Below are 56,188 nucleotides of genomic sequence, written 5' to 3'. Positions count from 1 at the left end.
GTGTTCTAATGGGTGTGTCAATACACGTCTCGTGAATCGAAGGAGCCTGTCATGGCTGAGATCAAGGAAAAGTTCGAAGAGTTCAAGGACCACATGGAGGAGAAGCACGAGGTCCACAAGGCCGAGCGCGACGAGAAGAAGGCCGAGCGTGCCGAGGAGCATGCCGCCAAGGAGATCGCCAAGGAGGACAACAAGATCCGCGAGGCTGCCGACGATCCCGCCAAGAAGCGCGAGAAGGTCGAGGAGAAGGCCACCGACAAGAAGGACAAGGCCGAGGGCAAGGCCGCCGATCGTGAGGAGCAGGCCACCGAGGATCAGGTCAAGCTCAACGAGCGTTTCGGCACCCAGCTTGGCTGATTGCCTGACGTCGGTTGCCCGAGTGTGACCGGTAGGTGTTTTCGGGCCCGTACGCATTTCCGTGCGTATGGGCCCCTCCATGTTCGCAGGATGCGGCGAGCGTGTAGTGGACGCTGCTGAAAGTTTGCTGATTCTTCCGGACGTGGAATCGTCTTTGCGGCAAGCCCCGGCATGGTCTAATGGAGTCACACAACAAGTACGGATAGTACGAAAGGAGCCAATCATGACTGATATGGCGGAAAAGCTCGGCGAACTCAAGGGCAAGGCCGAAGTCAAGGCGGACGAGGTCAAGGAGAAGGCCGGCGAGCTCAAAGGCAAGGCCGAGGCCAAGCTTGACGAGCTCAAGAAGGACCATGAGGAGCGCAAGGCCGAGTGATCGACCTCGCTCCCGGCACGGGCCCGTACCAGCCATTGGCCGGTACGGGCCCGTGCCATTGGTGCGGCCTCCCCATAGATTGCGACGCCGGCATGCGCCCCCCCCCCCGGGCCGCGCACTGGATGCAACTTGTTTCCCTACAGGAAGGAGCCACCATGGCTGACGGTCGACTTGCCGCTGCGGTGCAGGCAATGCCGAAGACCGAGCTGCACGTGCATATCGAGGGGACGCTGGAACCCGGGCTGGCCTTGCAGTTCGCGGCACGCAACGACGTCGAGCTGCCGTGGACGTCGTTGGACGCACTCAGTGCACAGTACGAGTTCACGGACCTGCAGTCGTTCCTGGACCTCTACTACCGGCTGATGGGCACCTTGCGGCATGCGCAGGACTTCCACGACCTCATGCTCTCCTATCTCAGACGGGCCGCCCAGGACGGCGTACGCCATGCGGAGATCTTCTTCGACCCGCAGGTGCATCTGGCCAACGGCATCCCCTACGACACCGTGCTCGACGGGTTGCATGCCGGCTTGCGCGAAGGTGAGGAACGGTACGGGGTGTCAGGCGCACTGATCCTGTGCATCGTGCGCGACCTGCCGCTGCAGGATGCGGAACGCATGCTTGACCTTGCCGTCCCCAGGGCGGATGAGGTGCTGGGCATCGGCCTGGATTCCGCTGAAGTCGGCCACCCGCCGAAACTATTCGAACATGTGTTCGAACGTGCGGGCGACTTGGGTTGGCACCGCGTGGCGCATGCCGGCGAGGAGGCCGGCATCGACTACATGCAGCAGGCGCTGGACCTGCTGCATGTCGAACGCATCGACCACGGCGCACACGCGTTGGACGACGCTGCGATGATGCGCCGCCTTGCCGAGGAGCGCGTGCCGGTGACCCGCTGCCCCCTGTCGAACATCCGGCTGCACGTGGTGAAGGACGCCGAGGGGCTGCGCATCCGCGACTTCCTCGACGCCGGCGTCATCACCACGGTCAACTCCGACGACCCGGCCTACTTCGGCGGCTACCTGACGGACAATTACCTTGCGCTCGTACAGGCCGGATGCACGCTCTACGACCTGGCGCGTCTTGGGGAGATGTCGATCCAGGCGTCCTTCCTGGACCAGGGACGCAAGGCGGCGCTCCTGGAGGAATTCGAAGCCTGGAAGCTCGAGTATCTCGGCTGAGCGTGGCGTGTACGGCAGGGCCCGGCGACATCATATGTCGCCGGGCCCTGCCGTACACGCCACGCCATCGGCTAGCGGCCGTGACCTTCCAGGCGTTCCAACTGGGCGGCCAGCTGGATGGCCTCGACACTGGCGCCCGCCTTGTTGCGGGTTTCCTGCCACTCCGTAGCGGGTACCGAGTCGAGCACCAGTCCCGCACCCGCCTGGACGCTCGCCTGGTGGTCGCGGATGAAGGCGGTGCGGATGGCAATGGCCATGTCCATGTTGCCGGAGAAATCGAAATAGCCGATGGTGCCGCCGTAGATGCCACGGTCGGCGGGCTCCAACTCGTCGATGATCTCCACGGCACGCGGCTTGGGTGCCCCGGACAGGGTGCCTGCAGGGAAGGCGGACCGGAACACGTCGAAGACGCCCAGCGACGGGTCGACCTCGCCCACCACGGTCGAACAGATATGCATGATGTGCGAGAAACGCTTGATGTCCATGAGGGACACCACCTCGACAGTGTGCGGCAGGCAGACACGGCTCAGGTCGTTGCGGCTCAGGTCGACAAGCATGATGTGTTCGCTGGTCTCCTTGGGATCGGCAAGGAGCTCCCTGCCGAGCCGCTCGTCCTCCTCCGGCGTGGCGCCACGCGGACGGGAACCGGCAATCGGGAAGGTCATCGCATGCCCATGGTCGACCTTGATGAGCGTTTCCGGACTCGAACCGATCACGTTGAAATCCCGTCCCTGCGCATCCGTAAGCGCCATGAAATACATGTAGGGGCTGGGATTGAGCGTACGCAGCACCCGGTACACGTCGAAGGGGTCGGCCGGCGAATCGATGTCGACACGCTGCGAAATGACCACCTGGAAGACGTCGCCGTCGATGATGTGCTGCCGGGACCTTTCCACGGCACGCTCATACACCTCCTTGGCGGTACGGAAACGCAGCTCGGGCCGCGGCCTGGACGGGTCAAGCACATCCATGCGGAATTCGCCGTCCACGGGGGTGGCCACCATGCGCTGCATGCGGTCCAGGCGCGCCACCGCCTCGTCGTATGCCCCATCGGCACGTGTCGGCCTGTCATCCGTGTTCACCGCATTTGCGATGAGCCACACCGAACCGTCCACGTGATCCACGACGGCCATGTCGGTGGCCAGGGCGAGCACCAGTTCCGGCTGGCCGGTCTCGTCAGGGGCCTGCGCTCGCAGGGTGGGTTCCCAGTGCCGGATCGCATCCCAGCCGACCGTGCCCACCAGGCCACTGGTCAGGTTCGGCAGGCCATCGACCTGCGGCGCACGCAAGGCGGCCAGGGCGGCCCGCGCCACGTCCATGACATCGCCGTCCGTCGGGATCCCCGCGGGGACGGTGCCCAGCCAGTTCGCCCGTCCGTTGTCGGAACGCAGCTGGGCCATCGAATCGACGCCGATGAAGCTGTAACGGCTCCAGCTGCCGCCGTACTCGGCGGATTCCAGGATGAACGTGCCGGAACGTCCAGACGCGAGACGCTCGTAGAAACCGACCGGCGTCAGTGAATCGGCCAGCAGGCGGCGCACGACGGGAATGATGCGGTATCCCTCGTCCGCCAGGTCATGGAACCGGTCACGCCCCGGCCAGGTCTGCCCCCACGCGAGGTTCTTGACACTGTTTGCCGTCATTGACGTCACTCCTCCCCCGCTGCGCGTTCACCGATGACGACCGGCAACGGTCCGCCTTCGTCGAAACAGCTGCGCTTGCCCGTATGGCACGCCGCACCCACCTGGTCGACCTCGACCAGCAGGGCGTCCCCGTCACAGTCCAGGGATACGCCCTTGACGTATTGGACATGGCCGGACGTGTCCCCCTTGCGCCAGTATTCCCGGCGGGAACGCGACCAGAAGGTCACGCGTCCCTGGGTGAGGGTGCGGCGCAGCGCCTCGTCGTCCATGTACCCGACCATGAGCACCTCATGGGTGTCGTATTGCTGCACGACCGCGGCCACCAGGCCATGGTCGTCGTATTTGAGGCGCACCTTGAGGCGCGGGTCGAGGATCACGGAGTTGTCGTATGTCTCATTGTTCGTCATGGGAAGAGTCTGCCTGATTTCGTGCGTGTTGTAAAGGGGGCGTCGGGAAGGTCAGCGCACCGTGTAGCCGGCACGGCGCAGTTCGTCCTTGACTTCGCCGATCGTGACCTTGCCGTAGTGGAAGATCGACGCGGCAAGCACCGCGTCGGCGCCGGCGGCGATGGCCGGCGGGAAGTCCGCCGCCTTGCCGGCGCCGCCGGAGGCAATGATCGGGATGTGCACCTCGCGGCGCACCGCCTCGATCATCTCCAGGTCGAAGCCGGACTGGGTGCCGTCCGCATCCATGGAGTTGAGCAGGATCTCCCCTGCGCCGAGGTCCTGGGCCCGCTTGGCCCACCATACGGCGTCGATGCCGGTGGGCTTGCGGCCGCCCATGGTGGTCACCTCGAAGCCGGACCGGGTGTGCTGCTCGCCGCGTTCACGCCGGGCGTCCACGGACAGGACCAGCACCTGGTTGCCGAAGCGCTCGGCCACGCGGCTGATCAGGGACGGATCGTTGATGGCCGCCGTATTCACGCCGACCTTGTCGGCGCCGCAGCGCAGCAGGGAGTCGACGTCCTCCGGCGTGCGCACGCCGCCGCCGACGGTCAGCGGAATGAACACCTGCTCCGCGGTGGCGGACACCACGTCCACCATGGTCCTGCGATGGCCGCTGGAGGCGGTCACATCGAGGAAGGTCAGTTCATCGGCGCCCTGACGGTAGTATTCGGCGGCAAGTTCCACCGGGTCGCCGGCATCGCGCAGGTTCTCGAAATGGACGCCTTTCACCACCCTGCCGGCATCCACGTCCAGACACGGGATCACACGCACCGCCAACGACATCCTGCACACTCCTTCTCGGGGCCTCGTTTGCATGGGAAACGCAGTACAGCCTATCGGTCGGCTGTTACAAGCGACGCCAACGTCTCCGCATGCGAAACGGACGGTCGCCACGTCCCCGCACGGTGACTGCCGTGGGCATGGGCCATGGGCGACCCGCCGTTTCGCCGGGACCGGACGTCATCGGTCGCGTTTGCGCCACGCGAAGACTGCGACGGCGACGGCGTAGAGGGCTGCCGCCCAGGCGAGTACCGGCCACAGGTCGGGCCACAGTTCGCCCCAGCGTCCATGGACGCAGGCGTCGGCCAGTTGGGAGGCATGGTAGAAGGGCAGGACGTCACAGACCGCCTTGAAACCCTCCCCCATGACGTCGATGGGGAACCAGATTCCCGCGAACCAGCTGGCGAGGACGGTCAGGAGCGCACCGCACACGCCGCCGACGGCGCTGTCGCTCATCACGCTGCCGCACAGCAGGGCGATGGGGACGACGAGGACGACTGCCGCCAGCGTGCCCCAGGTGAAGCGGAATCCAAGGAGCATGGCCGCCAGGAAGGTGACCAGCGCCTGCGCCATGGCGATCAGGAGCATGGGCAGCGTGTATCCTGTCAGGAAGTCGGCAGCCGTCATGGGTGAGGCGAAGAGTCGTACCAGGAAGGCACCGGTACGGTCACGTGCCAGGAGCATGCCGCAGAAGAGGGCCATGAACACCGGTGCGAAGGTGGCGATGCCCGGTGCGAGCGCATCGATCGCGAAGCCCGGGTTGCCCGCGCTGCCCATCGAGGCGTTGATGGCGTGCAGCATCCACAGCAGGATGACAGGGAAGGCGATGGCGAAGAAGAGGTTGACGGGATCGCGCAGCACTTCCCTCATGATGCGGTCCGCGAAGGTACAGGTGCGACGGATCATTGCCGTGCTCCTTTCGTCAATGCGATGAAGGCATCCTCCAGCGAGTCGGCATGGGTGTCCTCCTTGAGCTGGGCGGGCGTGCCCACGGAGACGACCTTGCCGTCCACCATGATGCCGACACGGTCCGCCAGGGCCTCGACCTCCTCGAGATAGTGGGTGGTCAGCATGATGGTGACCTTGCCCTTGACGGATCCGATCACGTCCCACAGTTCATGCCTGGCGTACACGTCCAGTCCGACGGTGGGCTCGTCAAGGAACAGCACCTGCGGATCCGTGATCATGGCCATGGCGATGCTCAGGCGACGCTGCATGCCCCCATGACGGATGCGTCCCCGAGGGTGGGGCGGCTCACTCCGGTGAGCATGTCGATGGTGGTGGATTTCCCTGCGCCGTTGGTGCCGAGCAGGGCGAAGGTCTCCCCCTTCGTGACCGTGAGGTCGAGTCCGTCGACTGCCACGAGGCTCCCATAGCGCTTCGTCAGTCCCTTGGCGGCGATGGCCGGTTCAGCCACGGTGCCCCTCCTTGATGTGGTAGTCGCGCAGGGCGAGGTACAGGTCATCGACACTGCGGTTGACGAATGCTTGGTCGAGGTCGAGGTAGCCGGTGGCGATCATGCTTGCCAGGCCGTGGACGCCGACCCACACCTCGAGGTGGAACCGTTCGGCTTCCTCGTGGTCGATGCCCAGTTGGTCGGCCAGTACGTCGATGACCGGTTCGAGGTCATGCGCCTGGGTGCGGCGTTCCTCTTGGGTGATCGGCCGCATGAAGCGCATGCGGAACAGCTGCGGTTCGTCGTGTGCGAAGCCGATGTAGGCCATGCCGCTGGCCTGGTAGGGAGGGTATGCGCCGCTTTCCACGGCTTGCCGCACACGGCCGGCATAGAGTTCCTGCGCACGCTTCCAGACGGCATGGTGCACGCCCTCCATGGAACCGAAGGCATCGAAGATGGGCTTGACCGAGCATCCCAGCCGCTGGGCCAGGGAACGTGCCGTGAGTGCGTCGGGGCCGGATTCGCGCACGATGGACAGGGCTCCGTCGAGGATGTCCTGCGCGTTGTGTCGTTTACGTGGGGGCATGAGAGACCGCCTTTCTGTTAGATAACACGTGTTACCTTAACAGGTGCGGACAAACGAAAAGCGTCGCACGCATCGTAGGGAAGGAGACGGACGGGACTATGCGATGGAACCCCGTTGGTCGCGGACCTTGGCGGCCAGCTGCCCGCAGGCGCCGTCGATGTCCTGACCGCGCGTGTCGCGCAAGGTGGCCGTGATGCCGGCTTCATGCAGCACCTCGCAGAAACGCCGTTCGTCCTCCGGCTTGGACGCCGTCCACCGTGACCCCTCGATGGGGTTGAGCGGAATTGGGTTGACGTGGGCCCAGTCGTCGCCGTAGTGGTTGAGTCGCCTGGCCAGCAGCCGTGCATGCTCTTCCTGGTCGTTAATGCCGCGCATCAGTGCATACTCGATGCTCACGCGGCGCTTGCTGGCCAGGTAGTAGTCATGGGCTGCGTCCAGCACCTGCTCGACGTTGAACCGGCGGTTCATCGGAACCAATTCGTCCCGCAGCTCATTGCTCGGCGCATGCAGAGACACGGCAAGGCGCACCGGGATGCCTTCCTGGGCCAGCTTGCGGATGCCGGGCACGACGCCCACGGTGGACACGGTGATGTTGCGCGCGGATATGCCGAAGCCTTCCGGGGGCAGGGCGCTGATCTGGCGCACCGCGCCCATGATCGCCCGGTAATTGCCCATCGGCTCGCCCATGCCCATGAACACCACGTTGCTCAGGCGTCCCGGCCCGCCGGCCACTTCGCCCCGTTCCATCATGCGCGCCGCCACGCGTACCTGTTCGAGGATCTCACCCGCGGACATGTTGCGCATCAATCCCAGCTTGCCGGTCGCGCAGAACGGGCAGCCCATGCCGCAACCGACCTGGCTGGAGATGCACAGGGTCGTACGGTTCGGGTACCGCATGAGCACCGACTCGATCTTCGCATCGTCGAACAGGTTCCACAGGGTCTTGACCGTCATGCCGCCGTCGGCGACCTGCCGGGTCACCTCCGTGATGAGCGGCGGGAAGAACCGCTCCTGCGCGGCTTGCCGGGCGGAAGCCGGAAAATCGGTGAACTCGCTGGCCTCCACGTCGAAATGCCCGTAGTAATGGTTCGCCAACTGCTTGACACGGAACCTGGGGAGGCCGAGCTCCCTGGCCGCTTCGATGCGCTCGTCGGCGTCCATGTCCGCGAAATGCAGCGGCGGCTTGCCGCGGCGCGCATGCCCCTTCGCCAATACGTCCCGGAACGTGCCGGTCGTGCCTCCAGGGGTGATGCCCGTCTCGGGCATGTCCGTCGTATCCTGGTCGCTCATCCTCGTCCTTGTCGTTTCCATAGCCATCCGAATATGCAGGGAAAACTCACAGTCCCGCCAGCCACAGCGCCACGCACAGGAACGGGGCCGTCAGCAGGATGGAGTCCACGCGGTCCAGCACGCCGCCATGGCCCTTCAGCATGTGCCCCATGTCCTTGATGCCCAGGTTGCGCTTGATCAGGGAAGCACACAGGTCACCGAAGGTGCCCACCACGCCGATCATCACGCCGGCCACCAGCGGGAACCACCAACGCGTCGCCCACGTGGCTGCGTCATACGTGCACGCGAACACCGCATAGACGCCCGCGACTGCGAACAGGATGGAGCCGCACAGGCCCTCCACGGATTTCTTCGGGGAGATCGAGGGGCACAGCTTGTGCCTGCCGAGCCAGGCGCCGGCGAACAGGCCCCCGGTGTCGCCCAAGGCCGGCATGAACACGATCATGACGGCGTGGGCCACCGGGTGCCCATTGAAGGTCAACGGCATGACGATGCAGGAGGCCAGCAGCGGAATATACAGCACGGTGAATGCGGACACGGCCGCCTGGGTGAGCCGACTGTGCCGCTCCACGGCGGCACCATCGTCCACACGCTTGTCCGACGAGACCCGGTCCGTGCGGTCGGACGTCCTGATGCGACGCGAACCCATGACCACGGCCGCCAACAGGGTCACCATGACGCATAGTCCCATCGCCACCACGTGATGGGTGCTGAAATACACGGACACCAAGGTGACCGTGGAGCAGATCCAGAGCGTGACCAGCGGAATATGGATGTTGCGCACCGCAAAATCCACCCTCAGCTCCCACAGGCCCAGGATCATGAAGATCACCACGAGCAGCATGAACAGGACCGGACTGATCAACAGGCACGCCACGATCAGTACCACCAGCACCACGGCAGTGCCCACTGCCTGCGGCATGTTGCGACCGGTCTTCGAATTGATTGACCGAATCGTCTCGTCGGCATCCTTGTCGACCCGCGTCTTCGCCTTCATGCAGCTTCCTCTTCCAAACCAAGGACGCGCACTGGCGCGCATCCAAAACCATAACGCGGATGCGCGCCACGAACCGGTCAAGGCCCGCCGCGCGCATCCGCCAACCATGGAAGTCAGACCTCCATGATTTCCTTCTGCTTGCCCTCCAGCAAGGCATCCAGCTGGTCGGTGACCTGCTTGGTCACCTTGTCGAGTTCCTTGAGCAGGCGCTCGCCTTCGTCCTCGCCGAGCTCGCCGTCCTTGACGGCCTTGTCGAGACTTTCCTTGGTCTTGCGGCGGATGTTGCGCACCGCGACCTTGCCTTCCTCGGCCTTGGTCTTGGCGAGCTTGACGTATTCCTTGCGGCGTTCCTCGGTCAGCTCCGGCATGGTCAGCAGGATGACCGCGCCGTTGCGCCGCGGGCTGGCCCCCAGGTCGGAGTCGCGCAGGGCCTTCTCCACTGCATTCGCCTGCGAGGGGTCGAAGGGGGTGATGGACAGCGTGCGCGGCTCGGGCACGCCGATGGTCGCCATGGACTTCAACGGCGTCGGAGCGCCATAGTAGTCCACCGTGATGCCGTTGAGCAGGGCCGGATTGGCACGGCCGGTACGGATGCCGGAGAAGTTCTCCTTGGTGGAATCCACCGACTTCTCCATCTGGGCCTTCGCCTGCTCTACTGCGTTTGCCATGGGTTGTTCTCCTTCTGTTGCACGGGGTGCCTTCGTTGCACGCCCGTTCGTTTGATGGCGTCGACTTGCCTAGGCCAGCTCGGATTCGCCGTTGGACACCAAGGTGCCGACGGATTCGCCGAGGAGCGCGCGGGTGACGTTGCCCGGCTCTTCGAGGCCGAAGACGCGGATGTGCTGGTCGTTGTCACGCGCCATGGCCATGGCCGATGCGTCCATGACTGCCAGGTTGTCCACGAGGGCGCGCTTGTAGCTCAGGCGGGAGAAGCGCTTGGCGTGGTCATCCTTGCGGGGGTCGGCGGTGTATACGCCGTCCACGCCGTTCTTGCCCATGAGCACCTCGTCGCAGTGGATCTCCAACGAGCGTTGGATCGAGACCGTGTCCGTGGAGAAGTACGGCATGCCCGCACCGGCGCCGAAGATGACCACGCGCCCCTTCTCCAGGTGACGGATCGCCTTGAGGGGGATGTAGGGTTCGGCGACCTGGCCCATGGTGATGGCGGTCTGCACGCGGGTGGCCTGTCCCTCCTGTTCCAGGAAGTCCTGCAATGCCAGGCAGTTCATGACCGTACCCAGCATGCCCATGTAGTCGCCGCGCGAGCGGTCGATGCCCGCCTGCTGGAGTTCCGCGCCGCGGAAGAAATTGCCGCCACCGGTGACGATGGCCACCTGCACGCCCTGCTGCACTGCGGGAACGATCTCCTCGGCAATCCGACGCACCACGCCGGTGTCGATTCCGACCGAGCCGCCGCCGAAGGCCTCGCCCGATAGTTTCAGCAATACCCTGCGCGGGGAGTCCCCTGCCTGTTCCAATGCCATCCGCAAGCCTTTCAGCATAAGAGGTCCATTCCGGTTCGTCTCCCAAGGGTAACGGTGCGGTACGACACGGTCGGTGCCCCGGAACGACGTGAGCCGCCCACGCCCGGTGGGGCGTGGGCGGCTCGGTGACGTCATGGACGGACGCAGGGACGTCATGTCCTCGACGGGCGCCCGGAACGGTGCTTACTCGACGTCGGCCTCGGGAGCCTTGCCGACCTCCAGGCGGGCGAAGGCAAGGGCCTGGCCGCCGACTTCCTTGAACAGGTCGCCGATGGTCTTGGACGGATCCTTGACGTAGGCCTGCTCCAGCAGCACGTGCTCCTTGAAGAAGGCGTTGATGCGGCCTTCCACGATCTTCGGGACGATCTTCTCGGGCTTGCCCTCGGCCAGGGACTTCTCCGTGGCCACGCGACGCTCGGACTCGACGACGTCGGCGGGCACATCCTCGCGGGTGAGCCACTGCGCACCCATGGCGGAGATCTGCAGGGCGGCCTCGTGGGCCACGGCGGCGCCGGCCTCGTCGGTGGCGATCATCGCGACGATGCTCGGGGGCATCTCGGCGGACTTCTTGTGTGCGTAGACCTCGACATGCGGACCGCTGATCTTGCCGAACTGGCCGATCTTGACGTGCTCGCCGAAGAGGGCGGCCTCCTGCTCGATGTACTCCTTGACGGTGCCGTCCTCGGCCGGAGCCGCCAGGACGTCGTCGATGCCGTTGGCGTCGGCCTTGACGGCGTCGGCGAGCACGGTGTCGGCGAAGTCCACGAACTTCGGGGTCTTGGCCACGAAGTCGGTCTCCGAGTTGAGCTCGACGGCGTAGCCGACCTGGCCGTTGTCGCCGTCCACGACGGTGGAGGCGATGGTGCCTTCCTGGGCCTTGCGGCCTTCGCGCTTGCCGGCGGCCTGGATGCCCTTGGCGCGGATGATCTCCTTGGCGCGGGCGACGTCGCCGTCGGCCTCCGTCAATGCCTTCTTGACATCCATCATGCCTGCGCCGGTCTCCTCGCGGACCTGCTTGATCAAAGCTGCGGTGATTGCTGCCATTGATTTCTCCTCAGTATGACAATACGAAGCGTTTTCGTTGCCCCTTCCCGTCGGGGAAGGGAGGGCGGCGGCGCCGCCCGGTGCGTCCATGGGAGTCAACAGGACCGGCGCGGAATTATTCCGTCGGTTCCGCACCGGTCCCGTCGACCCCTCCGGGCTCAGTTCTGGGAAGCGTCGTGATCGGCGATGGACGCGGCCTCTTCCTCCTTGAGGACCGGGGTCTCGTCCGCATTGCCGGCCTTCACGTCGGCGGCAGCCTGCTCGGCTGCGTACTCGCCGGCGGCACGCGCCTGCTCGGAGTTGGCGTCGAGGTTCTCAGAAGCGTCCTTCGCGTCCTTGGGACCGCGGCGCTCGGCGTCCTCACGCACGTCCACGGAGACGGTGTGGGCGTTCTCCGTGAGCAGGTCCTTCTCCCACTCGGCCATCGGCTGGTCGCTCGCCTGGCCGGCGTTGTCGGAAGCCTTGGCGGCGTTGCCGGAGCGTGCCAGCAGACCATCGGCGACGGCGTCGGCGAACAGCGTGGTCAGCAGATCGATGCCGCGGATGGCGTCATCGTTTGCCGGGATCGGGTACTCGACGGCCTCGGGGTCGGCATTGGTGTCGACGATGGCAACGACCGGGATACCCAGCTTGTGGGCCTCGGAAACCGCCAGGGCCTCCTTGTTGATGTCCACGACGAACATGGCGGAAGGAGTGCGGTTCATGTTGCGGATACCGCCCAGCTGCTTCTCCAGCTTGTCCTTCTCGCGCTCGAGGAGCAGCAGCTCCTTCTTCGTCAGGCCGGAGCCGTGCACGTCGGTGAAGTCCATCTCCTCAAGTTCCTTGAGGCGGTTGACGCGCTTGGAGACGGTCTGGAAGTTGGTGAGCATGCCGCCCAGCCAGCGCTCGCACACGTACGGCATGTTCACGCGCGTGGCCTGTGCCTTGATGGCTTCCTGTGCCTGCTTCTTGGTGCCCACGAAAAGCACGGTGCCGTTGTGGGCGACCGTGGTCTTGATGAAGTCGTACGCGGCATCGATCAGGTCGAGGGTCTTGAACAGGTCGATGATGTAGATGCCGTTGCGCTCCGTGAGGATGTACTGCTTCATCTTCGGGTTCCAACGACGGGTCTGGTGTCCGAACTGCAGACCAGCCTTCAGCATGTCGCTCATGGTGATTTGAGCCATGGTATCGCTACCTTTCTGTCGGTTCTTGCCTGGCCATGCGCATCCGCGTGCAGCCTCCCATCCGGGAATGGCCGACCGACACGGACCGTCGCGTGCATGGCGCGAATTGGGTGCGTACCGGTTGACGATGATGGGGTGGACCACTTCCCCGCGACAGGGTCATGCTCCGATTGGCACGCAAAGAATCATGATAACACGTGCTCCCCACCACGGATGGCATGGCGGGGAGCACGTGTCCGTCACGGTGCCGCTAGGACCTGGCACCACGCATACGGCGCATGGCGGCACGCCGTTCGTCCTTCTCCAGCCGGTCGAGGTATACATGGCCGTCCAGGTGGTCGGTCTCGTGCTGGAGCATCCGCCCGAAGATGCCGTCCCCCTCGAGCACGACCTCCTTGCCGTCCAAGTCGATGCCACGCACCCGCGCATAGTCGGCGCGCTTGGTCTTGTACCACAACCCGGGCACGGACAGGCACCCCTCGTCGCCATACTGCTCACCGCGGGTTTCCTCGAGCACCGGGTTGAGTACGTAGCCTATCTTGCCGTCGATGTTGTAGGAGAACGCCCGCAGGCTCACGCCGATCTGGTTGGCGGACAGGCCCGCACGTCCCGGGTCGTCCACGGTGTCCAGCAGGTCCTGCACCAGGCGGCGCACCGCCGGGGTGATCTCCCCTATCGAATCGCATTTGGTGCGCAGGACCGGATCGGGAACTACACGAATCTCACGGATTGCCACGGCTACTTCGTCTCCTCGCTCGTCTCGGTGGCCGCCTCGTCGGCGGCGCCATCGTGTTGCATGGTAGCATCACCACGTTCCGGTCGCCATTCCTCCAGACGTTCCTGTACGTTGTCGAACGCCTGGCGTACGCGCGGCGTCATGGTGGCGGAGACGGCCATGACCGACTCCCCCGCCTTCTTGACCGTTTCGGTGGTGTTCTCCAGCAACTGGATGGCGGCCGGGACAGGACGGGCGGACGCGACCGGCGCATAGAGTTCGCCTTCGATGACTTCCTCGTAACGCTTGAACACCTTGGGACGGATCACCTTCATGCTCGCGGTCATCGTGCCGTCCTCGATGTTGAAGTCCTCGGGCAGCACGACGAACTTGCGCACCGACTCCGCCCGAGACACCGACGCGTTGCCCAGGTCGACGTATTGCTGGATGTAGGCGCGCACCGCGTCGCTATGGGCCAGATCCGACAGGGGGATGGCGGGGTCGAGTCCCTGGTCGGCAAGCCACGACCCCACCATCTCGGCATCGAGGGTGACCAGCGCGCCAATGAACGGCTTGTTGTCGCCGACCACCACGGCATGGGCCACGATCGGGCACTCGCAGATGGCGCTTTCCATGGGTGCCGGGGAGACGTTCTTGCCGCCGGCGGTGATGATGATGTCCTTCTTGCGGCCGGTGATGAACAGGAACCCGTCGTCGTCGATCGTGCCCAGGTCGCCAGTGCGCAGCCAGCCGCTGGGACGCAGCACTTCGTTCGTACGCTCCGGGTTCTTGTAGTATCCGAGGAACACATTCGGCCCCTTGACCTCGATCTCCCCGTCCTCGGCGGTGCGCACGGCCATGCCCGGACCGGGACGTCCCACCGAGCCGGGGCGGTTCGCCTTCTGCCAGTTGACCATCATGGGGGCGGCCGTTTCCGTCATGCCGTACCCCTGGATGAAGGTGATGTCGTCCATCCCGTTGAAGAAATGCACCAGGTCGGTGCTGATGGGGGCACCGCCACAGGCCAGGTACCTCAGGTTGGGCCCTAGGGCGGAGCGGAACGATGACGCCACGGTCGTCATGTAGAACGAATGGCTCATCCGCATCGCCCAGGTGGGCTGCCGGTGCTCGGTCTCGCGCTTGGACCACTCGACGAAATGGTCCACCGCCTTCGCGAAGACGCGACCCCTGACGCCGGACCCTGCCTTCTGCGAGGCGGCATTGTAGACCTTTTCGAACACACGCGGCACACCCAGCAGGTACGTCGGCTTGAAACTGCGCAGGTCCGCCAGCAGGTGCTTGGCGCCAGGCACGTATCCGACCACCCCGTGACCGCCGATTGCCGTGTACTGGATGTACCGTGCAAAGCAATGCGCCAGGGGCAGGAACAGCAGCAGCCGGTTGGGTTCGTACAACATCTGCGGCAGGATCTCATAGCCGTTGAGCACGATGTGCGTGAAATTGCGGTGGGACAGCATGGCACCCTTGGGCCTGCCCGTGGAACCGGAGGTATACACGACGGTGAGCAGGTCGTCGGCGCGTACCCTGCCGATGGCCTCATCCAGGGCATCCTCGTCGACGGATTCGCCGTAATCGATGAGGGCATCAAGGGCGCCGTTGTCCATGTTGAACACGTGCCGGAGTCCGTCCTGCCCATGGGCGATGCGTTCCAGCGCCTGGGTGTGTGCCTCGTCGCCGCCGAAGGCGACCACGGGACTGACCTCCTCCACGATGGACTGGGCCTGCATCTGCGAATCCGTCTCGTAGATGGGCACGCTCACCGCGCCGATGGCCGCGCAGGCGAAATCCAGCACGCCCCATTCGTAGCAGGTGGCCGAGTAGATCACCACCATGTTGCCTTGCCGGACCCCCAGTGCCATCAGGCCCTTCGCCACGCTGCGCACCTGGGCGAGCATCTCGCCGGCCATGACGTCATTCCACTGCCGTGTACGCTCGTCCTTCCACTGCGCGATCAGGTCGCCGGGGTCGGCGAGCGCCCGCCGCGAGAGCAATGAGTAGATCGTGTCGTCCTGTGTGGTCGCATAGATGTTGTCGACTCCGTATTCTCTGAGCATGGTTCAACTATAAGTCACGTGGGCGGCGCCGGTGGGCTTCCTTGCGCTCAGCCGATGTCGATGTACACGCAGATCCATTTGGCGCCCGTGCGTTCGAAGATGATGCTGCCGCAGAATTGCCTGCCGCCCACGTGCAATCCGATGCTCATTTCGATGCGTGTTTCGGAGAGGAGCATGCCGTTGATGAATTGCGGTTCGGCTGGCGGGTAGACGATGCGGGCGTATTGGTCGTGTCCGTGGTTGAGGCGGTCGCCGAGGTGGAAGCGCATGGTGGCGAGCTTGGGGATGCAGTCCGGGTGGAGGACGTCGCCGAGGAGGGCTGCTGGCAGGCGGTCGCGGATGACGTCGATGACCAGGCAGGTGAGTCTGCTGGCGCGGAATGCCAGTTTGTCGATGTCCTGGTGGCTGTATGGGCTGTCGATGCAGGTACCGATGCGGTAGCGGATGGGTTCGTCGCGCGAGCCCATGGCGATGCGTCCCTCGTAGGGCGGGCGTGGTGTGCGTTCCTTGCGCCAGAATTCGCAGAATGCCTTCTCTTGGTCAGTCATGTGCACCATTGGTGTGTTCCCCTTGTTCGTGGTGTCGGCGGTCACTTCGCGCCGCGGTTTCGCGGCGGTGGTCGGCGTGGTGGCCGGCCTTGGGTCATTGTGGCAGGTGTCCTGGCGTGGGGGAATGCCTTGTCGCGGATGTGTGCGACATGGTCACAGATGTGGAGCAGTGCATGTCCGGGAGGTGGCGGTATTACTGGATTCCTGCGGATGTGTGGCGTCGTTTCCTTCACGAAAACGTTTGTTCCCGGGTGTGGGTAGGGGGCAAACGTTTGTTCCGTGGCGGATATGGTTCGGGGCATGTCGCCGTGGTGCGGCGGCATGCCCCGTGGTGTGGTCGTCGGTCAGCGTTGTGCGGTGGGTGCGACGACGACGTCGCATTTCTGGAAGTTCTTGACGTCCACGTATCCGGTGGATGCCATGGCGCGGCGCAGTGCACCGATGAAGTTGGTCTTGCCGTCGGCGAGGTGGCTTGGTCCGTAGAGGATCTCCTGGAGGGTGCCGACGGTGCCGACGGTGGTGCGTCTGCCGCGTGGCAGGCTGTGGTGGCGTGCCTCCGCGCCCCAGTGGGTGCCGTGTCCGGGTGCTTCGGCGGCGCGGGCGAGTGGTGCGCCGAGCATGGCTGCGTCGGCGCCCATGGCGAGTGCGGTGACGAAGCTGCCGGAGTCGCCCATGCCGCCGTCGGCGATGACCTGGACGTAGCGGCCGCCTGATTCGTCCATGTAGTCGCGGCGTGCTTCGGCGACGTCGGAGATGGCAGTGGCGAGGGGGACGTTGATGCCGATGGTGGCGCGGTTGGAGGTGACGGCGGTGCCGCCGAAGCCGACGAGGACGCCTGCGGCGCCGGCGCGCATGAGGTGCAGTGCGGCGGTGTAGTTGGCGGCGCCGCCGACGATGACCGGCACGTCGAGGTCGTAGATGAATTTCTTGAGGTTGAGCGGTTCGTGGTCGGTGGAGACGTGTTCGGCGGAGACGGAGGAGCCGCGGATCACGAAGAGGTCGACGCCTGCGTCTACGACGGTGGAATAGTACTGTTGGGTGCGTTGGGGCGAGAGTGCGCCGGCGACGGTGACCCCGGCGGCGCGGATCTCGTGGAGCCGCCGGGTGATCAGTTCCGGTTTGATCGGTTCGGCGTATGCCTGCTGCATGGAGACGGTGGCGTCGGCTTCGGGCAGCGTGGCGATGCGTTCGAGGATGGGCGCGGGGTCGTCGTAGCGGGTCCACAACCCTTCGAGGTCAAGGACACCGACGGTGCCGAGCTTGCCCATGGCGACGGCGGTGGCGGGACTGGTGACGGAGTCCATGGGGGCGCCGATGACCGGGATGGCGAACTCGTAGGCGTCGACTTGCCAGGTGGTGGAGACGTCCTGCGGATCGCGGGTCCTGCGGGACGGCACGATGGCGATGTCATCGAGTCCGTAGGCGACACGGCCTTTCTTGCCGAGACCGATTTCAATTTCCTGAGACATGCCTCCAAGGCTAATGTCCAGCACTGACAGTGGCCTGGCATGCGGGGTATGCCCGTCACCGACGTTTTTGGACAAATCCGGGCACGGGAAACATGCATGCATTATGCATGGAGGTTGGCAATGATTCCCACGAACCGCTTGGAGGACGTGCAACCATGAGCAAGATCAAGGTAGAGGGCAAGGTCGTCGAACTCGACGGCGACGAGATGACCCGCGTCATCTGGAAGGAGATCAAGGACCGGCTGATACTGCCCTATCTTGACGTCGACCTGGAATACTACGACCTGGGCATCGAGAACCGTGACGCCACGGACGACCAGGTGACCATCGATGCGGCCGAAGCCATCAAACGCGAGCATGTCGGCGTCAAATGCGCCACGATCACGCCCGACGAGGCACGTGTCGAGGAGTTCGGCCTCAAGAAGATGTGGAAGTCCCCCAACGGTACGATCCGCAACATCCTGGGCGGCACGATCTTCCGCGAGCCGATCGTCATCTCGAACATCCCACGCCTGGTGCCCGGCTGGACCAAGCCGATCGTGGTGGCCCGCCACGCCTTCGGCGACCAGTACAAGGCTACCGACTTCAAGGTGCCGGGCCCCGGCGCGCTGACCGTGACCTTCACCCCTCAGGACGGCTCCGACCCCATCGAGCACCTCGTGTTCGACTATCCCGGCCCCGGCGTCGCCCAGGTCCAGTACAACCTCGACGATTCCATCCGCGGATTCGCGCGCGCCTGCTTCAACTACGGCCTGCTGCGGGGCTACCCTGTCTACCTGTCCACGAAGAACACGATCCTCAAGGCATACGACGGCCAGTTCAAGGACATCTTCGCGGAGGTCTTCGAAACGGAGTACCGGGAACGCTTCGCCCAGGAGGGCCTGACCTACGAGCATCGCCTGATCGACGACATGGTGGCCAGCTCCCTCAAATGGCATGGCGGCTATGTGTGGGCCTGCAAGAACTACGACGGCGACGTCCAGTCCGACACCGTCGCCCAGGGCTTCGGGTCCCTGGGCCTGATGACCTCCGTCCTCATGACTCCGGACGGCCAGACCGTCGAGGCGGAGGCGGCGCATGGCACCGTTACGCGACACTACCGTCGCTGGCAGCAGGGCGAGCGCACTTCCACCAATCCCATCGCTTCCATCTATGCGTGGACCGGCGGTCTCAAGCATCGTGCCAAGCTTGACGACACGCCTGACGTGGCGCATTTCGCCAGGACCCTGGAGGAAGTCATCCTGTCCACGGTCGAGGGCGGCCAGATGACCAAGGACCTGGCGATGCTCATCGCCCCGGACCATGAGTGGCTTGATACCGACGGGTTCATGGATGCGCTCGACACGAATCTGCAGCGTGCCCTGCATGGGCGCGACTGACGGGGTTGCCTGCGTGACGCAAGGGGCCGGACGGATCCGATCCGTCCGGCCCCTTGTGCATGTGGGTGTCTACCATGGGTGGTGCCGTACCGGCAGCAGTCTTTCACCATCATGACAGGAGCAGCATGGTCACTTCCACCTTGCCGCGTCGGGTCCTTGCCGCCCTGACGGGCGTCCTCATCATCATGGCAACGTGCGGATGCGGCCAGGCGAAGCAGCACTCCCCTGCCGCTGCCGATACGGGCGATGTGGCCATCTTCACTCCTGACGACGGGTTCACGCTTGCCCGAGACGTGCCGTTGAACACGTGGCATCGTCTGGTGGATGCCCTCCGGGAGGAGCTGGACGGGCAGGGCATCGATGGCGACCATGTCGAGGTGCATACCGACAGCGACCTGGACAGCCAGAACGAGGCGCTGCAGGATTACGTGTCCGACCGGACCGGGGACGTCCGGGGTTCCGCGGAGGGGCGGTCCGGTGCCACGACCTTGGTGCTGGCGCCTGCCGTGGCGCATCATGACCTGAGCAGGTATTACGGCGACTATGTGACCGCGGCGACGTCACAGGAGGATGCCGAAGCCCTTGACCGCATGGCGGATACCCTCACCTTGGCACGGGAGGCAGGCATGCGCGTGGTGCTGCTGGGTAACGCGGTGGAAGGGTTCACCCCCGACGTGCAGGTCCCTCTCGTCAGTGCGCGGCAGATCGGCCAGATGCAGGCCGAGCAGCTCGTCAGCAAGCTGCGGTTGGACAGTGTCAGCCGCGGCAATCCCAAGTATGTGGAGATCCTGGTGCCGTACGTCGGTGAGGAGGAGCAGTCCCTGCAGTTCGCGCAGGAGGCGTTTGCCGGGGTCTGGTCCGTGCTTGCCGGCTACTTCCGTTCGGGCAAGGTGATCAGTCCATCGTTGCGTGTCACTGCCGCCACCGGCGAGGATGACTGGGAGCAGGTGGCCTTCCCGGCGGACAGTGCCGCCGACGTGGATGCCGAGCTGCGCCAACGGTTGGGTACGCCGGCATCCCACACCACCCATGTACGCATCGACGGGATCATCTCCATGGATGACAGCGTGGCCAAGGATGTCTGTGACACGTTGTCGGACCTGAAGTACACCGGTTCGGCAGCCGACATCAATCCTTCGATCTCCATCGGGGACGTGGTCGGCAGCATCACCGGCCGTCAGGACGTACACAAGCAGCAGGTACCCGACCCCACCCGTGCGCCGGCCGTCCCGGACGAATCGTCCCGGGATGGCTCCTCCTCGCAATGGCCAATCGTCACGGGCTTCGGCGCATACATCAGCAACATGCCCGACATCGTCAACGGCAAGCAGTGGATGACGGGCCTGGTGGACATGGATGCCAATGCGCATGCCGTCGCCGATGTGTGTGTCCGGCTCAATGCAGGCACGTCCCTGGAGGTGGAGTACCTGGAACAGGCGGACAACACCGCGCAGGGCGCCGTGCATGTCCCCCTGACCGCCGTCAGTGCCGGCAACCTCAAGGAGACGCTCATCGACCCCGGCTATGTCACCCTCGCCGACGCAGGACTGTAAGTCGCTACCGGACGGGCAGCAGGCGGATCCGCATGGCCGTCAGGAAGCTCTCCGGATCGCGGTACCGTCGGCCGTCGAGCCGTATGCCCCAATGCAGGCAGCTGCCGTCGCAATGGTCGCTGCCATGCCCCACCATGCCGAGGGGCTGGCCGCGCCGCAGTGATGCCCCCACGGACAGGTCGGTGACGGCCGGTTCGAAGGTCAGCGTCCACCCAGCATGGACCATGCTCACCACCGATTTGCCACCGACCTTCCCCCTGAAGCTGATGGTGCCGTCGATGGGGGCGACGATGTCATCTCCTTCCCCGGCTGCCAGGTCTACGCCACGGTGGCCGGCCAACCAGGGTTCTGCCGGCTCGTCGAAGGCGCGGATGACGACTCCATCACGGATAGGAGCGACCATGCGGGCCTGGCATCCGGGCCTGTCGTTTTCGGCCGCACAGCCGACCTGCTGTGCAACGCACACGCATCCCACCGTCATGGCAAGCAGCACGAGCATGACGGCAGCTGCCGCCTGCCGCATCTGCCGACACTGTTGCATCTGCCACCATCGTCTCCGAGCCCTGTGCGTGTCGTGCCGTCGCATGGCCGTCTCCTTTCCCGTCGTGCCGATGGCACCACTATGGATGGAAGCGGCATGCCGGGGCAAGCCGGCTCGGGCAATGTGGTCGGACGCCCCGGCCCGCGCGTGTCGCGCCGGTCAGTCCAAGGAATCCAGCACGTCGTCCAGGGGAAGGCGTCCCTTGGCGCCGTGGATGGCCAGTCGGGGGAAACGACGGTCGGCGTTGGTGGGGTCGGCGCCTGCGGCGCGGGCGATATTCGACTTGCTGGCCCCATGTGCCAGCGCCTTCTCGGCCAGCCTGTCCACAAGCGAATCGCACACTTGACGCAACCGCTCCGCCACCCAAAGCTGCGCCAGGTCACCCGACAGGCCGAAATCCTCCTCCACTTCCAGGGAGGACTCCTGCACAGCCGCCCAGAGCACCATGAACGGCTTGCGGTAATAGCTCACCTGCTCGTCAAGGGGTTCCTCGTCCAGACGGGACAGGGCGGCACGGTTCTCACTGTTGGCACTCACGACGTCGCCTTTCCCGGGATTGCCGATGTGATACGAAAAATCCCCGGGCGACGGCCCGGGGATCCATGGCTCCTGCGGCTGGGCTTGAACCAGCGACCGTCCGATCTCTGGTCAGCCCCAGCGGCCCTGATGATCGCCTTGATGGCGCTGTCTTCCATTGTACAGGCCGGCATCGTTCGAGACGACGCGGTGGAGGGCTGAACGATGACGGATATCACATGCGAGTTTGTCGAGAGGGATTACCGGGGATCCGCGTTCAGGCTGCAGGTGTCGGCCGGATCAATGCAATGGTCCCGCAATCTTTGGGACATCGATCTGGAGAATCTGGTCGATCTCGCCGACGCGCGCCTCAGAGGCGAGGACGTGCCGAATATCCCTGATTGGCACAACGACAAATATCCCGAGCAGGAGCATCCCGAATTGTACGAGCGTCGCGCACCCGGCTTCAGCATAGAGGCCGTCGCCGAGAACCAGTGGATCGTGACGATCCACGACGAATCGTCGATGTCGGTGCAGATGGACACGGAGGACCTGTCCTCGACCGTCGAGCGGCTGCGGGCGAAGCTCGACGAGCCATGGGAACGCGCCTTCGGACCACAGCCGAACGTCTGGGAGACGCCAACCGCCTATAGCCGGTGATCTTCTCCCATAGACCCTTATCCCCGTATCCCCGTTGAGCCGTGGTTAAGGGCTTATGGGCCGAAACGCTCGTAGGAAGGACAACCATGGAAACCGATACCATTCCGAAATCCCGTGAAGTCGTCAAGACCACGTTCAGCATCCCGGTCGAGCTGCACCGTCGTCTCAAGTACCATGCGCTGATCCATGATACGGCCATGATCGATCTGGTCTGTGAATGGATCGAGGACAACACCGGTGATCTTCCCGCATGACCTCTTAGAAGTAAATGGCTCATGCACCAAAACTCCCTGTAATGCGTAAAGACCACTACCGTGCGTCTCTGCGGCCGGGATTCACCGAGTGTGGCCAGAGGTGTTGTCGTCCATGCCGTAGCTGCCCGAGAAGCGTTCCATGAGGACGTCGATCTCACCGTCATCGACCGGTTCTTCCCCGGCCGTGCCGGCGTCCGTGGTGAGTCCGACCATGTCAAGGGCGTTGAGGAAGCTGTCCGCGAGACGGTCGACGTCTATGAGCGGATCATGCTGCGTGCGGGTCAGGTAGTCGAACTGCTCCACATCCTTGTATTCCAACGCCCGCTGTGCCGCCTTCCTGGCGGATTTGGACAGTTCGTCGTAATAATGCTCGATGATAAAGGTCAGATCGTACAGGTCACGGATCTTGTCCCTGTTCTGATAGGCGGACGCCTTCAACTCGCACAGCTCGCTGATGGTGTAGGTCTTGATGCCGTCGACATGGGTGATGGCATCGGGGTCCACCACTTTGATCCTGTGGGACACTTCGATCTTCAAGGGCGTGTCCTCACGGCCGTAGTTGACGAATGCGCGCTGCACGGTCGGGGTGTTCTTCCCCTCGCGCCAATCGTACCCGTGTTCGCGGCATGTATGCTCGATGAACCTGAAGAACCGCGCCGCCGGCACCGCGGCCCGTTGCGCGTCCAGGTCGATGTCCTCGGAGAAGCGTGACAGGCCGTAGCACAGCATGAGCGCCGTACCCCCTTTGAGTATGTAGGGGTTGTCCTCCGACCTGTTCATGTCACGCATGATGGTCTCGATGGCGGCACGATGCTCAGGCCTGTATCCGTTCTCTTGCGCACTCATACTGTCTCGCCCCTGTTCGTTTGCATCTGCCGTTGTTTGTAGTCGAGCCATCGCGTCGAGTACTCACGGCCCATGAACGCGTCGATGGACGGCCAGTTTCGGCTGCCGCGCAGCTTCCACACCTGCCGCATGACGACGCCGTCGGTGGCCGGGTTCGCGAGGAAATACTCACGCATCCCCTGCACATCGCCGAAACACCCCAGAACGATCATGTCCAGGCACGCGCGGATATGGTTCGCGACGGGCATCGGACCATGGCCGGGCACTGGCTCGTCGCCAATCCCCCAACACCCGTACGGCGAAGCCGAGGTGTCCAGCATGAAGGGCCGCTCCCAGTCCATGGAGCTATGATGCCAGTCGCCCGGCGTGACGCTGCGGTCGCCCAGGTTGAGCGCCGGCAGACCGGACACGTAACGCATGCCCACGCCTCCTTTCGCGACCCCATGTGCACTCCATCGACCGTGTGCCGACGGCTCCTGATATCCCCCATCATACCCTGTCGTCCGCATCGCCCATAGGCCCGTATTTCCTTACGTAATCGCGTAAAGGAATACGGGTCTACGTATATGCGGCGCGTATCCGGCGCATGCCCGTCAATGGGGAGCGGAAACGGCGATCCCGCCGTCCTCCATCATCGACGGAAAGGAATAGCAATATGAGCTGGAACGAGTACAAGGGGACCTATGCGGTCGACCATGTGCGTGCGCGCGACGACTGGGACGGCGCATTGGAATCATGGTGCCGGTATTTGGAGGCGATAGGGCGCACCCGCGAGACCATCCGCACCAGATGGTACCAGATCAGCCGCTTCAGCCGCATGGTCGGCAAACCCATCGAACGCGTCACCAGCATGGACGTCGTCGACGCCGTATCCAACCCGAACCTCGGCCTGAGCGCCAGGAAAGGGCTGCGCGCCGCGATCCAGGGCTTCTACCAGTGGGTCATCGACATCGAGGCCGTCCGGGACGTGCACGCCAACCCCGCCCGGGCCGTACCGCCCATGCCGGACGCGCCGGGAGGCGGCCTCATCTGCCCCGAGGACGCGCTGGCGCGCGCCGTCACGCACCAGGAGCCGCGCGTCAGGGTCGTGTGCATGCTCGCCGGATGGCTCGGCCTGCGCCGCATCGAGATCAGCCGCCTGCACCCCGCCGACATGGAGACCCGCGGGGCCGAGACCGTCCTGCACGTCGACGGCAAGGGCAGGCGCCGACGCGACCTGCCCGTGCCCATGCGCCTGCGCCTCGAGATCCAATCCCTCGCCGCCGCCCAGAACGGCTGCCCGTACCTAATCCCGGGCCGGATCCACCCGCAATGCAGCGTCGACTACGTGGACACGCTCATCAAACGCGGCAGCGGCTGGCCGCCCCACACACTGCGCCGGCGCTTCGCGACCGTCGCCTACGCCAACAGCCACGACATCCTCGCGGTGGCGCGCCTGCTCGGCCACGCCGACTCGAAGACCACGATGCGCTACATCGGCCTGATCGACGCCGATCTGACCGCCATCGTCGAGTCCACGACCACACCATGGCAGGCCACGCACAGCGCCGCGCTGCCCTCACGGTCGGGATGGGCCGGGCTCGTCTGACGCAACGACGTCGGTCACGCTCCCGTCGGGACGTGGCCGGCCACAAGCAGGACATCTGCCTCCCCCTATGCGCGGCCCCGGACGTCGCCCCGCATCGGCGGACCGGGGACGGCGCCGTCCCCGCAGGCGCCGAATATGTCCAGCTCGTCCCATGCATGCTTGAGGTACGGGTTCTCGATTCTTCTTGCGACGACGCCGTCCCACGCATCGTGGTAGGTGTAGGATGTGCGATCTGGAGCCATGGTCTCCACGATGCCGCGGTATACGTCCCGTTCCGCGAGCAGCGTGTCGATGAGATATCCGGGCGTGCGGCCGAACTCACGCAGACCGCGGACGTACAGGCCCCTGTTGCGGTCCTGGATCACCATGGGCATCGCGTCGATGCGCAGCAGCTCCTTGAACAGCAGCAGCCTGCCGACCCTGCCGTTGCCGTCGAAGAACGGGTGCGTCGTCTCGAAGAGCCAATGCGCGAAGGCGATGGAGAAGGGGTCGTCCTTCAGCTCCCGATGCGCCGCGATCACCTCCCGCATGGCGGCGGGGACGTCGGCGGGCAGGACGGTATGCTCCTGCAGAAGGCCGCCGATGACATTGGGACGGGCCTTATACGCGCCCACATTGTTGTCCGGGTCCTGCTCCTGTGATGTGCCGCGTTTGAGGATGGCATGCATGCTGCAGATCATGGCGTCGTCCACCGGCCGGTCGACCCTGTCCAGCATCCAGTTGAACGCGTGGAAATGGTTGCGCGTCTCGATCGCGTCGTCCAGCCTGATCGCGTCCATGCCGTCCGCCGGCGACATGCTTCCCGTCGTGTACAGGTCGGAGGTCTGTTCAACGCTGAGCGTCGATCCTTCCATATGGTTCGAGTTGAACGCGAACAGCACCTGGGTGGTCTCGAACAATCCACCCGAAATATGCTCGTCGCGTTCCCTGCGCAACCATTCGCACAACCGTGCTCCCCCGGATACGTTCATCCGTCTTCGCCCTCCCGCGATCCGTCACGCCCCATCGCACCGCACGGCCGCGGCATGCAGCCGGCACGCGTGATGGGGCGGCCGTATTCGTCGAGGCCCGCGATGTCCTCGTTGTAGTCGGCGAGCCATCGCATGACGCGCACGTCCTCCCGCACGTACCACAGGCCCATCAGATCGTTGAACGTGCGGCGGTCCGGATCCTGGGTGGGCACGATCAGCGTGCGACCCGTGCCATGGTCCAGCAGCAGCCGGTTGGCGACGAGCAGCGCAGTGCGTTTGTTGCCGTCACCGAACGGCTGCATCCGGGCGAGCCGGGCGAACAGTTGCGCCGCACCGAACAGGCCCCCATCTCCGTGTCGTGCTTCGGCTAGAACCGATTCCATCCCCTCCTCGTCGGGCACTTCGGGGATGTAGTCGCCGATGGATGTGCGCACCATGATGTTGCGGTCCGTGCGCAGCACGCCCGGTTCGAGCGCCGCAGTACGGCTCAGCCTCGCGTTGACGCCCTTCACGAACGCCGCGTCCAATGGCGCCGGCTCATGCAGCGCATACGACGACGCGTCCCTGAGGTCCTCCAGCAACGCGAGGTCGGCGCGGGAGCCGATCACCCTCGGATTGTTCGTACGCAGGAACTCCTCCGTGGCGATGTAGGTCGACGACAGGTTGTCGAACGTGTGCCCCATGGAGTACAGCAGCCCCGCCAACTGTTTCGTGTCCAGTCCCATGCCTCCGCCTCCGTTCGTTGAAACGCGTCACCCCATCATACCCGGTCCCCGGCGCTGCCGCCGGCGGCGGTTCCGTGATACCGCTGCGAGGATTGCCGTCTGAAACCGCGATGCCGGTGCGACCGGGAAATCCCGACCGCACCGGCATCGCCTCACCCGGCCGCCGGACCGTCCCGCATGGGCCGGTCCGACGGCGACTAGGCCCGGGGCTCGCCGGCATGACGTCCGTGCGGCCGCAGCCGTTCACGCACGGACAATACCGCGATCGCCAATGCGGCCGACAGCACCGCCACCACACCGGCCACGCTCACTTCCATACCCGTGGCGGCGAGCGAGGTGATCCCGGAGATGTCGTCCGCGCTGACCTGCGGCCGGCCGCCGGGCTCCTTGGGATCGTCTTTGCCGGACGGGGTCCCCGTCGCGCCGGAGGGCCCCGATTCGCCGGAGGTATCCGGCGAATCGGCCGGGATGTCGGGTGGAGTGCCGGCGCGCGTGTTCGCGATCCATGCGGTCGATTCGATCACGGGCAGCCCCTCGGGCCAGAACACCTGTCCGTCGCGCACTTCGAACCGGAGCGGGGCCTCGAGTCTGGCATACCCGGTCGGGGCGGCCGTTTCCTCCAGCCGGTACGTGCCGTCCTGGACGGCCGCGATGTGGAAATGGCCGGCGCGAGTGTCCATGTCCTCCCATGCGGGGTTCACCTGCTTGGGCTGGGTCTGCAGTGTGTCCGTCATGCCGTCGTCGGGGGTTTCGATGCTGGCTTTCTCCTCGTCGGTAAGGCCGGGCATCGCATCGCCGGGGCGGAACGCGACGGATGGGACGAACGCCACTTCCCCGCCGAGCTGGAGGATCCGGGCTGATGAGACGTCGACGTAGTCGAGATGCACGAAACGGTGCCGGCCGAATGTCGAGGTGAACCCATAGGGGCCCATGCCCCATTCGGATACGAATGAGCCGCCGGTCTCGTCGGTGCAGCGGGCGCGCAGGGAGGCGTCCTGCAGCACCGAGCATTGGACCGTCTGGGTCTTGCGGCTGGTCAGATAGACGTATTTGCCGGGGATGGCGTCGCGAGGGATGTCCAACCGGGTGATCGGAGTGGAGGATGCGCCGTCTGCGTGGGCCGTGTCGTACGCGTGGGAGATCACTGTCTTATCTCGGGAATCCCACTGGTCGGCGCCGATCAGCATGCGGTCGTTGTCGTAATACGTCCACTGTCGGTATCGGATGTCGCTCTCGCGGATGGCGCATGGGTCGTCCTCACCGCACAGGCCGTCCAGCTGGGAGGTGTACATGTACAGGGCGATGTCGCCGGGGTCGACGACATGGACCTGCACCCATTGGCTCGATCCGGTGGGCGCGATCGCGTAGACGTCCGCGATGCCCGGACTGCGCGCCTCGATGGCGCCTTCGTCGCTGACGGCCGCCACGTCCGTGTTCGAGCTCTTCCAGTAGACGCGGCCGTCCGTATCGCCGGTGCCCTGCACGACGCGGGCCGTCAGTTTGAGCGTGGAGCCGGTGTCCATCGCCTGTATGCCGCCGGATTCGATGTGGTCGCCCTTGTCGTCCGTGATGCGCACGTCGCCGGTGCGGGACGGTTTCATCTGTCCGGGCACGCCCGTGCCGGAGCTGTCCCAGTTCTCCATCCACACCGCGATCTGTCCGGCCGGCGCGTGGAAGTTCGAGTAGTCCGGCCCGCGCATGGCCTTGATCTCCACGGACTGCATGGGCGCGCCGTTGGTCGTCCACGAGTACCGGCCCACGTTGGCGCCCACCACGTAGTCGAACGCGTCCAGGTTCTCGTTGGGCACGTACACCACGCTCCAGTCCGCGTCGTTCGCCGTCTTCTGGGCTTTGAGGATGTTGTCCTCGTACCTGACGTCGGTCAGTTCGGGCGTGCATACCGGTTTGCGCTCGTCGTGGCAGATGATCTCGCCCGTGGGCCCGTCCGGCGTCGTCTTGTAGATGTTGTCGCCGTGACGGGTGGCGAAGAACACGGCCGTCACGCCCTCGGGCACCACTGTGAGCGTGAACTCGCGCGCCTGGCCGGCCACGGTGTACGACAGGCGCGCCGTGCCCGGGTTGCCCGCGATGAGCTTGCCGTCGCGCACGCGTGCGACGTTGGTGTCGGAGCTGGTGACATGCGGCAGGCGGTCCGAGTCCACGCTCAGCGTCAGCGGATGCTCGCCGGCCACGACCGCGTATGCGCCGCCCGGCTCGTATGCGGTGCCGGCGTTCACCAGCGTGAAATCGCCGGTGACGCGCACCTCGAGCGTGGCCTTGACCGCCGGGTCGGCGCCGCTGGCCACGTCGATCGTGGTGGTGCCCGGCTTGCCTGCGGTCACCAGGCCGCCGTCCACGCTCGCCACCGCCGGGTCCGCGCTGGTCCACCGCACGGTGCGCGGCGCGTCGGCGGGCGCCACCTCCGCATACAGCTGCGCCGACTCGCCCTGGAACAGGGTCAGCGCGGTCACGCGGCCGCCCTGGCGGGTCACCTCCACCGATTCGGCGCTCACCGTCGCGTCCGCGACCGGCGTGCCCTGCTCCGCGCCGTCGGGCGTGACCGTCCACTGCGATCCGGCCAGCACGCCTTCCGTGTCGCCCGCGGGCCTGGAGGCGTCGTACTTGACCCACGACACCTGTGTGGACCGCTGGTTCACGATTGTGTTGTCCGCGCCCAGGGCGGCGTCCGCGGCGCCGTCCACGCCGCTCAGCGCGCCCGTGTCCGCGTCGGCCGCCCAGATGCCCTCGTTGATGTCGTAGCCGCTGGGGGCGGCCGTCTCACGGATGAAGTAGTCGTGGCCCCCTTTGAGGTTGCCCACCGCGATCACGCCGTCCTGGCCGTCCAGGTCGAGGGCGTCGTTGTCGGTGACGGACAGCAGCGCGTTCGTGCGGGCCTTGGCGTCGGCCAGGGTGGCGTACACCTGCCACCGCGAGCCCGGCAGCAGGTTGCCCTCCGTGTCGCTTTTGCGCCACGACACCTCCCTGCCGTCCAGATGCATCAGGCCGATCCACGGGAAGTTGTGGCGCTCCTGCTCCATGCCCAGCACGCTGGCCCGGGTGTTCCACGAGGGATTCGACGTGCTGCCGTCGTTCCTTATGGTGCCGGACGCCATCGTGTAGTCCCCTCCGGTCATCACGCGCCCGTTCGTGGACGCCTCGGTCGTCAACGCGCCATCCGGCACGAGGATCGAGCCGATGAACTCGGCCGCCGGGTCCCCCCAGCGGTCGCGGGCGCTGCCGGATCCGGGCGTGAGGATCGTGTCCCGCCCGTCGCCGTTGTTCAGCCTGCCGCCCTGGATGCGCACGCTGGACGCGTCCTTGAAATTCCACATGATCGACGAGGCGGCCTCCCTGAACGCCGCGACGGTGTCCGCGGGCGCGTCCTTGCCCCACGCGTTGCCGATCTCGACGCCGTTCCACCAGAACCGCCATCCGTTGTCGAAGACGACGTCTTGCGCGGCGCCGCGCACGTTGACCACGACGGCCGCGTCCTCGGGGATGGCGTCGAACCGCCACGACACGCCATGCCAGCCTTCCGTGACGAGCTGTGCGGCGTCCATGGTGAACACCTGCACGGCGGATTTGCCGTCGCCCGTGAACGTGACCAGGCGTTCCGCGAACCGGTGTTCGCCGTCCTCGCCTTCGAAGATGAACTTATAGCTCACGTTCTCGGCCTGCCAGTTCGTCCTCCAATAGTCCGCGTCGGCGGGGGCGACGCCATACGCCACGGCGCCGGTGTCCTTCATGGCGGCCAGTTGCGCGGACCGCTGCTGGATCGACTGGCGGTGGGCGCGGTAGTCCACGCCGTTGACGTCCGCCAACGGGTCGTCTGTCTGTTCGATCCAATCGGCGCGCGTCCCGTCCGCGTTCGCGGCCAGGACGTCCTCCGTGCGGCCGGCGCCGCATGAACCGCCCGGTCCCACGGCGAGCTTCGCGCGGTATTCCGCATCGTCCGAACGGGACGCGGCGACGAACGCGGTGGACTGGTAGTAGTTCCAGATGGAATTGCCGCATGCCGCGGATCCGACGGCGAGCACGACGTCGCCGCGCGCGGGCCCGTGGCCCGATCCCAGTCCGGCGGCGCCGAAACGGAAACTGCGGTTGTTCCAGTCCCATCCGCCGTCATGCTGGCTGCCCAGCTGGACCCAGCCATCCACGACGGTCAGCCCTTCGGCCTCCGCGGCGCGCGACGGGACGACGAGCGTCCCTGAATGGTCGGGATCGGTGCGGTCGTCCATGATGTTGAGGTTGCCGCCCACATACGTGGCGGCCCCGTCATCCACGATCTCGGCCAGGTCGCGGTCCAGCGGATAGGCCAGGCCGCCGCCTTCGCGCCATTCGTCCGCCGCGGTCGCGGTGTCCGCGATGCAGGCGGCGCCGAAGAGCATCGCCGTCGCGGTCAGGGCCGCTGCCGCCGAGCACATGCGCCGTATCAGGTCTTTGCCCATGTTCGTTCCTTTCCTTCTTGTCCCCCGGGGCGTCGATGCCGGTGCGTTCGCGCATCGCATCGCGCCGACGCGCTTCGCCATGGGAGGAACCTCTGTTCATTGTCGCCGCCGGTGACGCATTACGCGGCACACGCGTAGGCGTCCGCGCGGCGCTGCGGCCGGGTCGGGGGATGCTTTCCGCGCTCGGCGCGACGGGAGGTGGTGCCTTGGCACCATGGTGTCAAGGCGCCACCTCGGTCGGGTGTCGGTCAGCGGGTCGCGTCGTGCGCGGGCGGGACGGCCGCGGCCATGCCGGGGTCGGGGATGGTGTAGTGCTCGCCGCGCATGATGTCGATGCCGTCGTGCCATCCGTAGTCCGCGAACATGTCGTCCGCCGGCGTGCGCGGCGGGGCGGGCGCGGCGGCTCGTTGGCCCTGTCCGGCCTTGACGGCGCAGCACAGGTCCCAGGGGTCGTCGATGCGCATGGTCTCGCGTTGCGGGCCGCGGCCGCGGTACAGGTCGACGGGCTTGTCGGGCCGGAAGCTGATCGTGACGGGCCCTCCGTTGGCCTTGTCCGCGCTGCTGCGCCGGTCGGCGAACGCGCTGAGCCGCCATCCGCCCAGGTCGACGTCCTGCAGGCGCACGCCTTCGGGGATGGTCACGCCCATCATGTCCCAACGCCGCCCGTCGCGGCCCGTGTGCGTGTATGGGTGCACGGCCGCGTTGGGGAAGTCGGCGCGCGGCCAGCGCGGCCGCCTTTGCCCGGCGCGTGCGGCCGGTCCGGCCGGCGCCGGCGTGCGGGCGCTTCCCGCGTCGTCCTGCCTGGCGATGGTGTGCGGCGCGTCCGGCAGCGTCGCCTCGTCCGCGTCGATCAGGCGCGCGTCGATGACGCGGCCCGGCAGCCGGTAGTTGACGGACAGGGGCCCGTCGAGGCCGCCGGGGGCGGGTACGAGCCCGGTCCATGCGCGCACGATGCGGTCGGAGTCGGGCAGGGTCATGCGCAGGTAGCGGATGCGGCGCGCCGTCTCCCCGATGAGCAGGTTCACGCCGCCGTCGGGGCGGCGCGTCGCCACGCATACGCCGTCGCGCACCCTGTCGCCGTATCGGACCGTGTAGCGTGCCAGCCGTTCGTCCCGTCCGTTGATGACGTGGTCCATGGCGAACGGCGGCCAGATGTCCTCGAGCGTGTCCATGGCGCCTCCTTCGCGTGCCGTGCCGTCCAGTATGGGCCGTGCGCGCGAGGGGGTCGGCCCACGCGTCAGTACCAGTTGTGCGAGAGCCACCATTGCTTGGCGCCGGTGGGCGTCTTGTAGCGCTGCTCGATGTATTCGAGCCCCCAGGCGATCTGCGTGGCGGCGTTGTCGCTCCAGTCGTCGCCTTTGGTGGCCATCTTGTCGCCGGGCAGCGATTGGGGGATGCCGTATGCCCCCGATGAGCGGTTCTCGGCGTCCCAGCGCCATCCCGACTCGTGTTCCCACACCCATTCGAGCGCCTCGTATTCCTTCTGCGTGTCCCAATGCGTGTAGTGCTCCTTGAGCATCTTCATGGCGATCGCCTTCGCCTGGTCGGGTGTGGCGTGCCTGCCGTCGCCCTTGTAGTCGGCGAGTTCGATCTGCGCGCCGGACGTGTCCGCCGGGGCGGCGGCGGTCGACGAGCATGTCCAGGCGGCCTCGATCTGCGGGTCGGGCGTCCTGGAGCGCGGGTCGCGCGTCGTGGCGGCCGTCGCGGGCCCGGACGCCGTCTTCGTGCCCGTGCCGGCCGTCTTCGTGTCCGCGCCGTCCGTCTTCGTCGTCTTGTCGTGCTTGGAGGCGGACGACGTCTTGTCGGGCAGGATGTAGACGGCGCCGCCGTTGATGGGCAGCACGCGGCTGGTGGCGATGGGGCCCTTCACGTTCATCTCGCTGATGAGCACGCTGCCGGCCTTGGAGTCGACCGCCTCGACGACGGCGACGTGTCCGTAGGTACGGTCCGCGCCTTGCACGCCGGGAGGGTAGCTGACCAGGGCGCCGGCGACGGGTTGGTCGCTGGTGGTGCGGTATCCGGCGGCGCGCCCGGAGGCGGCCCAGTCGCCGCCGTTGCCCCAGTAGGAACCGACGTCGATGCCGAGCCGGCGGCCGCGCATGCATGCCCACCAGGTGCATTGCCCGTCCGCGTATCGCGAGCATACGGACTCGTCGGTGCCGCCGTTGTATCGGTTCATCGTCTCGGTGGTGGTCATGTTCTCCCATGCGTCGCCGCCGGTGGCGTCCCTGAGCGTGCCGAGCGTGCCCGTGCCCGCGGCGGGGTTGGCCGCGTTCGCCGCGGCGACGACGACGGCGGGGGCGGATTGCGTCGTGTCCGCGTATTTGCAGCCCTGCATGACGTCGATGACGCTGCGCACGCTGCATCCGGGCATGGCCGCCGTCATGCACGCGACGGCGAGCAGCGCGCATGCGCGCCGCGCCCGGGCACGGGCCGCGGGGCGCGTCACGCGCCCTCCCCCACGTACCAGTACGGCGTCTGGCCGCCGACGCTCACGTCGATGGTCCTGCATGGGTGCTGCCGGGTGCCGAACCCGGTGCCGCCCGCCGATCTGACGACCTCGCCGTCGCCGATGCGAGCCGGGTCGGTCTCGTCGCCGTCGAGGTCGGTGACGACGTGCCGCCAGTCGTCGGTGCGCGCCGGGCAGTACACGGTGATGTGCCATGGGCCGTCGTCCATGGGGATGACGACCGTGTCGTACTGGCGGGCGAGGATCTCCTGCGGGTCGGTGCGTGAGTCGTAGGAGAACCCCGCGGGCACGGCGAAGCGGGTCTCGCCTTTCTGGTAGCGGCCGGCGGCGCCGAGCGCGCCGTGGTCGTCGCCCTGGTATTCTCCCGCTTTGCAGTAGCTCGTCCACGAGCGCATGATGCGGATGTCCCCGGTGCACAGCGTGTCGGGGTCGAAGCGGCGGTCGAGCGCCCAATGGCGGGGGAAGTTGGGCAGCGCGTAGGTCACGCCGGCGCCGTCGGCGCCCATGGTGTCGGCGACGCGCGCCGCCCAGGTCTTGTCGTCCGTCGTGGCGTCGAGCAGCGCGTCCATGGTGGCCAGGGCCGCGTCGACGGCTCCGGTGCCCGCCGGCATCCTGGCCGTCTTCGCCTTGCCGTCCGTTTTCGCCAGCTTGTCCGTGAGGGCTCCGTCGCGCACGAGCTGGACGGTGTATTCCGGACGGCTCCATTCGCCCGGCGTGGGGATGCCCGCGGCGCGCAGCCCCTTCCATGCGTCCCCTTCGCTCCCGGCGTCTCCGTCTCGCGCCGCGGCGCGGCCGGTCTCGTCGGTCGCCGGCTGCGCGTCGGTGCGCCCGTGGTGGGTGACGATGGCGCCGAACGCGCATACGAGGATGACGGCGACGGCCCAGACGGCCAGCCGTCTCATGCGGCCCCATGCGCGCACGCGGGGCTCCTTGGCGCGGCGGTTCACCATGGGTGCGCCTCCTGCCCGGGCTGCCCGTCCGCGGACACGCCGTCGGCGCCGTCCCCGTGCGTGTCCTCGTGGTCGTCGTCGTGGTCGTCGTCGGCGATCCTGGCGCGCACGATGCGTGCGGCCTCGTCGAGTTCGGCGGCGGTGTTGCCCCGGTCGCGCGCCTCGGCGCGCGCCTGGTCGCGGCGTTGCTTGGCCGCTGCCAGGTCGAGTTCGGCCGTGTGCACCGCGAGGAGCGCGTCGACGTAGTCGCCCAGCGCGTTCTCGCGTGCGGCGCGTTTGCCGCGGATCTCGCCGAGCACGGCGCGTTTCGTGTTTGCTGTCACGTCTTCCTCCTTGTCGTGTGGTCGTCGCCGTCCAGTATGGGCCGTGCGCGCGCGGGGCGCGGACCACGTGGTCCGCGCCGCGGGGGCGCCGGGGCGATGATGGGACGGTCCTCAATCGACGACAGAACGGATCGGAGACGGTTATGGAGTTCATCAATATGGTGTGGCGGGCCACGCTCAATCTGGGCGTGTGGCAGGTGCCGGTCACGCTGGCGGCGTTCGTCGCCGGCGGGGCGTGCATGATCGTGGCGCGACGGCTGGCGCGTCCGACGATCGACGAGACGGGCATGGGCACGGCGGTCAAGACCGCCGTCATGGCCCTGGCCTGGATCGTGGGCGTGCTGCTGTGCCTGTACGCGCTGGTGTGCGTGGCCGCGGTCTTCTGGCCGCTGTTCACGGGCGCGGCCGTCTGACGGGAGCGCGCGGGGGTCGGGCGTGCGCGTCCGGCCTTTTTTCATTGGCCTTCGTGCGAAAGGAGAACACATGACGAAGGTGGTCATTGCGGAGAAGCGCAGTGTGGCGCGGGCGGTCGCCGCGGCGCTTGGCGGCGGCGTCGAGCGTGCCGGGGGCATCGAGTGCGGCGACGTCGTGGTGACGTGGGCCGCGGGGCATCTGGTGGACCTCGCCGAGCCCGGCGACTATCCGGGTCGCGGCTGGGGGCGGTGGAGCATGGAGTCGCTGCCGATCGACCCAGGCGAATGGCGGTGGCGCGTGGAAGGCGGTGAGGCCCGCGCGCGTCTGGACGCGATCCGCGCGGCCGTCGGGCGCGACGGCGTGGACGTGCTCGTCAACGCGTGCGATCCGGACCGTGAGGGCGAGGCGATCTTCGACCGGATCGTGCGGTATCTGGGCGTGCGCCTGCCGGTGCTGCGCCTGTGGGTGGCGAGTCTCGAGGAGGACGCGATCCGCGCGGCCTGGGAGACGATGCGTCCCGGTGTGGAGTACCGGGGGCTGCGCGACGCGGCGGACATCCGCGCGAAGGCCGATTGGCTGATCGGCATGAACGCGTCGCGCGCGTACGGTCTGGTGCATGACGCGCGTGTGAGCGTCGGGCGCGTGCAGACGCCCACGCTCGCCATGGTCGTCGGACGCGACGGTGAGGTCGAGTCGCACAGGCCGGTCCCGTTCTGGCAGGCCGTCGCGCCGATGGGAGGGTTCACGTTCATGTCCGGGCGCGAACAGGACCAGGCGCGTGCGCGTCTCGCCGCGGACCTCGCGGCGCGCGGGCTGGCGGTCACGAAGGTGGAGCGGCGCGAGGTCCATGACCGGCCGCCGCGCCTGTACGACCTGACGGGGCTGCAGAAGGACATGAACCGGATGCACCGGATGAGCGCGGCGCGCACGCTCGCCGCGCTGCAGGGCCTGTACGAGGCGGGGCTCGCGACGTACCCGCGCACCGATTCGCGCTTCATCACGCACGACGACCTGCCCACGCTCGAGGCGTTGCTCGCCTGCGCGCCGCTCGCCGACGTGTACGCGCCCGCGGCGCGCGGCATGCGCATGCGCCCCGAGCTGACGGTCTCGGACGGCCGGGTCGCGGGTCATACGGCGATCCTGCCGACGGCCCGCGCGGCGCACGCGGACCCCGCCCGTCTGGACGAGGACGGGCGTCTCGTGCTCACGCGTGTGGTGCGCCGCATGTTCGAGGCGGTCGGCGACGACCGCGTCCGCATGCTCGTGCACGCCCATGCGCGCGCCGGACACGGGACGGACGTGTTCGGGTTCGACGCGTCGAGCGACGAGACGCTGCAGGCGGGATGGAGCGTCGTCGAACCGCCCCGCGCCGACACCGACGCCGACACCGACACCGACGGCGATGATGCGCGGCGCGTGGCGCGCGAGCGGATCCCGGCGAACCTGCGCGAGGGCGTCACGCTCGCCCCGGTCGGGCCGACCGGCGTACACGAGGGACGCACGTCGCCGCCGAAACGGTTCACGGAGGCGACGCTGCTGGCGGCGATGGAGCATGCGAGCAGGTTCGTCGACGATCCGGGCCTGAAGGCCGCGCTCGACGACGACACGTCGCATTCGGGGGGCATCGGCACGCCGGCGACGCGCGCGGACGTGATCGAGAAGCTGCTGCGCTGCGGATACCTGGAGCGGCGGCGAGGCGGCGCGCTGGTGTCGACGCAGGCGGGACGCGACCTGGTGCGCGTCGTGGACGCCCGGCTCAGGGACGTCGCGTTGACCGCCGACATGGAGCAGGCGCTGGCGCAGGTCGAACGCGGCGGCGCGGACCCGGCCGAGGTGATGGAGGCGTTCCGCGCGTGGGCGGTCGAGATACCGTCGCTGGCGGCCGAGTCCCGCGACGTGGGCGTCACGCTCGCCCGGCAGTGGGGCCCGTGCCCCCGGTGCGGCGCGCCGGTCGTCGAACGCGGCGGCGTGTGGACGTGCTCGACGAACCGCTCCGAACGCGACGGGGACGGGTCGTGGCGCGACGTCGAGGGATGCGGGTGGCGGCTGTGGCCGACGCTGTGCGGCGTGAGGCTGACCGACGCGAACGTGCGCCGCCTGCTCGCCGGCGGGCAGGTGGCGCGCAAGGGGTTCACGTCCAAAAGGACGGGACGCCGGTTCGACGCGAAGGTCGCGATCGACGCGCGGCGCGGCGCGCGCCTCGTGTTCGACGACGAGCCGCGTGCGCGTGGAGGCGCGCACGCGCCGGGAGCGAACCGCACCCAGACGCCGGAAGGAGAGGAATGATGCTCCGCTACCCCCATCGCGTCACCGTCGTCATGGACACGGACACATGGAACGCGATCGACGAGACGTGCAGGCGCCTGGGCGTGAGCAAGTCGCACTTCCTGCGCTTCTGCGTGCTGCCGGCCAGCGTCCGGTTCATGGACGCGTCCGACGACTTCATCCCCGCCCATCCCCCGCACGCCTGGTCCGACGAGCACGTCACGCGCGGCGAGACCCGCTGCGTGTCGCTCACGCTCAGCGACGAGATGATGGAGGTCGCCCGCCGCGTCGCGTCCAAGGCCCGCAGCTCGCTGCCCCAGGTCATGCGCGACCAGGCCGCCCTCGCGCTCGACGCGCTGCGCGACGACCCGACCCTGCGCATCCCGGCCCTCAAGGAACTCGAGGCCAGCGCGCGCGACCTGCTCGACGCGCTGCACGCCCCCGCCGCACCGGACCGGCCGACCCCGCCACCTCCTCAAAGCACACAGAAAGCATGAAACATGGGCACGTAATTCAACAATTCTGCAACTAGTCTATAATCAGTATCTAACCATTATTGTTATATTATATGACAACTGTATAACTACAATATAACTATTATATAACCATTGTAGTTATACAGTTCATGAACAGAGCATACATACGAAGGGCAGCAAGCTATACGGATTGTGTACACAATCCGTATCTCCCCCTTGCGCCGCCCGACGGCGGCGCAAGGAACGAACCCGAGTGCCGAAGGCCTGGCGCGCGACGGGCGCGCGGGAATCCGACGCCGCCCGGCGGCGGCGGGGACGGCGCACCGGTCCCCGGGCGCGCCATCCCCGGAAAACCGGGGGCCGGCATCCGGGAAAACGGGACGGCGCACGGCGGAAAACACGGGCCGGCCTCCCGGAAAACGGCGCCCAGCCCACGGCGGGATCAGCGCATGCCCACGCCGAAAACCAAGGACGCCCCCCTCCGCGCACGGAGGGGGCGTGCCGCCAAGGAGCGGATGATGACACGCAGAAAACAACGCCGCCAGGACGGCACGACACGGGACAGGCAGATGCACCTGCGCGCATCCGACGAGGACATCCGCATGATGCGCCGCGTCTCCGAACGCATGGGCATGACGGTCGCCCACGCCACCGTGACGCTGTTCCGCCGGGCCGAGGGCGTCCAGGAACGCGACCGTGAGGAACGCGAATCGCCGCAGGTGCGCGAACTGAAGGCGATCCGCACGCAGATCTGGAGGATCGGCCACAACATCAACCAGATCGCGCGCAACACGAACCGGGACATGAACGCCACGCAAGCCGACGAGGCGGCCGCCGTGAACGCGGTGCGCGACTGCCAAAAACTGCTGGCGCAGGCCGACGAAATCATCCGTCGCATGCATGAATGAAAAGAGAATCCCGTCGGGGATGAACCATAAGAACAAGAGAAAGCAACCACCGTCGCAATCTCCGAAGAGAATGCGACGGCCGGCCGCAGACCAATGAGATGCCGAAAAGATAAAACATCTCACCGAACCGGGAATCCAACGGAATGAAGCTTCAAATGCGGGCCTGCAATTTTTCCGAAGTGAACCGATTCCCGATCCGACACACCCAGTATAGCGCATACGGGAGAGGGACGAGACTCCGGATTTCCACGACACCCTGCGCATCCCGCTATCATGGTCATGCCGCTGATGCACGACCGATTCCCCTGAACCGGGAATCAAAATGCATCTGCGACCGACCGGGCCAACCGGTCCGGCCGCAGACCAATCAGGAGGCCACCATGGCTTCACGAAAAGAACCAGGTCCGGCAAAGGACGACACCATCACGATCATCGCTCTGGTTGTGTTTGCCTCGTACGCAGACAAGAACTGGATCACGGTGCTGCTCTTCACGATCGTCATCGGCGATCAACTGAGGAGGTGGTTCACCAGCCGCTGACCTGAAAACCGGGCGCGGCCCTCATCAAATCGGGCCGCGCCTCCCCCTGACGCCGGCCGACTGCACGAGCGGGGATCCACCGAAGAAGATGCCCCGCGCCGCCACGGGAACGGCACCCGGAGAAGGGACGCGCCTCCCAATCCGGCGGTCCAGCCGGACGCATGCTTGACGCCGTGGCCGGCGATGACGGATCCGGCCGCCTGCGCCGCCGCCGGCGGACCATACGCGCATCCGGTGCGGCCGGGGCGCCCCGGAACGGGGCCTCGCGCATGGAGAGACGGACGGCCCTTCACCGTCTACAATGGGCGCCGACGGCGAGAAAGGAGCACGCCATGCCCAATCCGGCGCTCACGAGCAGAATCGAAAACCTGCCAGAGGAACTCATGCCGATACAGTCCCGAAAGGACGTGCGGGACATGCTCGACCGCGCCGATGCGGGCGGCGCACGCCTGAACGACCTTCAAGGACTCGATGGCGTGGGGGAATCCGCGCTTGACGGCTACAGGCGCGAATGGCTTGGCCGATACGTCTACGATTCCAACGCGATCGAGGGTTCAACCCTTAGCCTGGCGGACACCGAACTCATCCTCGAAGGCGAATTCGTCCCCCTCGACGGGCCCGCACGCTACATCTTCGCCGCCAAGGGCGTCGCCGACGGCATGGACTGCGTACGCCGTTGGGCCATGGAAGGCCGCCGCGTGGACATCGACCTGATCCGCACCATACACGCGATGACCGTCCTGGACGTGCGACCCGTCATGCGTGGAGCCTTCCGCCCCTATGGCTATACGGCACGTATCGTCGGCGCCCGGATCAAGACCGCCGACGCGTTGGAGATATGGGACGATCTCGAAAAACTCATCGCCTCCACCCGGCGCTCGGACGCGCATCCGATTCTGAAGACCGCCGCCTTCCACATGCTGTTCGAGAACGTGCACCCCTTCGCTGACGGCAACGGACGCACCGGCAGGCAACTGCTCAATCTCATGCTCATGGAATCCGGCTACCAGCCGATAGGCATCGAACATGACGCCGGACGCGCCTACGGACGCTCATTGGAGCGATGGCAGGCGTACGACGACGCCGCGCCGTTCCTCTCGCTGATCACGGACTGCATCAGCCAGGAACAGGGGAACATCGCCGCGATCATCGAAGGCATCAGATACGGCGAGCCGTCACGGGCCGCGGACACGGGCGCGACGATGCGCCCGGAAAACGGAAGCGCCACCATGCGATGAACGGCCGGGCGCGGCGCATGAGAAACGGGGCGCGCCCGGCCGACGGCGGGCGGCGGCGCGGCCGCGCGCGTGGGACGCGGGACCCGTGCAGGAGGGCGATGATGGTGCGCATGATCCCCAACATCAGGCGCGGCAGCAACCCCGCCGGACTCATCCGCTACCTGTTCGGCCCCGGCAGGAAGAACGAGCACCGCGACCAGCATCTGGTAGGCGCCAGCGGCGACATGCTCGACATGTTCGATCTGTCCGGCCGGCCCACGGCCACCTATGAACGGGTCGGCCGTCTCTTCGACCGCCGCTACCAGCGCCTGTGCCGCGACGGCAGGAGCTGCCCGCCCGACCGCAGCCCGGGCGGCAAGTACAACCCCGAACGGGAGGACGGCAAGGACCGGGTCTGGCACTGCTCCCTGTCCATCCCCGCCGCGCACGGCGCGCTTTCGGACGCCCAATGGGAGAAGATCGTCGTCGACTACCTCACGCGGATGGGCATCATCGACGGGCCGGACGACGAGGCCGCCAGCTGGATCGCCGTGCGCCACGGGTTGAGCGCCAACGGCAACGACCACGTGCACATCGTCGTCCAGCTCGCCCGTGACGACGGATGGATCAACCCGTACGAGGACTGGAAGCGCGCGCAACGCGCATGCCGCCACCTCGAGAAAACGGACGCGAACCTCGAACAAATCACGCGGCGCCGCCCGCTCGACGACGTGTCCTACCAGTACGCGCAATGGCGCCGATGGGCCGAATGGAAGGCCCGCTACGACTGGATCGAGGAACACGGCGTCCCTTGGGACGACCTCGACGAGGACGGGCGCGAGCGGATGATCCGCGCATGGGACGCGCAGCCCGAACCCGTGCGACGGCGCAGGATCAACTACATCGCCGCCTCGACGATGCCGCGCATGCACGTCGCGCGCCTCGTCGAGGCGTGCGCCATCGCCAGCGACACCGAGGACGAGTTCATCCGCCGCGTGCGGCGCGAAGGCCTGCAGATCGACCCGTTCCTCAGGAAAGGAACCGGCCGGGACGACTTCCGCTCCCCCGGCCAGGTCACCGGATACCGCATCACCTGGCGCAGCTCGAACGGCTGGACCGAACGGTTCAACACCAAGGACCTCGGCGACGGGTTCCGCCTCAAGACCCTGCGCGCGCACTGGAGGCACGACCCGCACGAGGACGCCCTCGCCGTGCTCGAGTGGAAGGCCGCCATGGAGAACAGGCCGCCCGCCATCGAGGACGGGGCGGAGAAACACCCCGAGAACCTCAGCGTCCACGACCTGCAGACGATGATCGACACCGCGTTCCGGCAGGCCATGCGCATGCGCGACGCCGACCCGGACGAACTGCGCGGGATCATCCTCGACGGCATCCGCGCGTTCGACCGGATGCGCGACCGATACGGCGCCCCGCCCTCCATAATCGACGGGGCGCCCATACGCCTGCCCGGCACGGACACGGCGGGAAGAAAGAGCTGAGCAAACCGGTCCCTGGCCGGCGGTTTCGATATGGCACGGCGTCCGGGCCCCGCCATCGTACGGCCGGCCAAAGCCCGGAGACAACCCGCGCCTGCCGTGTTCGCGTCGTGCATTGACTTGGGGCCGGCGTGCGGTGCCGTGTGGCTAGCGGGGGCGATTCCCCGGCTTCTTCATATGGTTCTGCACCTCGGCGATGGAGCGTTTGATCGAGTCGAGCTCATTCTGATACCGCCTGAGACGATACGAAAGTATGGCGGGGAACATCAGGCGGCAGGCCCAACATCCACGGCCCTTGTCAAGACGCCACGAGCAGATCGACGGCACAGCGAACAGGGACGCCGAAAGGACCGAGAGGGCCCATATGGCCCACCGCCGCCAGCCCGTCGCCAACATGGCCGGCAATGCGGCCAGCGCCAGCACGAACAGCACAGTCACGCCGGACAGCGTGAAGGACGCCTTGTTATGCGTCTCATCCCATGAGAAGGAGATCTCCAAGGTGAAGAAGGCAAGGATCAACAGCGTGGGGAAAATGAGAAAGGCGGCGACCGACCCTGCCGACCACTCGCCTCCATGCCGCAGCTGGTGGAGGCCCATCGCATTCGTACCCCACTGTATCGCCGTCACCAGAAGGAATATGAGCACGACCATCGACCATGCGGTCCTTCGGCTCCGTGGGGGCTGCGCCGCGATCCTCCTTTCATACTGGCCCCTCTTCTTCATGACGCGGCGCCTCCGCGCCTGCAACATGGATTTGGCCTGGGCGTAGATCTCGCGGTCCGCGACGGTCACGCAGAATCTCCCCAGGCCGTATGACAGGGCCAACGATCCGGCCAGCGCCAGGGAACCGGCGAACAAATGAAGCTTCTGACACATCGATGGAATCAGGAACGCGACGACCGTGCAGGAGGCGACGGCACACCAATAGGAGAACCGTCCGAGCTGATGGAAGGATCTTGCCTTGCCATCGAACAGGGCCACGCCGACGGCCAATGTCGCCAGCAGCGAATACATAGAGAGCAGCACCGAGAAGGGATCTTCCGCGGTGCATGGATAGACTTCCTCAACCGCGCGCACCCACGATTCCCACGCTTCGGCGCCGACCGGCCCCGGTCTGCCAAGGATCCATCGCAGCAACGCCAGATAAGGAGGGAGGACGAAGGCCATGGACATGAACGCCAACTGGCTTCCCCAGCGGTATACCTGCAGACTCCCATGCTTCATACGTGAATATCCACGGGCTTTCCTCTTGCTCATCCGTCATCCTTTCCACCGGGCCCGCCGCCGTCCCATCCATCACGGTCCGGTATACGTAAATTTCTATTTTTGTAGTAAATTCAGTATACTCTTGATCATGAGACGTGACCTGGCGCTGAGCAAGCTGTCGGACATGGACCGCCGGCTGCGATTGTACGTGTACCGCAAGGCCGACCTGTCGGTGCCGTTCGGCGAGCATGGGGCGGCGTTGACCCGGACAGTCACGTCCCTGTGTTCGGCGGGCATCCTGGAACGCGCGGCGCACGGGGTGTATGTGTACACGTATTCGGAGCGCATCGGCGAGGGCACGCTCGATGAGGTCGCGCGCTGCCTGCGGCCGGGCCGCATCACCTGGGAGAGCCTGGAAAGCGCATTGAGCCAGTATGGCGTGATCAGCCAGATCCCGATGGGGCGCGTCACCTACATGACCACCGGACGCAGCGGCCTCTTCCCCACCAGGTTCGGCACCGCGGAGCTGACGCACAGCAAGCTGTCCGCCGCCGCGATCCTGCCAGGCCTGGTCATGCGCCGCGGCCGGCTACCCATCGCGGCTAAGATGTTCGCATACCGCAATCTCAAGGATGTGGGCAGGAACCTGCACCTGGTCGACGAGGAGGAGCTGTACTGGGATGAGGACGAATGAGGGGACACCCGAGCAGATGGCGCGGATCATCGCGCGCGAGGAGGGCATGCAGGCGCTGATCCCGGTCATCACCAAGGAGCTCTACCACTACGCCATCCTCAGCACGATGCGCGAGGAGGGCTATCTCGACCGGCTCGTCTTCCAGGGAGGCACCAGCCTGCGCCTATGCCACGGATCGCCCCGCTACAGCGAGGATCTGGACTTCGCCGGCGGCCGGGATTTCTCGCTGGAGTCGTTCACCGCGATGGGCGAGGCGATCGAACGCAGACTGGCGTCGCTCTCCCCCGGCTCCAGCATCGCGATCCGCACCCCCAAGCCCGAGGGCATGGTCAGCCGGTGGCGCATCCGCATCCGCACCGCGCTGCACACGAAGGACATGCCCAGCCAGATCATCAAGCTCGAGGTCGCGGCCGTCCCCGCGTACGATCCCGTACCCGCGACCGTCGAGGTCAACTACAGGCGGCTGTATGGGCTGTTCGACCGTATCCCGATCACCGTGGAGAGCCTTGACGAGATCATGGCGGACAAGATGCTCTCGTACGTGGCCGCAAACCACCTGCGCTACAGGGACCTGTGGGACATGGGCTGGATCGGTGCGAAGCGTCTGTCGGACAGGTCGAACGTATGGGACGTGCTCGACAGGAAACAGGACGATTATTCGGAACGGCCGGACTGGGCCTCCAGACTGTCCGGGGACCGCAGCATACCCGCGGCCCTGCGATCACGCGCCTTCCGCGACGAACTGGCCCGGTTCATCGAACCGGCGGCGATCGGCCCCACCGTCGGCGACGAGGCGTGGAGGCGCGCCATCGCGGACGAGCTCGAAACGCTCTATGGCGAGTACATCACGCATACGCAGAACCGCATGGGTCCCGCAACCGGCTTCGCCCAGGAGACGGGGCGGGCCCGATGAGCGCCCCGCGCTCGGGCCGCCGTCCATGGCGGAAAGGTCGAAGATACCGGGTTCGCGCGCCGACCGAGCAGTCGAACGGCACTGGGGCGAAGGCGCCGAACGCCAGACCCCGTAAGGGGCAGCGGCGCTAACGGGAGGCGCGCCCAGGAACGTCGCCGCCCCATATGCGCGACGACATCACATCCCCGGCACCGAGGGCGAGCCCACGCTCCTCCAATCCCTGTTCGCATGCGGGAAGCAGGATATACTCGCGGCAAAAGGCCAGCGTCGCGCGGAAGAACTCGCGTCTGACATCGTCAATCCCCGGCGCCGCGTCGATGACCACATCGGTGACGTCGGCGCCTATCCTGTCCCACATGCCGACCAGTTCCTGACGGAAACCATATGCCTGCGGCGATTGCAGGAATCCCAGATAGCTTTGGCGCCAGCCCGCGACGCTCAACATCATGTTCGGTATCCGCAGGTTCCTTTCGATGGCCTCGCCGGGATTGTCGAGACGCCGCCGCATGCCCCCAGGGACGTGCACACGAACAACGACGACCCGCAATCGTAGACGTGCGCGCCCCATGTACCTGAGCTCGTCTCCATTGAACAGGAACCCCCATTGTCGGCGCGCCTGTCTCGTGCCCGAGGTCATCGGACGTGCGCCGTGGACGTCTGGTCCATGGCGAGCAGGTCGAAGATGTCGGGTTGCACGGCGTTCGAGTAGTCGAACGGGTCGATCGGCGCCGCGGCGTACGGGTCGTCCTCCACGGCGGTCTCGTCGGCCTCATCGCGCCTGCGCTCCCATTGGGCCGGGTCGAGCGTGTCGAAGGGCCGGAAGTCGGGGAAGAATCCCCGCATGGTGCGGTCGAGCAGGCCCTCGTGGGCGCGCTGAGCGGCGTAGCGGTTGTTGGTGCGGTAGGTGTCGTGGTCGGCCAGCAGGCTCGATTCGACCCCGACGATTTCGCTCGCCCAGTATTCGAAGGACCTGGCGAACGCCTCGGTGGGGGTCTTGAGGTAGTCCCTGAAGTCGCGCGAATACTGTTCGGCGCGCGTGTCGACGTCGTCGACGACGGCCTGGAGCATGGGCCGGAAGTCTGCGCCCATGCTCAGTTGCGTGCCTTCGACGCTGGTGTGGTCGAGGTGGTGGGCCCATTCGTGCAGGAAGCTGCTCATGCCGCTGTAGCCGTTCCTGGTGGCTTTGCCGTCGTCGAGCGCGATCGCGACGTGCAGCGGCGAGTACACGCCCATGGTGTTGCCCCGGTATCGCCCGAGCTTGCGCACGCGCAGCGCGTCCAGGCCACGGCCGCTTTGGGGCAGGTGGCGCATCGCCGTGATGATCTCCTGCTCCATCTGGTGTATTTTGGTCCGGTCGATGTCCTCGTCGTATTCGACGTGGCCGACCAGCGCGTTGAGGGGGCTGCGCGCGGCCAGATCGGCGACCTGGCGGGATACGACGATCTTGTCGTCGAACGCGCCGGCGATCGATCCGGTGCGCCGGTCCTTGATGTTGAGGGCCTGGAGCCGGTGCGCGTCCTCGCTCATGGCGATGCGGTCGAGCGCCCCGGACAGTGCATCCAGCACGTCGGCGCGGCGCCGGTCGCGTTCGGGTGTCGGCCGCGCCCACAGGGCGAGTTCGTCGCGCCGCTTGCTGATGTCGATGCCGGTGAGCTCGCTCAGGGCGGCGCGCAGCCTGATGTGCCCCAGCAGCATCTCCACGTCGAGGCGGCCCACGATGTCGGGCCGGCTGGCGATGCGCTCACGGAACGCGAACACGTCCGGCCGGGGAAGGCCCCAGCTGCAGGCCCGGTCGTCGAGGTATGGGTGGTCGGCCGTCTTGGAGAACATGCTGCGTGCGGTGTGGCGTACGCCGTCGGCGAGCAGGACGGACATCGTCGTCCCCTCGCGCCGGCGCACCCCGCGGAACGATCCGAGCCTGTCCATGTCGACCTGGCCGAGGTCCATGACGGCGTGCACGTGCCGCGACGGGTACCCGCCTTTCTCGAGTGTGCGCCGCGCCCAGTCGGGCGGCTCGTCCGCGCCCATGATGCGCACGCGGCCGGCCGGGTCGGGGTCGGCCTGCGCCGTGGACGTGTAGGCGTCGGGCAGGTGGATGAGCACGGCTTCGGCGAGGATGTCCCGAGCGGCGCAGCTGTCGTGCGCGTCGCGGACCGTGTCGAGCCATTGGGCGCCCAGATGGTAGGACAGGCGGGTGATCTTGCGTCCCACGGTCTCGGTGGGGTCCCATCCCAGGTCGGGCTGCATGGCGCGGCGTTCCGTGCTGATGCGCCGGTGGGGGTCGAGCAGGCTGTCGATCCGCTCCATTCTGTCTTCGCTCATCGTCGTTCCTTCCTCCATGCGCTCAGCGGGTGAATGCGTGCGCGGCCGGCGGGCCGGGGTCCGGCATGGGGCCGGGGATGTCGGTGTCGACCAACGGGTTGTCGCGCCAGTCGGCGGGCAGGTCCGCGATGACGACCCGCGCCCGGTGCGGCCCGATCCGTATGCTTGCGCGCTCCTCGAGGCCGAGGTCGGCGAAGGCGCGGCGTGTCAGTTCGCCGTCGATCCGGTAGGCGCCCACGGCGATGCGGTCGCCGCCGGCGGGCAGCGTGGGCGCGGCGACGGTGATCGTCTGCCAGTCGCCGCGCGCGGGCCCGTCCCATCCCAGGTCGGCCGCCATGCGCACGTCGTCGGGGTCGGGCGGGCATGTCGCGGTCACGCACAGCGTGCCGTCCTCGTAGCGTTCGATCCGGTATCGCAGGTCCTGCGGCTGGTCCATGACGCCCCCTCCGTCAGATGGCGGCGGCCTCGGCCGCGCGCCGTTCGAAGCCGCGCGGGTCGAGGACGGGTGCGGGGCCGGGCTCGTCCGAGGATGCGGCCATGTCGCTTTCGTCGACGACCGACCACATGCCGAATACGTCGTCGCCGCCGGTCTGCGTCTGCGTCATGTCGAACATGCCGCGGGCGTCCATGTCGGCCGCGTCCTGTTCGAAGTCGGCCGTGGTCGTCTCCGTCGCCCCGTCGGGCGCGGCGTCGCGCAGTTCGCCGCGTTCGATCTCGCTGGTCTCGGCCGGTTCGATGCCGGCGGCGGTGCGGTCGGCGGGCGCGGATTCGTCGAGGTCGAGGTCCTTGAGGTAGGCGATGGCGTCGTCGACGCCGTCGGAGTCGATGTCCTCGTTGGCGGCGCGCATGACGGCGTCGTGGATGCGCGTTTCGTCCCACCCGTACCATTGGCCTCCCCACCGGGTCTGCACGCGGAAGCCCGCCGGGTGGTCGGCCAGGAACCCCTGCGGGTCGTCGGCGCGTTGCAGGCGCACGGGGATGCCTCCCTTGCGCAGCGCGTCGAGCGTGGCGTCCAGGTCGGCGCCGTGCGTCGCGTAGGTGATGACGGCCCGGTTCGTGTGCTGGCAGGCGACGGCGGCGATGTCCCCCTCGCCGTGGCGCCGTGTCCATTCGTCGCGCATGACGCGTTGCGCGCGCTCGAGTTTCGCCGCCCATCCGGGGTCCGCGCCCTCGAGCTGCTCGCCGACGATCCATGCGCGCAGCAGGCTGCGGTCGTCGAGTTCGCCGGCGCGGCCCGACAGGACGCTCTGCTCGAGCGTGTACTCGAACCCCTCGTTGAGCCGGGCGCGGTTGGCCGTCTCCCATTGGTGCAGGGCTGCGCGCTGCGCCTCCAGGCGTCTGGCCTCGGCCTCCTGCTCGCGCCGCTCGTGCAGCGTCTCCTGGCGCGCCTCGCGTTGGCGCTGCTCATATCTGGCTTTGAGCTCGTGGTTCTTGCGGTCGATCCACACGTGCAGCCGGCTGAGGGTCTGCGCGCATTGGGTGTTCATATTGGAGAGCAGCTGGTCGAGGCCGTCCTCCGCGTCCTGTCCGCCCATCATTGCGTCCTTTCTGCGTATCGTGGGCCGCGCGGCGCGCGTCCCGTGTCCTCGCGCCCGCCTGCCGGCAGGGGTTCGTCGTGTCCGACGGCGAGCGTGGCGGTGATGCGCTGCCGCCAGTCGGCGGGCGGCGGCGCGCACGGCAAGGGCTGTCCCCGGTCGGTGTAGGTCTGCACGGCGGGCAGCGAGGCGACGATGCCGCGGTCCGGGTTGAACACGCGGTCGAGGACCCCGTACAGCTGCATGTACCAGACCATCATGCCGGCCGGCTGTTTGCGGGCGGCCTCGTAGCCGCGCCACAACGCGTCCAGGGGGAACACGATCTGGGGCCAGCGCCACCAGTCCTCGACCCACCGGTACGGCGAGGACGTGTTCTGCTGGAAGGCGAGCACGTGCGCGACGAAGCCCTCGACGAACGCCGGCAGGTTGCGGTAGTACAGGTCGCGCGCGCGTTCGCCGAACTGTCCGATGACGCGGTAGTCGGCCACCTCGGGCGCGTTCGCGTCCGGCTCTGCCTCGTCTTCGGCCGGCCCGGGCGCGTCCATGTCCTCCTGCGCCGCGTCCGGCCCGTCCTGCGGCGCGTCGGCGGCGGGGCCGCCCCGTCCGGTATCGGTGTCGTCGTGGCCGTCGCGCGTCTCGGCGGCCGGGTCGGCGTCTGCGGCGTGTGCCGGCGTGTGACTCCGGGGCCGTATGTCGGTGGCGTCGTGGCCCGACGCGTCGATGCTCTCCTCGATCATCGCGCCGAACAGCAGGGTCGCCAGGGAGTGCCCCTCGGCGCGCACGATCAGGCGCGCGGCCTCCTGCAGCTGCGTGGTGGTCGGCGCGGGCGGCGGTCCCATGGGGGCGGGCGCCGGCATGGGCGCCTGTTCGGCGCCGTCGCCCGGATCCGGCGCCTCCGGGGCCGTCTGCCGCCGTGCGGGCTGCGCGGCGGCGGCCGGTTCGGATGCGCCGGGACGGCGGAACCGGCCGAAGAACTGGACAGCGTTGTTCTCGCTCATGCCGCCTCCTTCGTGTGCCGGGCCGCGTTGACGAGGTCGGCCCATTGGCGGTGCTCGGTCCATGGCACGGTGCGCGCGATCTGCGCGCGGCATTGCGAGGCGAGGACCAGCGCGCGTCCGACGGGCCATTCGGCCAGGTCGGACACGTCGAGGATGTTCTCGCGTTGGATGGAGCGGTTCACGCTCCTGGATCCGCGCGAGTCGACGTTGACCGAGCCGCGCACGATGTCGCGCTGGCCGACCAGGCCGGAGATGTCGGCCAGCCATTTCGCGTCCTTGATGCCGCCGATGTACACCAGGGTGTTGGCGTTGTTGAACAGCGAGCCGAAGTTGGTCTCGCCGAACGCGGCCTTGCCCTGGTCGGGGTTCTGCCAGATCGTCATGATCGGGATGCCGGCCGATCCGAAGTAGCTGTACACGTCGGCCAGTTCGGGCCAGCGGCAGATGTTCGCGGCCTCGTCGAGCACGAGGCACAGCGGCACGGGCAGGCGCCGGTTGTTGGACGCGCATTCGCCCTGGGCGATGTTGAACGCAGTGAACGCGGTCATCGCGGTGAACGCGGCCGTCAGCGCGGTGCTCGGCCTGCCTTGCGCGCTCAGCAGGTAGAGCGTGTCGTGGCCCAGCGCGAACTCGCGCGCGTCGAACACGGGCCGGGGGTCGCCCTCGCGCGGTTCGACCCAGTCGAGCAGGTCGGGGTCGGCCAGGAACGCGACCATGGTCTGCAGGGAGCCGAACACGCCCGAGCGGGTCTCGGGCGTCAGCGCGATCACGGAGGCGACGCGGGCGGCGATGTTGTCGTAGCCGCCGTGGCGGCGCAGGATCTGGGCGGCCTCGTCGTCGCGCTCGTTGCTGGCCCATCGGAACACGTCGCTGATCGGCCGTCCGCCCAGATGCGCGGCGAACAGGTAGTCGGCGAGCTGCTGGGCGGCGGTGCCCGGGAAGAAGTCGTCGCCGCCGGTCTGGGGCTGGCCGGACGCGTACCGCCAGCAGTCGGCGACGCGTTTGGCGTCGGCCAGGGTGCGGATCGCGCCCACCAGGTCCCATACGAAGTTCGCGCGACCGCGCCCGGGGTCGGCGATGCGTTCGGGGTCGAACACCCAGATGCGCCCGTCGGGGAAGCGGTGTTCGCGCACGGCGCGCGTGTTGTCGATGATGTCGCCCTTGTTGCTGGTCGCCAGGCACGGCCCGGGCGCGGAGTTGACCGCGGGGATCGCGTAGCACAGGGATTTTCCCGAGCGCGGGCCGGCGAACACGACGACCATGTCCTCCCAGCTGGTGCTGATCGGGCGCCGGTCCTTGAGGTTGACGCCCAACGGGTATCCGGGCTCCATCGTCGCCGCGTCCCAGTCGGCGACCAGGCGGCGCGCCATGTCCTGCGCGTGCTCGCGAGACAGTTTGCGCGTCGCCTCGCCGTATCCCATGGCCGCCGCGTACACGTCGACGCGCGTCTCGCCGCGTCCCGCCGCGCGGCCCGGACGACGCCTCCAGGCGAGGGACGCGGCCAGGGCTGCCGCGCCCGCCGCGGCCATGATCGCGGCGAACCGCCACCATGTGGCCGCCTCGGGCCGCCACCGGCCGGCGGACACGGCGAGCATGGCGAACAGGTCGAACGCGCGGCCCTCGCCCATCGCCGCCGCGGCGAACGCGGCGAGCACGCCCACGGCGCACAGGATGCACACGAGCGCGATCCTGCGGCTGGGGCGCACCGTGGAGCCCAGGTCGGCGATGCGGTTGGTCTGCAGGTGCGGGTTGACGTCCATGCTCACGCCTCCGTGCCGGCCGCGTCCGGCGCGGCCTCGCGTTCGGCGTACGGGCGGCTGCGGTCCGCGGCGTGCTCGGCGCGCCGGCGCAGCAGGATCGTGTCGAAGCACACGGCGGCCGCGGTCAGCTCGAACCGGGCGGCCGGCTCCCCCTCACGCGTCATGTAGGAGTCGACGCGCACCTGCTCGCCGATCGCGACGACCGGGTCGCCGCGGTGCATGTCGCATCGCGCGAGCGTCATCGCCGCGGCCCCGTACACGTTGACCGCGACCGCGACCGGTCCGCGCGGGTCATCGCGCCATTCGCCGTCGGCGCCGCGCACGCGGCGGCTCTCCAGCACGGTCGCCGACCATCTGGCCGGCAGCATGACGCCACGGTCGTCGGGTTTCTCGGGCCAGAACACCGGGTTGGCGGCTAGGTTGCCGCGCACTGTCTGCATCGCCTGCATCATGTCTCCTTCCGCGAGGGTGCGGCCGCGCCGGTCCGTCGCCGGCGCGCCGTCTCCATCACATGCTCGCATCCGTGCGCGCGTCCCGCGGACCACATGCGCACGGCGGGTCGGGCAGCACGGCGAGCACGCCGCGCGCCCACGGGTGCGCGTCGTCGCCGTCCAGCACGTCGAGCGCGTCGACGAGCGCGTCCCCGGGCCGGCCCGCGGCCAGGTCGAGCACGCACAGCATCGCGCCCATGGCCGTGCGCTGCGCCGGGTCGTCGCAGGTGGCGCCGATCGCCCCGACGGCGCGGATCGCGCGCGTCAGCCGCATGTCGGCGCCGCGCGGCGCGCAGGCCGCGCGCAGCACCGCGTCGCGGTCCATGCCCGGCGCGCCGTCCGGGGCGAGCGTCATGGACAGCAGGGCGCGCATGAGGTCCTCGCGCTGGTAGCGCAGCCCCACCGATACGAGGGCCGTGTCGTCCATGCAGCCGCGGCCCTGCAGGGTGCGCGTCCAGGCCGTGCGCGCGGCCTCGGCCCAGCGGGCGCGCACATGCGGGTCGAAGCCGCCGCGCGTGCTGCCCTCGAACAGGTAGCGTGCGGCCGCGTGCCGGGTCCGGGCGCGCAGGTCGCCTCCCGACGGGGGCGTCAGTCTCATCGCCTCGCCCCGGGCGCGCCGGGCTCCGCCCCGCACGCGCAGGCGGGATTGGGGTATCCCCATCCGGCGTCGCCGGCGAGCGTGCGCATGTCCGTGAACCCCCAGTCGTCGCCGTCGACGGCGGCCACGGGCCCCCGTGTCGATGGCCTCGGCCAGGGCCGGCGGGGCGACGATGTCCATGCGGTGGCCGACCAGGCGCCCATGGCCCGCCGACAGCGTCTCGTCGTCGCCCTGCGCGGCGGGGCGCACGCCCCATCCGTGCGGCAGCGCCGTGCGCACGGACTGCGGCAGGCGCCCGTCGTCGAGCGCCCAGCCGTGCAGGGTGCGGCCGGGCAGGTCGAACTCGACGCGCCGCAGGCCGCGCGGGTCGGCGCCCGCGCGTTCCAGGGCCTCGCATACGGCGCCCATCTCCTCGTAGCCGTCCTCGTGCATCGCGTCTCCTCCTTGTCAGTGCCATTTGGCGTTCGTGTCGTTGAATCCGCCGCGTTCCAGGTCGCACAGCTCCAGCGAGATGGGGATGCCGGGCAGCCCTCCGAGCTTGATCAGGAACTTGCCCATGCCCTTGAGGGCGGCGTGGGCGCGGAAGTTGGTCGGCGTGGCCCAGTCGTCGAGCAGGTCCTCCTCGCGCGCCGACACCGGCAGGCCGCTCTCGGAGCGCAGGAAGCGCGACACTTCGGTGCGGCTCAGGGCGCCGAGGACCTTGATCTTCGAGCGTTCCACGAATCCGCGCGCCTTGGCGTTCTGGGCGGCGGTGTCCAGGCACATGAGGTCGGCGAACGTGTGCGTGATCATGATCTGCCCGACGCCCCACTGTCTATTAAGGCGGGTGAGCAGGTCGAGCGAGTCGACCATGAGCGGGCTGGCGCGCAGCGCGCGGTGCATCTCATCAAGGATGATCACGTGGTTGCGCGCCGGGGCGAGGCCCGCGTCGGCGAGCACGTCCGCCTTGTTCTTGGCGGCGAACGCGCTCGTCCAGGTCGCGGCGAGGGTGGCCGCGACCACGTCGTCGCCGCCCTGGGCCAGCGCGCTGATGTCCCAGTCCACCGGACGCGTCAGGTCGACGTGCTCGGTGGTCTGCTCGCAGAACAGCCGCCCGTACCGGCCGCGCGGGTTGGCGATGCCGTGCAGGCTGGCGATCAGGTCCCGGGTGGCCCGCCGGTAGCGTTCGTCGTCGTCGGGGGCGTCGAACACGGCTGCGGCGCGCACCGCGTCGGGGCCCGCCTGGATGAGGTCGCGCAGGTCGGCGACGACCGGGGGCACCGCGTCGCCGCCCGTATGCTCGTGCAGGATCTGCAGGCTGGTGGACAGGATGTTGGATTCCACGTCCGAGACGGTGCGCGCGCCGTCGGCGCGGCCCGAACGCGAGATGGTGAGCACGATCTCGAGCAGCGTCTTGCGCCTCTCGTGCCAGTCGGCGAGCATGTCCGCGCGCGCGTCGCCCGTCACATGGCGCAGCGCCGCATGCACGTCGCCGGGGTCCATGATGTTGATCGAGCCCACGCCGGCGCCCAGCCGGATGACCTGGCCGCCGAGCATGCGCGTGAGCGGCGCGTAGTCGGGTTTGAGGTCGCCCGGGATGATCGCGTGCATGCCCAGGGCGGCCAGCCCCCACACCTGGCGGCGCACGAACGTGCTCTTGCCGATCGCGGGCAGCCCCATGACGAACATGGAGGGCTGCTCGATGATCCCCGCTTTGAACCAGCTGATCGGGTCGCAGCACACGGCCGCGCCCGTCGCCAGGGACCGGCCGACCGGCACGCCGTCGACGGGCAGCGCCATGTCCGTGGAGAACGGCCAGAAACCGCCGCACACCTGCGTCGACGCGCCGTAGAACTCGTCGACGCTCGGCATCAGGGCGGCGCGCCCGCCCCCGACGCCGGCCCGGCCGGCCCATGTCGTGCGCGCGGCCGCGTGGGACCGGTCGGCGCTCACGGGCTCCTCCAGCGCGCCCGCGCTGAACGCGTCCTCGTCCATGTCCCCGCCGTGTCGCCGCCATGCCATGGCGTCCTCCTTTCCTATCCGACTTTCCTATCCGATGAATCCGGTCAGCGTCGACGGCTTGTAGCTGCGCACGTCGAAGCCGAGCGGCAGGCATGCGGCGAAGCCGGTGTCCTGCGCCGCGTAGCAGGGACGCAGGTTGATCTTCGCGGCGCCGGCCGCGGATTCGACCGCGTGGCTGGCGGCCTCCAGACGTGCCTCCTCCTGCTCGCCCGCGCGCACCGTCGCGGTCACCAGCAGGCCGAAGTACACCAGGACCGCGCCGTCCGCGGCCTCCTCGGCCTGCCGGTTCGACATGGCCATCTGTTTCGACGCCTTCATGGAGGGGCGTTTCTCCTGGCTGATCTGGTTGACGGCCTTCTGCCGGTTCTGCTCGACCATGAACGCGGTGCGGTCGGAGGGCACCGCGTGGAAGATCAGGGTGACGCGTTTGCGGTCGACGTCGCGCAGCGGCCCCAGCAGCGCGGCCAGCGTGCCGCTCGTGACGTTGCTGGCCGGCGGGTCGCACATCTGCCAGGTCCTGGACAGGCCCGAATCGTGCCGGTAGTAGTCCCAGCGCGCCTCCGCGGCGACGGGGCCGGCGTCGCGCCAGTCGACGTACGGCGCCTCGTCGCGCTCCTCGATCGTCTCCTGGGCGCGCGGATCGTACGCCTGGGCGACCAGGCGCGCGATCTCGTCGGACGTCATGCACCGCGGCGTGCCGCCGCCCGCGTCCGTGATCCTGCCCGTCAGCGACGGGATCAGCTGGCCGATGCGGCGCGCGGCCTCCTGACGGTCGAGCCATTTGCCCTTGCGGTCGCGGTAGCGGAACGTCAGCGTGAGGATCGTGTCGCTCGACGCGCCGCCCTGGGCGTACGAGTCCATGACCTGGCGCATGCAGCGGGCGGCCAGGTCCGGCGCGTCGTCGACCATGTGCCGGGTCAGGGATCGGCGGAAGCGCACGCCCGAGTCGGGCGCCGTGTCGACCGTGACCGCGAGCTGGGCCACGCCGTCCTCGTCGGCCAGCGATTCGAGCACGTGCGCCCAGGCCGCCACGTACGCGTCCTCGACGTGGTCGTCGGCCATCGCGGTGCCCTGCGGCTGGCACGCCATGAGCAGCGCGTACTCGCCCGTGTGCCCGTGCGACACGAGCGTGAACCGGTGGCCGAACGGGTCGGATGCCTCCACGAGCGTCACCTCGGAGCAGATGCCCGGCAGCGCGCACACGCCGGATTCGACCGGCGCGAGCATCCCGGAGCGGTACAGGGCGGCGCGCGAGCGGATCTGGCGGCGGTACGCGGCCCGTTCCAGCTGCCGGTCGGCGATGTTGCGGTGGGCGCGGTCGCGCACCGCCAGGACCGCGACCGTCCCCTCGCCCACCGCCAGGATCGCCAGCGCGACGAGCGGGTTCGCCATCATCACGAAGATGCCGACCACGAGGATCGCGATCGCGGCGATCGTCAGCGGCATGCCGATGTTGCGCAGGCCGCCGGGCATGTCGCGCATGTAGTCGCCGTACGTCGTGTTAGAAGCCATTGGACATCACTCCTCCCGTTCGTCCCTCGCCGCGGCGCGCCGCCTTCCTGTCCGCGCCGTCCGGCGCCG

At 67.5% G+C, this 56,188-nt stretch carries 56 protein-coding genes; 17 read left to right on the top strand and 39 right to left on the bottom strand.

The window, feature by feature from the left end:
* The first annotated feature begins 51 nt into the window (after positions 1-51).
* From BCUN_RS06515 to BCUN_RS06510, 3 genes are all read left to right on the top strand, one after another.
* Positions 52-357 (top strand): hypothetical protein, encoded by a 306-nt coding sequence (locus BCUN_RS06515; protein ID WP_033515887.1) that lies wholly within the window; start codon positions 52-54, stop codon positions 355-357.
* A 223-nt stretch (positions 358-580) separates the two neighbouring features.
* Positions 581-733, top strand: coding sequence for a hypothetical protein (locus BCUN_RS12625; protein WP_169744064.1), 153 nt, complete (start codon positions 581-583; stop codon positions 731-733).
* Positions 734-888: 155 nt separating this feature from the next.
* Positions 889-1,911: an adenosine deaminase gene (locus tag BCUN_RS06510; RefSeq protein WP_033515885.1), complete on the top strand. Its 1,023-nt coding sequence runs from the start codon at positions 889-891 to the stop codon at positions 1,909-1,911.
* Between the two features lie 71 nt (positions 1,912-1,982).
* Here the strand turns inward: BCUN_RS06510 and BCUN_RS06505 are convergent, their stop codons facing one another.
* From BCUN_RS06505 to BCUN_RS06430, 17 genes are all read right to left on the bottom strand, one after another.
* Positions 1,983-3,554 carry a chorismate-binding protein gene (locus BCUN_RS06505; RefSeq protein ID WP_033517453.1) on the bottom strand — a complete coding sequence of 524 codons (1,572 nt, stop codon included), beginning with the start codon at positions 3,552-3,554 and terminating at the stop codon, positions 1,983-1,985.
* A 5-nt stretch (positions 3,555-3,559) separates the two neighbouring features.
* Positions 3,560-3,961 carry a phosphoribosyl-AMP cyclohydrolase gene (gene hisI, locus BCUN_RS06500; RefSeq protein WP_033517452.1) on the bottom strand — a complete coding sequence of 134 codons (402 nt, stop codon included), beginning with the start codon at positions 3,959-3,961 and terminating at the stop codon, positions 3,560-3,562.
* Between the two features lie 51 nt (positions 3,962-4,012).
* Positions 4,013-4,783, bottom strand: a complete 771-nt coding sequence (hisF, locus tag BCUN_RS06495) for an imidazole glycerol phosphate synthase subunit HisF (RefSeq protein ID WP_033517450.1) — start codon at positions 4,781-4,783, stop codon at positions 4,013-4,015.
* Between the two features lie 177 nt (positions 4,784-4,960).
* On the bottom strand, positions 4,961-5,686 hold the full coding sequence (locus BCUN_RS06490; protein WP_033517448.1) for an ABC transporter permease: 726 nt from the start codon (positions 5,684-5,686) through the stop codon (positions 4,961-4,963).
* Entirely contained in the window at positions 5,683-5,997 is a 315-nt protein-coding gene (locus BCUN_RS12775) for an ATP-binding cassette domain-containing protein (RefSeq protein WP_051920883.1), read from the bottom strand. The genes BCUN_RS06490 and BCUN_RS12775 overlap by 4 nt, the downstream gene beginning before the upstream one ends.
* Complete coding sequence (locus tag BCUN_RS12770) at positions 5,982-6,197, bottom strand: ATP-binding cassette domain-containing protein (RefSeq protein WP_051920882.1); 216 nt, start codon at positions 6,195-6,197, stop codon at positions 5,982-5,984. The genes BCUN_RS12775 and BCUN_RS12770 overlap by 16 nt, the downstream gene beginning before the upstream one ends.
* On the bottom strand, positions 6,190-6,762 hold the full coding sequence (locus BCUN_RS06480; protein WP_033517446.1) for a TetR/AcrR family transcriptional regulator: 573 nt from the start codon (positions 6,760-6,762) through the stop codon (positions 6,190-6,192). Before BCUN_RS06480 ends, BCUN_RS12770 begins: the two co-directional genes overlap by 8 nt.
* A gap of 96 nt (positions 6,763-6,858) precedes the next feature.
* Complete coding sequence (rlmN, locus tag BCUN_RS06475) at positions 6,859-8,052, bottom strand: dual-specificity RNA methyltransferase RlmN (RefSeq protein ID WP_033517445.1); 1,194 nt, start codon at positions 8,050-8,052, stop codon at positions 6,859-6,861.
* Between the two features lie 46 nt (positions 8,053-8,098).
* A complete protein-coding gene (locus tag BCUN_RS06470; RefSeq protein ID WP_033517443.1) occupies positions 8,099-9,049 on the bottom strand; it encodes a phosphatidate cytidylyltransferase in 951 nt (316 codons plus the stop codon).
* A 113-nt stretch (positions 9,050-9,162) separates the two neighbouring features.
* Entirely contained in the window at positions 9,163-9,717 is a 555-nt protein-coding gene (gene frr, locus BCUN_RS06465) for a ribosome recycling factor (RefSeq protein ID WP_033517441.1), read from the bottom strand.
* Positions 9,718-9,786: 69 nt separating this feature from the next.
* Entirely contained in the window at positions 9,787-10,533 is a 747-nt protein-coding gene (gene pyrH, locus BCUN_RS06460; RefSeq protein ID WP_033517455.1) for a UMP kinase, read from the bottom strand.
* 183 nt (positions 10,534-10,716) lie between these two features.
* Entirely contained in the window at positions 10,717-11,577 is an 861-nt protein-coding gene (tsf, locus tag BCUN_RS06455) for a translation elongation factor Ts (RefSeq protein WP_033517439.1), read from the bottom strand.
* Positions 11,578-11,735: 158 nt separating this feature from the next.
* Positions 11,736-12,743 carry a 30S ribosomal protein S2 gene (gene rpsB / locus BCUN_RS06450; RefSeq protein ID WP_033517437.1) on the bottom strand — a complete coding sequence of 336 codons (1,008 nt, stop codon included), beginning with the start codon at positions 12,741-12,743 and terminating at the stop codon, positions 11,736-11,738.
* A 250-nt stretch (positions 12,744-12,993) separates the two neighbouring features.
* Complete coding sequence (locus tag BCUN_RS06445; protein WP_033517435.1) at positions 12,994-13,479, bottom strand: peptide deformylase; 486 nt, start codon at positions 13,477-13,479, stop codon at positions 12,994-12,996.
* A gap of 2 nt (positions 13,480-13,481) precedes the next feature.
* Positions 13,482-15,533, bottom strand: coding sequence for an AMP-dependent synthetase/ligase (locus BCUN_RS06440; RefSeq protein WP_034258490.1), 2,052 nt, complete (start codon positions 15,531-15,533; stop codon positions 13,482-13,484).
* A 47-nt stretch (positions 15,534-15,580) separates the two neighbouring features.
* Positions 15,581-16,081, bottom strand: a complete 501-nt coding sequence (locus tag BCUN_RS06435; RefSeq protein WP_152598197.1) for a hypothetical protein — start codon at positions 16,079-16,081, stop codon at positions 15,581-15,583.
* A gap of 344 nt (positions 16,082-16,425) precedes the next feature.
* Positions 16,426-17,550, bottom strand: a complete 1,125-nt coding sequence (locus BCUN_RS06430; RefSeq protein ID WP_033517899.1) for a GuaB3 family IMP dehydrogenase-related protein — start codon at positions 17,548-17,550, stop codon at positions 16,426-16,428.
* A gap of 155 nt (positions 17,551-17,705) precedes the next feature.
* Here BCUN_RS06430 and BCUN_RS06425 point away from each other — a divergent pair, with 155 nt between their 5' ends.
* Both BCUN_RS06425 and BCUN_RS06420 read left to right on the top strand, forming a co-directional pair.
* Complete coding sequence (locus BCUN_RS06425; RefSeq protein ID WP_033517901.1) at positions 17,706-18,929, top strand: NADP-dependent isocitrate dehydrogenase; 1,224 nt, start codon at positions 17,706-17,708, stop codon at positions 18,927-18,929.
* A gap of 125 nt (positions 18,930-19,054) precedes the next feature.
* Entirely contained in the window at positions 19,055-20,482 is a 1,428-nt protein-coding gene (locus BCUN_RS06420) for a type 1 periplasmic-binding domain-containing protein (protein WP_033517903.1), read from the top strand.
* A 4-nt stretch (positions 20,483-20,486) separates the two neighbouring features.
* Here the strand turns inward: BCUN_RS06420 and BCUN_RS06415 are convergent, their stop codons facing one another.
* Together BCUN_RS06415 and BCUN_RS06410 are read right to left on the bottom strand one after the other, a co-directional pair.
* On the bottom strand, positions 20,487-21,023 hold the full coding sequence (locus BCUN_RS06415; protein WP_162178417.1) for a M23 family metallopeptidase: 537 nt from the start codon (positions 21,021-21,023) through the stop codon (positions 20,487-20,489).
* A 159-nt stretch (positions 21,024-21,182) separates the two neighbouring features.
* On the bottom strand, positions 21,183-21,560 hold the full coding sequence (locus BCUN_RS06410; RefSeq protein ID WP_033517907.1) for a hypothetical protein: 378 nt from the start codon (positions 21,558-21,560) through the stop codon (positions 21,183-21,185).
* Positions 21,561-21,764: 204 nt separating this feature from the next.
* On the opposite strand from BCUN_RS06410, the gene BCUN_RS06405 reads away from it, so the two are divergent.
* Both BCUN_RS06405 and BCUN_RS12295 read left to right on the top strand, forming a co-directional pair.
* A complete protein-coding gene (locus tag BCUN_RS06405) occupies positions 21,765-22,199 on the top strand; it encodes a hypothetical protein (protein WP_033517650.1) in 435 nt (144 codons plus the stop codon).
* A gap of 86 nt (positions 22,200-22,285) precedes the next feature.
* The gene (locus BCUN_RS12295; protein WP_156100135.1) at positions 22,286-22,453 is read left to right on the top strand and encodes a hypothetical protein; all 168 of its coding nucleotides are present in this window, start codon (positions 22,286-22,288) and stop codon (positions 22,451-22,453) included.
* A gap of 81 nt (positions 22,454-22,534) precedes the next feature.
* Here BCUN_RS12295 and BCUN_RS06400 read toward each other — a convergent pair whose 3' ends face one another.
* The gene (locus BCUN_RS06400) at positions 22,535-23,299 is read right to left on the bottom strand and encodes a nucleotidyl transferase AbiEii/AbiGii toxin family protein (RefSeq protein ID WP_051920881.1); all 765 of its coding nucleotides are present in this window, start codon (positions 23,297-23,299) and stop codon (positions 22,535-22,537) included.
* Positions 23,296-23,718, bottom strand: a complete 423-nt coding sequence (locus BCUN_RS06395; RefSeq protein WP_033517652.1) for a hypothetical protein — start codon at positions 23,716-23,718, stop codon at positions 23,296-23,298. Before BCUN_RS06395 ends, BCUN_RS06400 begins: the two co-directional genes overlap by 4 nt.
* A 236-nt stretch (positions 23,719-23,954) precedes the next feature.
* Between BCUN_RS06395 and BCUN_RS06390 the strand changes: the two genes are divergently transcribed.
* Positions 23,955-24,887 carry a site-specific integrase gene (locus BCUN_RS06390; RefSeq protein ID WP_051920880.1) on the top strand — a complete coding sequence of 311 codons (933 nt, stop codon included), beginning with the start codon at positions 23,955-23,957 and terminating at the stop codon, positions 24,885-24,887.
* Positions 24,888-24,952: 65 nt separating this feature from the next.
* On the opposite strand, the gene BCUN_RS06385 is transcribed toward BCUN_RS06390, so the two are convergent.
* From BCUN_RS06385 to BCUN_RS11430, 7 genes are all read right to left on the bottom strand, one after another.
* Complete coding sequence (locus BCUN_RS06385) at positions 24,953-25,858, bottom strand: Fic family protein (RefSeq protein ID WP_081895590.1); 906 nt, start codon at positions 25,856-25,858, stop codon at positions 24,953-24,955.
* A complete protein-coding gene (locus BCUN_RS11440) occupies positions 25,855-26,583 on the bottom strand; it encodes a Fic family protein (RefSeq protein WP_051920879.1) in 729 nt (242 codons plus the stop codon). Before BCUN_RS11440 ends, BCUN_RS06385 begins: the two co-directional genes overlap by 4 nt.
* 197 nt (positions 26,584-26,780) lie before the next feature.
* On the bottom strand, positions 26,781-31,031 hold the full coding sequence (locus tag BCUN_RS06375) for an Ig-like domain-containing protein (protein ID WP_033517653.1): 4,251 nt from the start codon (positions 31,029-31,031) through the stop codon (positions 26,781-26,783).
* A gap of 248 nt (positions 31,032-31,279) precedes the next feature.
* On the bottom strand, positions 31,280-32,203 hold the full coding sequence (locus BCUN_RS11435) for a hypothetical protein (RefSeq protein WP_051920878.1): 924 nt from the start codon (positions 32,201-32,203) through the stop codon (positions 31,280-31,282).
* A 65-nt stretch (positions 32,204-32,268) separates the two neighbouring features.
* Positions 32,269-33,480: an aggregation-promoting factor C-terminal-like domain-containing protein gene (locus BCUN_RS06365; RefSeq protein ID WP_033518188.1), complete on the bottom strand. Its 1,212-nt coding sequence runs from the start codon at positions 33,478-33,480 to the stop codon at positions 32,269-32,271.
* On the bottom strand, positions 33,477-34,451 hold the full coding sequence (locus BCUN_RS12620; protein ID WP_033518190.1) for a hypothetical protein: 975 nt from the start codon (positions 34,449-34,451) through the stop codon (positions 33,477-33,479). The genes BCUN_RS06365 and BCUN_RS12620 overlap by 4 nt, the downstream gene beginning before the upstream one ends.
* Positions 34,445-34,774 carry a hypothetical protein gene (locus BCUN_RS11430; RefSeq protein ID WP_051920877.1) on the bottom strand — a complete coding sequence of 110 codons (330 nt, stop codon included), beginning with the start codon at positions 34,772-34,774 and terminating at the stop codon, positions 34,445-34,447. The genes BCUN_RS12620 and BCUN_RS11430 overlap by 7 nt, the downstream gene beginning before the upstream one ends.
* Positions 34,775-34,917: 143 nt before the next feature.
* On the opposite strand from BCUN_RS11430, the gene BCUN_RS06350 reads away from it, so the two are divergent.
* The 7 genes from BCUN_RS06350 to BCUN_RS06325 all read left to right on the top strand — a co-directional run bounded on the left by BCUN_RS06350 (position 34,918) and on the right by BCUN_RS06325 (position 42,092).
* Positions 34,918-35,187, top strand: coding sequence for a hypothetical protein (locus BCUN_RS06350; protein ID WP_033518192.1), 270 nt, complete (start codon positions 34,918-34,920; stop codon positions 35,185-35,187).
* Positions 35,188-35,257: 70 nt separating this feature from the next.
* Complete coding sequence (locus BCUN_RS06345) at positions 35,258-37,474, top strand: type IA DNA topoisomerase (protein ID WP_081895587.1); 2,217 nt, start codon at positions 35,258-35,260, stop codon at positions 37,472-37,474.
* The gene (locus BCUN_RS06340) at positions 37,471-37,950 is read left to right on the top strand and encodes a ribbon-helix-helix domain-containing protein (RefSeq protein WP_033518194.1); all 480 of its coding nucleotides are present in this window, start codon (positions 37,471-37,473) and stop codon (positions 37,948-37,950) included. Before BCUN_RS06345 ends, BCUN_RS06340 begins: the two co-directional genes overlap by 4 nt.
* A 494-nt stretch (positions 37,951-38,444) precedes the next feature.
* Positions 38,445-38,837, top strand: a complete 393-nt coding sequence (mobC, locus tag BCUN_RS12290) for a plasmid mobilization relaxosome protein MobC (RefSeq protein WP_052122932.1) — start codon at positions 38,445-38,447, stop codon at positions 38,835-38,837.
* A gap of 380 nt (positions 38,838-39,217) precedes the next feature.
* Positions 39,218-39,376 carry a hypothetical protein gene (locus BCUN_RS12285; protein ID WP_156100134.1) on the top strand — a complete coding sequence of 53 codons (159 nt, stop codon included), beginning with the start codon at positions 39,218-39,220 and terminating at the stop codon, positions 39,374-39,376.
* A 383-nt stretch (positions 39,377-39,759) separates the two neighbouring features.
* Complete coding sequence (locus BCUN_RS06330; RefSeq protein ID WP_238552343.1) at positions 39,760-40,614, top strand: Fic family protein; 855 nt, start codon at positions 39,760-39,762, stop codon at positions 40,612-40,614.
* Positions 40,615-40,724: 110 nt separating this feature from the next.
* On the top strand, positions 40,725-42,092 hold the full coding sequence (locus BCUN_RS06325; RefSeq protein ID WP_152598171.1) for a relaxase/mobilization nuclease domain-containing protein: 1,368 nt from the start codon (positions 40,725-40,727) through the stop codon (positions 42,090-42,092).
* Between the two features lie 144 nt (positions 42,093-42,236).
* Here BCUN_RS06325 and BCUN_RS06320 read toward each other — a convergent pair whose 3' ends face one another.
* Positions 42,237-43,346, bottom strand: a complete 1,110-nt coding sequence (locus BCUN_RS06320; RefSeq protein WP_156100133.1) for a hypothetical protein — start codon at positions 43,344-43,346, stop codon at positions 42,237-42,239.
* 97 nt (positions 43,347-43,443) lie between these two features.
* On the opposite strand from BCUN_RS06320, the gene abiEi reads away from it, so the two are divergent.
* Both abiEi and BCUN_RS06310 read left to right on the top strand, forming a co-directional pair.
* Positions 43,444-43,989 carry a type IV toxin-antitoxin system AbiEi family antitoxin gene (abiEi, locus tag BCUN_RS06315; RefSeq protein WP_033517345.1) on the top strand — a complete coding sequence of 182 codons (546 nt, stop codon included), beginning with the start codon at positions 43,444-43,446 and terminating at the stop codon, positions 43,987-43,989.
* On the top strand, positions 43,976-44,902 hold the full coding sequence (locus tag BCUN_RS06310; RefSeq protein WP_160257649.1) for a nucleotidyl transferase AbiEii/AbiGii toxin family protein: 927 nt from the start codon (positions 43,976-43,978) through the stop codon (positions 44,900-44,902). Before abiEi ends, BCUN_RS06310 begins: the two co-directional genes overlap by 14 nt.
* A 127-nt stretch (positions 44,903-45,029) precedes the next feature.
* Here the strand turns inward: BCUN_RS06310 and BCUN_RS06305 are convergent, their stop codons facing one another.
* From BCUN_RS06305 to BCUN_RS06260, 10 genes are all read right to left on the bottom strand, one after another.
* On the bottom strand, positions 45,030-45,410 hold the full coding sequence (locus BCUN_RS06305) for a HipA domain-containing protein (protein WP_152598169.1): 381 nt from the start codon (positions 45,408-45,410) through the stop codon (positions 45,030-45,032).
* 125 nt (positions 45,411-45,535) lie between these two features.
* Complete coding sequence (locus tag BCUN_RS06300; protein WP_152598168.1) at positions 45,536-47,224, bottom strand: hypothetical protein; 1,689 nt, start codon at positions 47,222-47,224, stop codon at positions 45,536-45,538.
* A gap of 22 nt (positions 47,225-47,246) precedes the next feature.
* A complete protein-coding gene (locus BCUN_RS06295; RefSeq protein WP_051920873.1) occupies positions 47,247-47,660 on the bottom strand; it encodes a hypothetical protein in 414 nt (137 codons plus the stop codon).
* Positions 47,661-47,673: 13 nt separating this feature from the next.
* Entirely contained in the window at positions 47,674-48,762 is a 1,089-nt protein-coding gene (locus BCUN_RS06290; protein WP_152598167.1) for a hypothetical protein, read from the bottom strand.
* On the bottom strand, positions 48,759-49,757 hold the full coding sequence (locus BCUN_RS11425; RefSeq protein ID WP_051920871.1) for a DUF4913 domain-containing protein: 999 nt from the start codon (positions 49,755-49,757) through the stop codon (positions 48,759-48,761). The genes BCUN_RS06290 and BCUN_RS11425 overlap by 4 nt, the downstream gene beginning before the upstream one ends.
* The gene (locus BCUN_RS06280; protein WP_034258488.1) at positions 49,754-51,517 is read right to left on the bottom strand and encodes a type IV secretory system conjugative DNA transfer family protein; all 1,764 of its coding nucleotides are present in this window, start codon (positions 51,515-51,517) and stop codon (positions 49,754-49,756) included. The genes BCUN_RS11425 and BCUN_RS06280 overlap by 4 nt, the downstream gene beginning before the upstream one ends.
* Positions 51,518-51,519: 2 nt before the next feature.
* The gene (locus tag BCUN_RS06275; protein WP_238552342.1) at positions 51,520-52,038 is read right to left on the bottom strand and encodes a single-stranded DNA-binding protein; all 519 of its coding nucleotides are present in this window, start codon (positions 52,036-52,038) and stop codon (positions 51,520-51,522) included.
* Positions 52,025-52,606 carry a hypothetical protein gene (locus BCUN_RS12280; RefSeq protein WP_156100132.1) on the bottom strand — a complete coding sequence of 194 codons (582 nt, stop codon included), beginning with the start codon at positions 52,604-52,606 and terminating at the stop codon, positions 52,025-52,027. The genes BCUN_RS06275 and BCUN_RS12280 overlap by 14 nt, the downstream gene beginning before the upstream one ends.
* Positions 52,607-53,053: 447 nt before the next feature.
* Complete coding sequence (locus BCUN_RS06265) at positions 53,054-54,580, bottom strand: ATPase (RefSeq protein ID WP_407641090.1); 1,527 nt, start codon at positions 54,578-54,580, stop codon at positions 53,054-53,056.
* Positions 54,581-54,634: 54 nt separating this feature from the next.
* On the bottom strand, positions 54,635-56,119 hold the full coding sequence (locus BCUN_RS06260) for an SCO6880 family protein (RefSeq protein ID WP_033518625.1): 1,485 nt from the start codon (positions 56,117-56,119) through the stop codon (positions 54,635-54,637).
* Positions 56,120-56,188 lie beyond the last annotated feature (69 nt).

This window comes from Bifidobacterium cuniculi (assembly GCF_000741575.1).
Lineage (GTDB): Bacteria > Actinomycetota > Actinomycetes > Actinomycetales > Bifidobacteriaceae > Bifidobacterium > Bifidobacterium cuniculi.
The sequence above is the reverse complement of the archived record's forward strand: the minus strand, read 5'-3'. Positions and strand labels throughout refer to the sequence as shown.

Coding starts and splice junctions, on each gene's coding strand:
- BCUN_RS06345 (WP_081895587.1), top strand. CDS start 35,258: ATGACGAAGGTGGTCATTGCGGAGAAGCGCAGTGTGGCGCGGGCGGTC.
- BCUN_RS06260 (WP_033518625.1), bottom strand. CDS start 56,119: ATGGCTTCTAACACGACGTACGGCGACTACATGCGCGACATGCCCGGC.
- BCUN_RS06325 (WP_152598171.1), top strand. CDS start 40,725: ATGATCCCCAACATCAGGCGCGGCAGCAACCCCGCCGGACTCATCCGC.
- BCUN_RS12280 (WP_156100132.1), bottom strand. CDS start 52,606: ATGAGACTGACGCCCCCGTCGGGAGGCGACCTGCGCGCCCGGACCCGG.
- BCUN_RS06425 (WP_033517901.1), top strand. CDS start 17,706: ATGAGCAAGATCAAGGTAGAGGGCAAGGTCGTCGAACTCGACGGCGAC.
- BCUN_RS06405 (WP_033517650.1), top strand. CDS start 21,765: ATGACGGATATCACATGCGAGTTTGTCGAGAGGGATTACCGGGGATCC.
- BCUN_RS06390 (WP_051920880.1), top strand. CDS start 23,955: ATGAGCTGGAACGAGTACAAGGGGACCTATGCGGTCGACCATGTGCGT.
- BCUN_RS12625 (WP_169744064.1), top strand. CDS start 581: ATGACTGATATGGCGGAAAAGCTCGGCGAACTCAAGGGCAAGGCCGAA.
- BCUN_RS11425 (WP_051920871.1), bottom strand. CDS start 49,757: ATGAGCGAGAACAACGCTGTCCAGTTCTTCGGCCGGTTCCGCCGTCCC.
- BCUN_RS06290 (WP_152598167.1), bottom strand. CDS start 48,762: ATGATGGGCGGACAGGACGCGGAGGACGGCCTCGACCAGCTGCTCTCC.
- BCUN_RS06415 (WP_162178417.1), bottom strand. CDS start 21,023: ATGCAACAGTGTCGGCAGATGCGGCAGGCGGCAGCTGCCGTCATGCTC.
- rpsB (WP_033517437.1), bottom strand. CDS start 12,743: ATGGCTCAAATCACCATGAGCGACATGCTGAAGGCTGGTCTGCAGTTC.
- BCUN_RS06480 (WP_033517446.1), bottom strand. CDS start 6,762: ATGCCCCCACGTAAACGACACAACGCGCAGGACATCCTCGACGGAGCC.
- BCUN_RS06305 (WP_152598169.1), bottom strand. CDS start 45,410: ATGCGGCGGCGTCTCGACAATCCCGGCGAGGCCATCGAAAGGAACCTG.
- mobC (WP_052122932.1), top strand. CDS start 38,445: ATGATGACACGCAGAAAACAACGCCGCCAGGACGGCACGACACGGGAC.
- BCUN_RS06300 (WP_152598168.1), bottom strand. CDS start 47,224: ATGAGCGAAGACAGAATGGAGCGGATCGACAGCCTGCTCGACCCCCAC.
- BCUN_RS06340 (WP_033518194.1), top strand. CDS start 37,471: ATGATGCTCCGCTACCCCCATCGCGTCACCGTCGTCATGGACACGGAC.
- rlmN (WP_033517445.1), bottom strand. CDS start 8,052: ATGAGCGACCAGGATACGACGGACATGCCCGAGACGGGCATCACCCCT.
- BCUN_RS06320 (WP_156100133.1), bottom strand. CDS start 43,346: ATGAGCAAGAGGAAAGCCCGTGGATATTCACGTATGAAGCATGGGAGT.
- BCUN_RS06440 (WP_034258490.1), bottom strand. CDS start 15,533: ATGCTCAGAGAATACGGAGTCGACAACATCTATGCGACCACACAGGAC.
- BCUN_RS06400 (WP_051920881.1), bottom strand. CDS start 23,299: ATGAGTGCGCAAGAGAACGGATACAGGCCTGAGCATCGTGCCGCCATC.
- BCUN_RS06430 (WP_033517899.1), bottom strand. CDS start 17,550: ATGTCTCAGGAAATTGAAATCGGTCTCGGCAAGAAAGGCCGTGTCGCC.
- hisF (WP_033517450.1), bottom strand. CDS start 4,783: ATGTCGTTGGCGGTGCGTGTGATCCCGTGTCTGGACGTGGATGCCGGC.
- BCUN_RS06420 (WP_033517903.1), top strand. CDS start 19,055: ATGGTCACTTCCACCTTGCCGCGTCGGGTCCTTGCCGCCCTGACGGGC.
- BCUN_RS06395 (WP_033517652.1), bottom strand. CDS start 23,718: ATGCGTTACGTGTCCGGTCTGCCGGCGCTCAACCTGGGCGACCGCAGC.
- BCUN_RS06515 (WP_033515887.1), top strand. CDS start 52: ATGGCTGAGATCAAGGAAAAGTTCGAAGAGTTCAAGGACCACATGGAG.
- BCUN_RS06490 (WP_033517448.1), bottom strand. CDS start 5,686: ATGATCCGTCGCACCTGTACCTTCGCGGACCGCATCATGAGGGAAGTG.
- BCUN_RS06385 (WP_081895590.1), bottom strand. CDS start 25,858: ATGAACGTATCCGGGGGAGCACGGTTGTGCGAATGGTTGCGCAGGGAA.
- BCUN_RS06310 (WP_160257649.1), top strand. CDS start 43,976: ATGAGGACGAATGAGGGGACACCCGAGCAGATGGCGCGGATCATCGCG.
- BCUN_RS06435 (WP_152598197.1), bottom strand. CDS start 16,081: ATGACTGACCAAGAGAAGGCATTCTGCGAATTCTGGCGCAAGGAACGC.
- frr (WP_033517441.1), bottom strand. CDS start 9,717: ATGGCAAACGCAGTAGAGCAGGCGAAGGCCCAGATGGAGAAGTCGGTG.
- BCUN_RS06275 (WP_238552342.1), bottom strand. CDS start 52,038: ATGCGAGCATGTGATGGAGACGGCGCGCCGGCGACGGACCGGCGCGGC.
- tsf (WP_033517439.1), bottom strand. CDS start 11,577: ATGGCAGCAATCACCGCAGCTTTGATCAAGCAGGTCCGCGAGGAGACC.
- BCUN_RS06510 (WP_033515885.1), top strand. CDS start 889: ATGGCTGACGGTCGACTTGCCGCTGCGGTGCAGGCAATGCCGAAGACC.
- BCUN_RS12285 (WP_156100134.1), top strand. CDS start 39,218: ATGGCTTCACGAAAAGAACCAGGTCCGGCAAAGGACGACACCATCACG.
- BCUN_RS06470 (WP_033517443.1), bottom strand. CDS start 9,049: ATGAAGGCGAAGACGCGGGTCGACAAGGATGCCGACGAGACGATTCGG.
- BCUN_RS12620 (WP_033518190.1), bottom strand. CDS start 34,451: ATGGTGAACCGCCGCGCCAAGGAGCCCCGCGTGCGCGCATGGGGCCGC.
- BCUN_RS06350 (WP_033518192.1), top strand. CDS start 34,918: ATGGAGTTCATCAATATGGTGTGGCGGGCCACGCTCAATCTGGGCGTG.
- BCUN_RS06505 (WP_033517453.1), bottom strand. CDS start 3,554: ATGACGGCAAACAGTGTCAAGAACCTCGCGTGGGGGCAGACCTGGCCG.
- BCUN_RS11435 (WP_051920878.1), bottom strand. CDS start 32,203: ATGGACACGCTCGAGGACATCTGGCCGCCGTTCGCCATGGACCACGTC.
- BCUN_RS12295 (WP_156100135.1), top strand. CDS start 22,286: ATGGAAACCGATACCATTCCGAAATCCCGTGAAGTCGTCAAGACCACG.
- BCUN_RS06280 (WP_034258488.1), bottom strand. CDS start 51,517: ATGGACGTCAACCCGCACCTGCAGACCAACCGCATCGCCGACCTGGGC.
- abiEi (WP_033517345.1), top strand. CDS start 43,444: ATGAGACGTGACCTGGCGCTGAGCAAGCTGTCGGACATGGACCGCCGG.
- BCUN_RS12775 (WP_051920883.1), bottom strand. CDS start 5,997: ATGCAGCGTCGCCTGAGCATCGCCATGGCCATGATCACGGATCCGCAG.
- pyrH (WP_033517455.1), bottom strand. CDS start 10,533: ATGGCATTGGAACAGGCAGGGGACTCCCCGCGCAGGGTATTGCTGAAA.
- BCUN_RS06295 (WP_051920873.1), bottom strand. CDS start 47,660: ATGGACCAGCCGCAGGACCTGCGATACCGGATCGAACGCTACGAGGAC.
- BCUN_RS11440 (WP_051920879.1), bottom strand. CDS start 26,583: ATGGGACTGGACACGAAACAGTTGGCGGGGCTGCTGTACTCCATGGGG.
- hisI (WP_033517452.1), bottom strand. CDS start 3,961: ATGACGAACAATGAGACATACGACAACTCCGTGATCCTCGACCCGCGC.
- BCUN_RS06265 (WP_407641090.1), bottom strand. CDS start 54,580: ATGGACGAGGACGCGTTCAGCGCGGGCGCGCTGGAGGAGCCCGTGAGC.
- BCUN_RS06375 (WP_033517653.1), bottom strand. CDS start 31,031: ATGGGCAAAGACCTGATACGGCGCATGTGCTCGGCGGCAGCGGCCCTG.
- BCUN_RS06330 (WP_238552343.1), top strand. CDS start 39,760: ATGCCGATACAGTCCCGAAAGGACGTGCGGGACATGCTCGACCGCGCC.